The 55,339-nt window shown below is 63.3% G+C and carries 51 protein-coding genes, 2 tRNA genes and 3 pseudogenes (2 of these 56 running past the window's edge); 28 read left to right on the top strand and 28 right to left on the bottom strand.

From position 1 onward, the window contains the following. Window positions 1–93: the final stretch of a 7-cyano-7-deazaguanine synthase QueC gene (gene queC / locus AC5O5I_RS21720; RefSeq protein ID WP_172219387.1), read on the top strand. Its footprint begins 582 nt before the window's first position; only the last 93 of its 675 coding nucleotides appear in the window; its start codon lies off the left edge, out of view; it ends in the stop codon at window positions 91–93. Between the two features lie 60 nt (window positions 94–153). After that, a tRNA-Lys gene (locus AC5O5I_RS21715) sits at window positions 154–229 on the top strand. Between the two features lie 174 nt (window positions 230–403). Here the strand turns inward: AC5O5I_RS21715 and AC5O5I_RS21710 are convergent. The 4 genes and pseudogenes from AC5O5I_RS21710 to AC5O5I_RS21695 all read right to left on the bottom strand — a co-directional run bounded on the left by AC5O5I_RS21710 (window position 404) and on the right by AC5O5I_RS21695 (window position 4,976). Beyond that, window positions 404–1,363 carry a cation diffusion facilitator family transporter gene (locus AC5O5I_RS21710; RefSeq protein ID WP_494511541.1) on the bottom strand — a complete coding sequence of 320 codons (960 nt, stop codon included), beginning with the start codon at window positions 1,361–1,363 and terminating at the stop codon, window positions 404–406. Window positions 1,364–1,490: 127 nt separating this feature from the next. Continuing rightward, window positions 1,491–2,246, bottom strand: coding sequence for a methyl-accepting chemotaxis protein (locus tag AC5O5I_RS21705; protein ID WP_372242406.1), 756 nt, complete (start codon window positions 2,244–2,246; stop codon window positions 1,491–1,493). 102 nt (window positions 2,247–2,348) lie between these two features. Further along, window positions 2,349–3,338: pseudogene (locus tag AC5O5I_RS21700) on the bottom strand (methyl-accepting chemotaxis protein); the annotation flags it as partial. Window positions 3,339–3,623: 285 nt separating this feature from the next. Then, window positions 3,624–4,976, bottom strand: coding sequence for an APC family permease (locus tag AC5O5I_RS21695; RefSeq protein ID WP_172285493.1), 1,353 nt, complete (start codon window positions 4,974–4,976; stop codon window positions 3,624–3,626). Between the two features lie 445 nt (window positions 4,977–5,421). Between AC5O5I_RS21695 and AC5O5I_RS21690 the strand changes: the two genes are divergently transcribed. Together AC5O5I_RS21690 and nadA are read left to right on the top strand one after the other, a co-directional pair. Then, window positions 5,422–6,930: a YdgA family protein gene (locus AC5O5I_RS21690; RefSeq protein ID WP_494511540.1), complete on the top strand. Its 1,509-nt coding sequence runs from the start codon at window positions 5,422–5,424 to the stop codon at window positions 6,928–6,930. 278 nt (window positions 6,931–7,208) lie between these two features. Next, window positions 7,209–8,267, top strand: coding sequence for a quinolinate synthase NadA (gene nadA, locus AC5O5I_RS21685; RefSeq protein ID WP_172219397.1), 1,059 nt, complete (start codon window positions 7,209–7,211; stop codon window positions 8,265–8,267). Between the two features lie 118 nt (window positions 8,268–8,385). On the opposite strand, the gene AC5O5I_RS21680 is transcribed toward nadA, so the two are convergent. Continuing rightward, window positions 8,386–9,822, bottom strand: a complete 1,437-nt coding sequence (locus tag AC5O5I_RS21680; protein WP_172219399.1) for a M48 family metalloprotease — start codon at window positions 9,820–9,822, stop codon at window positions 8,386–8,388. 122 nt (window positions 9,823–9,944) lie between these two features. On the opposite strand from AC5O5I_RS21680, the gene AC5O5I_RS21675 reads away from it, so the two are divergent. Further along, a complete protein-coding gene (locus tag AC5O5I_RS21675) occupies window positions 9,945–10,184 on the top strand; it encodes a sulfurtransferase TusA family protein (protein WP_172219401.1) in 240 nt (79 codons plus the stop codon). 19 nt (window positions 10,185–10,203) lie between these two features. Beyond that, window positions 10,204–11,274, top strand: a complete 1,071-nt coding sequence (locus AC5O5I_RS21670) for an AI-2E family transporter (protein WP_016488640.1) — start codon at window positions 10,204–10,206, stop codon at window positions 11,272–11,274. A gap of 130 nt (window positions 11,275–11,404) precedes the next feature. Here AC5O5I_RS21670 and AC5O5I_RS21665 read toward each other — a convergent pair whose 3' ends face one another. After that, window positions 11,405–11,878, bottom strand: a complete 474-nt coding sequence (locus tag AC5O5I_RS21665) for a peroxiredoxin (RefSeq protein ID WP_172219402.1) — start codon at window positions 11,876–11,878, stop codon at window positions 11,405–11,407. An 11-nt stretch (window positions 11,879–11,889) separates the two neighbouring features. Next, window positions 11,890–12,450 (bottom strand): glycine cleavage system transcriptional repressor, encoded by a 561-nt coding sequence (locus AC5O5I_RS21660; RefSeq protein ID WP_172219404.1) that lies wholly within the window; start codon window positions 12,448–12,450, stop codon window positions 11,890–11,892. Between the two features lie 259 nt (window positions 12,451–12,709). On the opposite strand from AC5O5I_RS21660, the gene dapA reads away from it, so the two are divergent. The 5 genes from dapA to AC5O5I_RS21635 all read left to right on the top strand — a co-directional run bounded on the left by dapA (window position 12,710) and on the right by AC5O5I_RS21635 (window position 16,412). Continuing rightward, window positions 12,710–13,597, top strand: a complete 888-nt coding sequence (dapA, locus tag AC5O5I_RS21655; protein ID WP_172219405.1) for a 4-hydroxy-tetrahydrodipicolinate synthase — start codon at window positions 12,710–12,712, stop codon at window positions 13,595–13,597. A gap of 15 nt (window positions 13,598–13,612) precedes the next feature. Further along, entirely contained in the window at window positions 13,613–14,731 is a 1,119-nt protein-coding gene (gene bamC, locus AC5O5I_RS21650) for an NlpB/DapX family lipoprotein (RefSeq protein WP_172219407.1), read from the top strand. Beyond that, window positions 14,732–15,490 (top strand): MBL fold metallo-hydrolase, encoded by a 759-nt coding sequence (locus AC5O5I_RS21645; RefSeq protein WP_172219408.1) that lies wholly within the window; start codon window positions 14,732–14,734, stop codon window positions 15,488–15,490. Window positions 15,491–15,520: 30 nt separating this feature from the next. After that, complete coding sequence (gene purC, locus AC5O5I_RS21640) at window positions 15,521–16,231, top strand: phosphoribosylaminoimidazolesuccinocarboxamide synthase (protein WP_016498342.1); 711 nt, start codon at window positions 15,521–15,523, stop codon at window positions 16,229–16,231. A 91-nt stretch (window positions 16,232–16,322) separates the two neighbouring features. Beyond that, window positions 16,323–16,412 (top strand) — tRNA-Ser (locus AC5O5I_RS21635). A 98-nt stretch (window positions 16,413–16,510) separates the two neighbouring features. Here the strand turns inward: AC5O5I_RS21635 and AC5O5I_RS21630 are convergent. The 5 genes and pseudogenes from AC5O5I_RS21630 to AC5O5I_RS21610 all read right to left on the bottom strand — a co-directional run bounded on the left by AC5O5I_RS21630 (window position 16,511) and on the right by AC5O5I_RS21610 (window position 19,007). Further along, complete coding sequence (locus AC5O5I_RS21630; protein ID WP_494511539.1) at window positions 16,511–16,861, bottom strand: addiction module antidote protein; 351 nt, start codon at window positions 16,859–16,861, stop codon at window positions 16,511–16,513. Next, a complete protein-coding gene (locus AC5O5I_RS21625; protein WP_494511538.1) occupies window positions 16,858–17,166 on the bottom strand; it encodes a type II toxin-antitoxin system RelE/ParE family toxin in 309 nt (102 codons plus the stop codon). The genes AC5O5I_RS21630 and AC5O5I_RS21625 overlap by 4 nt, the downstream gene beginning before the upstream one ends. 344 nt (window positions 17,167–17,510) lie before the next feature. Then, window positions 17,511–17,783: a DUF3077 domain-containing protein gene (locus AC5O5I_RS21620; protein ID WP_494511537.1), complete on the bottom strand. Its 273-nt coding sequence runs from the start codon at window positions 17,781–17,783 to the stop codon at window positions 17,511–17,513. 136 nt (window positions 17,784–17,919) lie between these two features. Next, window positions 17,920–18,183 (bottom strand): annotated as a pseudogene (locus AC5O5I_RS21615) (hypothetical protein). Between the two features lie 206 nt (window positions 18,184–18,389). Then, entirely contained in the window at window positions 18,390–19,007 is a 618-nt protein-coding gene (locus tag AC5O5I_RS21610) for a LysE family transporter (RefSeq protein ID WP_172288212.1), read from the bottom strand. Between the two features lie 188 nt (window positions 19,008–19,195). On the opposite strand from AC5O5I_RS21610, the gene AC5O5I_RS21605 reads away from it, so the two are divergent. Then, entirely contained in the window at window positions 19,196–19,387 is a 192-nt protein-coding gene (locus AC5O5I_RS21605) for a YhfL family protein (RefSeq protein WP_172219416.1), read from the top strand. 88 nt (window positions 19,388–19,475) lie between these two features. On the opposite strand, the gene AC5O5I_RS21600 is transcribed toward AC5O5I_RS21605, so the two are convergent. The 3 genes from AC5O5I_RS21600 to AC5O5I_RS21590 form a co-directional block, all read right to left on the bottom strand. Beyond that, entirely contained in the window at window positions 19,476–21,917 is a 2,442-nt protein-coding gene (locus AC5O5I_RS21600) for a TonB-dependent siderophore receptor (RefSeq protein WP_172219418.1), read from the bottom strand. Between the two features lie 134 nt (window positions 21,918–22,051). After that, window positions 22,052–23,017, bottom strand: coding sequence for a FecR domain-containing protein (locus AC5O5I_RS21595; protein ID WP_172219420.1), 966 nt, complete (start codon window positions 23,015–23,017; stop codon window positions 22,052–22,054). A gap of 4 nt (window positions 23,018–23,021) precedes the next feature. Then, window positions 23,022–23,552, bottom strand: coding sequence for a sigma-70 family RNA polymerase sigma factor (locus tag AC5O5I_RS21590; RefSeq protein ID WP_172219422.1), 531 nt, complete (start codon window positions 23,550–23,552; stop codon window positions 23,022–23,024). 334 nt (window positions 23,553–23,886) lie between these two features. Here AC5O5I_RS21590 and mqo point away from each other — a divergent pair, with 334 nt between their 5' ends. The 3 genes from mqo to AC5O5I_RS21575 all read left to right on the top strand — a co-directional run bounded on the left by mqo (window position 23,887) and on the right by AC5O5I_RS21575 (window position 27,798). Further along, on the top strand, window positions 23,887–25,524 hold the full coding sequence (gene mqo / locus AC5O5I_RS21585) for a malate dehydrogenase (quinone) (protein WP_494511536.1): 1,638 nt from the start codon (window positions 23,887–23,889) through the stop codon (window positions 25,522–25,524). A 277-nt stretch (window positions 25,525–25,801) separates the two neighbouring features. Continuing rightward, the gene (locus AC5O5I_RS21580) at window positions 25,802–26,425 is read left to right on the top strand and encodes a helix-turn-helix transcriptional regulator (RefSeq protein ID WP_494511535.1); all 624 of its coding nucleotides are present in this window, start codon (window positions 25,802–25,804) and stop codon (window positions 26,423–26,425) included. A gap of 377 nt (window positions 26,426–26,802) precedes the next feature. Further along, window positions 26,803–27,798 (top strand): IS110 family RNA-guided transposase, encoded by a 996-nt coding sequence (locus tag AC5O5I_RS21575; protein ID WP_494511534.1) that lies wholly within the window; start codon window positions 26,803–26,805, stop codon window positions 27,796–27,798. 42 nt (window positions 27,799–27,840) lie between these two features. Here AC5O5I_RS21575 and AC5O5I_RS21570 read toward each other — a convergent pair whose 3' ends face one another. After that, window positions 27,841–28,176, bottom strand: a complete 336-nt coding sequence (locus tag AC5O5I_RS21570; RefSeq protein WP_172219430.1) for an ArsR/SmtB family transcription factor — start codon at window positions 28,174–28,176, stop codon at window positions 27,841–27,843. A 51-nt stretch (window positions 28,177–28,227) separates the two neighbouring features. Between AC5O5I_RS21570 and xenA the strand changes: the two genes are divergently transcribed. Beyond that, window positions 28,228–29,319, top strand: a complete 1,092-nt coding sequence (xenA, locus tag AC5O5I_RS21565) for a xenobiotic reductase XenA (RefSeq protein WP_172219432.1) — start codon at window positions 28,228–28,230, stop codon at window positions 29,317–29,319. Window positions 29,320–29,440: 121 nt separating this feature from the next. Here xenA and AC5O5I_RS21560 read toward each other — a convergent pair whose 3' ends face one another. The 5 genes from AC5O5I_RS21560 to AC5O5I_RS21540 all read right to left on the bottom strand — a co-directional run bounded on the left by AC5O5I_RS21560 (window position 29,441) and on the right by AC5O5I_RS21540 (window position 36,119). Then, on the bottom strand, window positions 29,441–30,688 hold the full coding sequence (locus AC5O5I_RS21560; RefSeq protein ID WP_172287126.1) for an NAD(P)/FAD-dependent oxidoreductase: 1,248 nt from the start codon (window positions 30,686–30,688) through the stop codon (window positions 29,441–29,443). 2 nt (window positions 30,689–30,690) lie between these two features. After that, the gene (locus AC5O5I_RS21555; RefSeq protein WP_494511533.1) at window positions 30,691–32,268 is read right to left on the bottom strand and encodes an aldehyde dehydrogenase (NADP(+)); all 1,578 of its coding nucleotides are present in this window, start codon (window positions 32,266–32,268) and stop codon (window positions 30,691–30,693) included. Between the two features lie 149 nt (window positions 32,269–32,417). Then, window positions 32,418–33,365, bottom strand: coding sequence for a dihydrodipicolinate synthase family protein (locus AC5O5I_RS21550; RefSeq protein ID WP_172232497.1), 948 nt, complete (start codon window positions 33,363–33,365; stop codon window positions 32,418–32,420). A gap of 42 nt (window positions 33,366–33,407) precedes the next feature. After that, window positions 33,408–34,334 carry a 4-hydroxyproline epimerase gene (locus AC5O5I_RS21545; protein ID WP_172232500.1) on the bottom strand — a complete coding sequence of 309 codons (927 nt, stop codon included), beginning with the start codon at window positions 34,332–34,334 and terminating at the stop codon, window positions 33,408–33,410. Window positions 34,335–34,502: 168 nt separating this feature from the next. Further along, window positions 34,503–36,119, bottom strand: coding sequence for an APC family permease (locus AC5O5I_RS21540; RefSeq protein ID WP_172287129.1), 1,617 nt, complete (start codon window positions 36,117–36,119; stop codon window positions 34,503–34,505). 377 nt (window positions 36,120–36,496) lie between these two features. Here AC5O5I_RS21540 and AC5O5I_RS21535 point away from each other — a divergent pair, with 377 nt between their 5' ends. Then, window positions 36,497–37,279 carry a PAS domain-containing protein gene (locus tag AC5O5I_RS21535; RefSeq protein WP_494511532.1) on the top strand — a complete coding sequence of 261 codons (783 nt, stop codon included), beginning with the start codon at window positions 36,497–36,499 and terminating at the stop codon, window positions 37,277–37,279. Here AC5O5I_RS21535 and AC5O5I_RS21530 read toward each other — a convergent pair. Then, the gene (locus tag AC5O5I_RS21530) at window positions 37,267–38,154 is read right to left on the bottom strand and encodes a LysR family transcriptional regulator (RefSeq protein ID WP_172287131.1); all 888 of its coding nucleotides are present in this window, start codon (window positions 38,152–38,154) and stop codon (window positions 37,267–37,269) included. The two genes, AC5O5I_RS21535 and AC5O5I_RS21530, sit on opposite strands and share 13 nt — an antisense overlap. 275 nt (window positions 38,155–38,429) lie before the next feature. Between AC5O5I_RS21530 and moaB the strand changes: the two genes are divergently transcribed. Next, window positions 38,430–38,969: a molybdenum cofactor biosynthesis protein B gene (moaB, locus tag AC5O5I_RS21525; RefSeq protein WP_494511531.1), complete on the top strand. Its 540-nt coding sequence runs from the start codon at window positions 38,430–38,432 to the stop codon at window positions 38,967–38,969. Window positions 38,970–39,099: 130 nt separating this feature from the next. Here the strand turns inward: moaB and AC5O5I_RS21520 are convergent, their stop codons facing one another. Further along, window positions 39,100–39,999 carry a bestrophin family protein gene (locus AC5O5I_RS21520; RefSeq protein ID WP_494511530.1) on the bottom strand — a complete coding sequence of 300 codons (900 nt, stop codon included), beginning with the start codon at window positions 39,997–39,999 and terminating at the stop codon, window positions 39,100–39,102. Window positions 40,000–40,019: 20 nt separating this feature from the next. Then, window positions 40,020–41,024 (bottom strand): GTP 3',8-cyclase MoaA, encoded by a 1,005-nt coding sequence (gene moaA / locus AC5O5I_RS21515; protein ID WP_172225575.1) that lies wholly within the window; start codon window positions 41,022–41,024, stop codon window positions 40,020–40,022. Between the two features lie 233 nt (window positions 41,025–41,257). Between moaA and AC5O5I_RS21510 the strand changes: the two genes are divergently transcribed. After that, on the top strand, window positions 41,258–43,588 hold the full coding sequence (locus tag AC5O5I_RS21510) for an FdhF/YdeP family oxidoreductase (RefSeq protein ID WP_172225578.1): 2,331 nt from the start codon (window positions 41,258–41,260) through the stop codon (window positions 43,586–43,588). Window positions 43,589–43,704: 116 nt separating this feature from the next. Here AC5O5I_RS21510 and AC5O5I_RS21505 read toward each other — a convergent pair whose 3' ends face one another. Further along, complete coding sequence (locus AC5O5I_RS21505) at window positions 43,705–44,166, bottom strand: Lrp/AsnC family transcriptional regulator (protein WP_172225581.1); 462 nt, start codon at window positions 44,164–44,166, stop codon at window positions 43,705–43,707. Window positions 44,167–44,258: 92 nt separating this feature from the next. Here AC5O5I_RS21505 and AC5O5I_RS21500 point away from each other — a divergent pair, with 92 nt between their 5' ends. Continuing rightward, window positions 44,259–45,440 (top strand): trans-sulfuration enzyme family protein, encoded by a 1,182-nt coding sequence (locus AC5O5I_RS21500; RefSeq protein WP_494512783.1) that lies wholly within the window; start codon window positions 44,259–44,261, stop codon window positions 45,438–45,440. A 116-nt stretch (window positions 45,441–45,556) separates the two neighbouring features. On the opposite strand, the gene AC5O5I_RS21495 is transcribed toward AC5O5I_RS21500, so the two are convergent. Then, window positions 45,557–45,793, bottom strand: coding sequence for an HP1242/YdcH family protein (locus AC5O5I_RS21495; RefSeq protein ID WP_172225584.1), 237 nt, complete (start codon window positions 45,791–45,793; stop codon window positions 45,557–45,559). A gap of 252 nt (window positions 45,794–46,045) precedes the next feature. On the opposite strand from AC5O5I_RS21495, the gene AC5O5I_RS21490 reads away from it, so the two are divergent. The 4 genes from AC5O5I_RS21490 (at window position 46,046) to AC5O5I_RS21475 (ending at window position 50,255) form a co-directional block, all read left to right on the top strand. Continuing rightward, on the top strand, window positions 46,046–47,683 hold the full coding sequence (locus tag AC5O5I_RS21490; protein WP_494511529.1) for a phosphoethanolamine transferase: 1,638 nt from the start codon (window positions 46,046–46,048) through the stop codon (window positions 47,681–47,683). 213 nt (window positions 47,684–47,896) lie between these two features. Further along, entirely contained in the window at window positions 47,897–49,030 is a 1,134-nt protein-coding gene (gene rnd / locus AC5O5I_RS21485) for a ribonuclease D (protein WP_172286560.1), read from the top strand. Next, window positions 49,027–49,320, top strand: coding sequence for a YcgL domain-containing protein (locus AC5O5I_RS21480; RefSeq protein WP_172225593.1), 294 nt, complete (start codon window positions 49,027–49,029; stop codon window positions 49,318–49,320). Before rnd ends, AC5O5I_RS21480 begins: the two co-directional genes overlap by 4 nt. Window positions 49,321–49,322: 2 nt before the next feature. Next, window positions 49,323–50,255: a D-2-hydroxyacid dehydrogenase gene (locus AC5O5I_RS21475; RefSeq protein ID WP_494511528.1), complete on the top strand. Its 933-nt coding sequence runs from the start codon at window positions 49,323–49,325 to the stop codon at window positions 50,253–50,255. Between the two features lie 129 nt (window positions 50,256–50,384). Here AC5O5I_RS21475 and AC5O5I_RS21470 read toward each other — a convergent pair. Further along, a pseudogene (locus AC5O5I_RS21470) lies at window positions 50,385–50,840 on the bottom strand (nitroreductase family protein); the annotation flags it as partial. Between the two features lie 89 nt (window positions 50,841–50,929). On the opposite strand from AC5O5I_RS21470, the gene AC5O5I_RS21465 reads away from it, so the two are divergent. Continuing rightward, a complete protein-coding gene (locus tag AC5O5I_RS21465) occupies window positions 50,930–51,379 on the top strand; it encodes a YcgN family cysteine cluster protein (RefSeq protein ID WP_172286562.1) in 450 nt (149 codons plus the stop codon). A gap of 40 nt (window positions 51,380–51,419) precedes the next feature. Continuing rightward, window positions 51,420–52,628, top strand: coding sequence for a hypothetical protein (locus AC5O5I_RS21460; protein WP_172225602.1), 1,209 nt, complete (start codon window positions 51,420–51,422; stop codon window positions 52,626–52,628). 267 nt (window positions 52,629–52,895) lie between these two features. On the opposite strand, the gene AC5O5I_RS21455 is transcribed toward AC5O5I_RS21460, so the two are convergent. Then, window positions 52,896–53,237 carry a DUF2892 domain-containing protein gene (locus AC5O5I_RS21455; RefSeq protein WP_172225605.1) on the bottom strand — a complete coding sequence of 114 codons (342 nt, stop codon included), beginning with the start codon at window positions 53,235–53,237 and terminating at the stop codon, window positions 52,896–52,898. 526 nt (window positions 53,238–53,763) lie between these two features. Here AC5O5I_RS21455 and AC5O5I_RS21450 point away from each other — a divergent pair. Further along, window positions 53,764–54,480, top strand: a complete 717-nt coding sequence (locus AC5O5I_RS21450; protein WP_172231790.1) for a GntR family transcriptional regulator — start codon at window positions 53,764–53,766, stop codon at window positions 54,478–54,480. Between the two features lie 62 nt (window positions 54,481–54,542). Next, a protein-coding gene (locus AC5O5I_RS21445) for an NAD(P)/FAD-dependent oxidoreductase (RefSeq protein ID WP_494511527.1) crosses the window boundary here: on the top strand, window positions 54,543–55,339 show its 5' portion. The gene runs 523 nt beyond the window's last position; only the first 797 of its 1,320 coding nucleotides appear in the window; it begins with the start codon at window positions 54,543–54,545; its stop codon lies off the right edge, out of view.

Below are 55,339 nucleotides of genomic sequence, written 5' to 3'. Positions count from 1 at the left end.
GATGGCCGCGCCTGTGGCAAGTGCGACAGCTGCCGCCTGCGCGCTGACGGCTTCAAGGCCGCCGGGGTAGAGGACCCGACGCGCTATTTTTGAAAAAATTCTGATGGAGTATTGATTTTTCGTTAGAAATCAGTATTATACGCGCCATCAAATGGGTCGTTAGCTCAGTTGGTAGAGCAGTTGGCTTTTAACCAATTGGTCGTAGGTTCGAATCCTACACGACCCACCATACGCAGTACGTCAAAGCCCGCTACCAGAAATGGTCGCGGGCTTTTTCGTTTTCCTTTTTCTGTAATGCCCTCATCGCCGGCAAGCCAGCTCCCACAGGATGCATCCAGGCCAAGCCCCACGCTGTACCTGTGGGAGCTGGCTTGCCGGCGAATGGGGCGCAAAGCGCCCCCGCTTATTCAGCCCACTCCGGGTCGCCAGTAAACACCACTGTCAGCCAACGGTCCGGCCCTTCACCGCCCACCGCATCACCAATCTCGTTCCGCCAGGCATCCCACTCATCGATGGTTTTCGCGCCCATGGCCTTTGGCACGATGAGATACAGCTCGATTTCCCGCGACCGCCCGACCTTGGCCACGTAGGCACGGTAGGACTGCAGTCCGTGGCGGGCCACGAAGTCCTTGGCGACCTCATCCACGTGCAGTCTCAAGTCGCCTGGGGTGACCAGGAATATTTCCGACAGCGCTTGGCGCACCACAGACATCGGCAACGGCACGATCACCAGGCACACCAGCGCCAGCACTGCCGGGTCGATGTACGGTGACACCCATTCCAGCGACGTCCCCTGCACCGCGTAGCCAAAGCAGAAGGCGATCAACAGCGCTGCGGTGATGCTGGCCGACATCACCCAGCCCTTGACGTCCATGCGCACGAAGTCCGACTGCAGCTTGCGGTTGGCGCGGGCCTCGACAACGGCGATGGTCACGCAGGCGATCACGGTCAGCACCGCGTAGACCATGGCAATGCCGAATTCAAGATGACGGCCGCCTTGCAACAGGCTGCCGACGGCGTTGATCAGCGCGTAGATGGCCACCCCACTGAGCAGTATGCCGTTGAGTGCCAGCACCATCGGCTCCAGGTGCCAGAAGCCCATGGTGAAGCGCTCGCGCAGCTTGCGCGACATCTGCACGCTGGTGGTGTGCGAGGTGATCAGTTTGACGACCACCAGTGACAACCCGCTCATGCTCGCGTCGACCAGTGAGTAGACACCGTCGAACACAATCGAGAAAGAGCCGGAGGCGATGCCGAAGCCGATGCCGATGGTGGCGATGAACAGCGTGACGGCGATCGAGGTGCGTAGCAGGCCCTGTTCGCTGGTGATGTCGAAGAAGGTGGATCTGTTTTGGGTTTGCATAAATTGTGCTCGGTTGAATCCATGGTGCGGTATTGCCGGTCAGGGCCCCTTCGCGGGTAAACCCGCTCCTACAGGTCCGTGCAAGGCCCTGTGGGAGCGGATTTGCCCGCGAAGAGGCCCCCACAGACTAGACGCGGAATTGCTCCATCAGCGCCTGCTGCTGGTTGGCCAGGCGGTTCAGGTCCTGGCTGATTTGTGCCGATTCGTCGGCCTGGCCAGCCAGCGCTTCGGTAACATCGCGAATGCCGGCCACGTTGCGGTTCACCTCTTCGGCCACCGCGCTCTGCTCTTCAGCTGCCGAGGCAATCTGCAGGTTCATGTCGCTGATCACCGCCACCGCCTCGCCAATGCGTTGCAGCGCCGGCAACGCCTGCTCCATGCGCGCGACACTGTCCTGGGCCTGGCGCTGGCCTTCATGCATGGCCCCCACCACATCCTGGGTACCTTGCTGCAAGCCTTCGATGACCTGGCGGATCTCTTCCACCGAGACCTGGGTGCGCTGGGCCAGTCCACGCACCTCATCGGCGACCACGGCAAAGCCACGCCCGGCTTCGCCTGCGCGGGCCGCTTCGATGGCGGCATTCAGCGCCAGCAGGTTGGTTTGCTCGGCGATGGTGCGGATCACCTCCAGTACTGTGCCGATCTGCCCGCTGCGGCCTTCCAGCGCACGCGCTTCGTCCATGGCGGTGTTCATGCCGGCGGCCAGGCGGTCGATGCCCTGGCGAGTGCTGTCGATCAGTTGCAGGCCTTCCTGGCTGGCCTGGTCGGCGGCGCGTGCAGCCTGGGCTGCCTGCGAGGCGTTGTGGGCGACGTCCAGGGCGGTGGCGCTCATTTCGTTGGCCGCCGTGGCTACCTGCTCGATTTCACGATGCTGCTGCTGCATGCCATTGCTGGTCTGGCTGGCGATGGCGGCCGACTGGTCAGCGGTGTTGCGGGCTTCCTGCAGCGAGCCTTTGACCTGCGCGATGACCGGCTGCAGTTTGTCGAGAAAGCGGTTGAACCAGCCCGTGAGCTGGCCCAGTTCGTCCTGGCGGGCGTAGTCCAGGCGGCGGGTGAGGTCGCCTTCGCCGCTGGCGATGTCCTCCAGGCGCGCGGCCACGGCCAGGATCGGCCGGGTAACGCCACGTGCCGTCAGCCATACCAGCAGCAAACCGACCACGGCAGCGCCCAGGCCGGTCAGCAGGCCGGTGAGGTTGGCACTGTGGTTGTGCGCATCCAGGCGCTGGTTAAGGGCCACAGCCGGTGCCTGCAGCACGCTTTCGGGCAGCTCGAGCAACACCTGCCACGGGGTGGCGTCAGGGATCGGCGTGAACGGGTGCGCTACACGCAGCATCCCGTCGGCTACTGCCGGGTCCATGCGCTTGCCGAGCGTGCTGTCGTCACGGCTGTTGCCAGCCAGCAGACCGGCTGCGCTGGCAATACTCACCTGCCCCTGGCCGTCGAACAGCTCGCGGCGGCCATCAAGGCTCAGCTGCTGCAGGTTGGCCAGGCCGATGTCCAGGCCGACCACCCCGACCACCTTGCCGTGCTCCAGCAGGGGCAGGGCGATGCTGGTCATCAGTACCTGGCGGCCGTTGACCTCGTCGAGGTAGGGTTCGAGCATGCAGGTTCTGGCGGTATCTTGCGGGCAAGTCAGCCAGCGGTTTCTCGCCGCGCCATTGGTACCAATGCTGGCGTCGCCGAGCATCGCTTCCGGCATGGCTTCAAGCTCCAGGGTGCCGGGCTTGGGCTGTGACCAGTACAGCGAAAAGCGCCCGCTTTCATTGCTGCCCAGGGCCTCCTGGCCGAGGTGCTGACGGTCCTGCTGGTCCAGCGCATCGGGCTGGAACACCAGGTACAGGCCGATTACATCCGGGTTGCCGGCCAGGCTGGCGCGGGCCTGGCGCGTCAGCTCGGCGCGCAGATCGCTGCCGCCACGCGCCTTGAGTACCTGCACCAGGCGGGCAAAGCCATTGCCGTACTGGTAGGCGTCCATGAAGTAGCGCTGGATACGCAGCGCCTGGGTTTCGGCATGAGCCTGCAGGCGCTGGCGCGCGCTGCTGTCGAGCATGGCGGTGTTGGCCTGGTTGACCAGAGCAGCGCTGCGTCGCGCCTGGGTCAGGGACGTGGCCACCAGCAGGGCGACAATGGCCAGCAGGCACAGGCCGGCGAGCAGGGTGATCTTCCACTGGATGGAGAGGCGGCGCAACGACATGAGGGCTTTCCTTTTCGATCAACGGCAACGCCCGCGATCAGGCGCGGGCGTTGTTGGCGGCGTGGGTCATTCGGCGACGTAGTTGGGTGGCGCCGCGCGGAAGGCCTTGGTCAGCCAGGCCAGGTAAGCCAGCCCGACCAGTGCCCAGATGCCGCCAAACATCAGCGAGTTCGCGTTCAGGTCCAGCCATAGCGACACAATGATGCAGAAGCCGATGGTGGGCAGTACCAGGTACTTCAACTGGTTGGCCAGGCCGCGGCGCTTGCCTTCGCGCAGGTAGCAGTGGTTGATCACCGACAGGTTGACGAAGCTGAATGCCACCAGCGCGCCGAAGTTGATGATCGACGTGGCGGTGACCAGATCGAAGAAGATCGCCGACAGCGAAATCAGGCCCACCACAGCAATGTTGAGCACCGGCGTCTTGTAGCGCGAGTGCAGGCGGGCGAACAGGCTGGCCGGGATCACGTTGTCACGGCCCATCACGTACAGCAGGCGCGACACGCTGGTTTGCGAGGCCAGGCCCGAGGCAATGGTGTTGATCACGGTGCAGGCAATGAAAATCGACTGGAACAGCTTGCCGCCAACGTACAAGGCAATTTCCGGCAGTGCTGCTTCCTGGTCGTGGAAGCGTGCCATGGTCGGGAAGTAGGCCTGGATGAAGTACGACACGGTGATGAACACCACGCCGCCGATCAGGGCGGTGAGGAAGATCGCCCGCGGGATGGTCTTGGCCGGGTCGCGGGTTTCTTCGGACAGGCAGGTGACCGCGTCGAAGCCCAGGAACGAGAAGCACAGGATGGTCGCGCCGGCAGCCAGGGCGCTCAGGTGAGTCTGGTTGTCTGCAAATGGCAGCAGGCTCCAGGTGGTGCCCAGCCCTTCACCCTGGCCCAGGCCGCGCACGCACAGGTAGATGAATACGGCGATGATCGCTACCTGTACGCCGACGAACAGCAGGTTGAAGTGGGCTACCAGGTTTACGCTGCGCATGTTGATCAGGCTGATCAGGGTGACGAAACCCACGACCCATATCCACTCCGGCACTTCCGGGAACATCGCCGAGAGGTACAGCTTGGCCAGCAGCGCATTGACCATTGGCAGCAGCAGGTAGTCCAGCAGCGACGACCAGCCGACCAGGAAGCCCACGTGGGGGTTGATTGCGCGTTGGGTGTAGGTGTACGCCGAGCCCGATTGCGGGAAGCGTTTAACCAGCGTGCCGTAGCTCACCGCAGTGAACAGGATCCCGGCCAGCGCCAGGATGTAGGCGCTGGGCACGTGGCCGGCGGTAATCCCGCTGACGATGCCGAAGGTGTCGAACACGGTCATCGGGGTCAGGTAGGCCAGACCGATGATGATGACGTGCCAGAGGCGCAGGGTTTTACGCAATTGGCCGTTGCCGGAAGCGCTGTGGTCAGGCTGCATGCTGGCATGGCTCCTGCTGCGGGGCGTGAACGGCGGGCACGGGGGATTGCGCATGCGGCAAGGGCGAGCGGGTGGGCTCCATGTTGTTCACCTTTTATGTTGGAGCGGCGGGAGGCGCGGGGGGAGCGCGCTAAGTGGTGAAAATAAAAAACGATGGGTAGGTTGGTGTCAAGTTAAACATGACAAGATGTTACTGAATTGAAATATTTATCGATTTAAACCGGTATTTGTTCGGTTTTTGCGCGTTTTTTTGCGGTTGTGATCAATTGGTGTGTTCGTAAAAATTAACGAAGTCAGCTGAGCTTTTACTCATCTGTCAGACGCATCCGAATTGTCGGTTTTTCGCCCCGGGCCCGCGCCCGGCCCCGGCGGGGGTGATACTCTTCGCTCTCTGCGTGGCCTTGGCCGCCCTCGAAGCCCCTACGGACAGCAATCGGTTCTATTCATGAAGAAATCAGTTCGCATCCTCTCCGGCCTGGCTGTTGCCATTGCCGTCGCAACCACCGCTGGCGCCTGGTATACCGGCAAGCAGCTGCCGGCAGAGCTGGACAACGCCGTGGCTCGCAGCAACGCCGAACTCAAGAAGGCGCTGGTAAGTACCGGCGGCAGCATGAGCATCGAGCGGGTGTCGCTGGAGCAGCATTTCTTCAGCAGTACTGCCCGCTACCGGCTCAAGGCCCGCGACATCAACGTGGGTGAAGGCGAGGTTGTCAACTTCGACGTGGGCGTTACTGACCAGATCGAGCACGGCCCGTTCCCCTGGTCGCGGGTCAAGTCGCTGAAGCTGATGCCGGTATTGGCGGTCAGCAGCAGCACGCTGGAGAAGGACGACACGACCGCGCCGTGGTTCGCCGCTGCGGGTGACAAGGCGCCGGTCAGTGCCCAGACCAGCCTGGGCTACGGTGGCGATGTGGTAAGCCAGGTCCAGTTGGCACCGGTCAAGCTCGACGAAGCGGATGGCAACAGTATCGACTTCTCGGGCATGCAGATGGAAGTCAGTGGTGACCGGGAGGGCAAAGCCTCGAAGTTTCATGGCCATGCGGACCGCTTCGTGATGAAGCTGGTGCGCGATGACCAGCCGCCTGCCACCTTCGAGCTCAACGGCCTGAAGGTCGGGGGTAACCTGGCCGCCACGCAGCACGACGCCATCTACGTGGGCAACGTCGATCTGCTGCTGGCTGAAGCCAAGGTCACCTTGGGGCCCAGGCAGCAGGTGCTGCTGATCAAGGGCTTTGAGCAGAACGCCCTGCAGGCCCTGGACGGCCCGGATACCGTAGGTGGACATGTCGAATACAAGGTGGGCGATATCACCTGGGATGGTCGTGCGGTGGGCAAGGCCCAGATGGCGGTGAGCATCGCCTCGGTCAACGCCCCGGCGCTGCAAGCGTTGTCGAAGTGGTACCAGGCGCACCTGCCGGAATTCGAGGCCGCCGCTGCCGCCGGCCAGTCGGTGCCGCAAATCCGGATGGACGAGGCCGAGAAGGCCAGGTTCCAGGGTGACTTGCACACGTTGCTGGCTGCCAAGCCCAAGGTGGCCGTAGAGAACCTGTCGTTCAGGACCGCCAATGGCGAAAGCCGCTTCGACCTGTCGATGAACTTCGCTGCCCCGACCAGCTTCGACTTGCCGCCCGACCAGTTGAGCAAGCAGTTGATCACCGAGGTGAAAGGCAAGCTGTCGCTGTCCAAGCCGATGATGGGCGACCTGGCGACCTTGCAGGCGCTGCTGGATGGCCAGACCGATGCCCAGGCGATCGCTGCGCAATCCAGCCAGGCTGGGGAGATGGTCGGCATGATGGCGCTGCAGAGCGGCATGGCCACCGTGCAGGGCAACGATGTGGTCAGCAGCCTGCACTATGCCGATGGCATGGTCGATTTCAATGGCCGCAAGATGACCGTGGAAGAGTTTGCCATGCTCATGGCCGCGCACCTGGCGGCGCTGTCGCCGCAGGGTTGATCGATTCTCCTGTCCCGGCCCCTTCGCGGGCACGCCCGCTCCCACAGGGTCTGCACAACTCCTGTGGGAGCGGGCGTGCCCGCGAAGAGGCCCGCACAGGCAACACAAAAACCCCTTTAGTAATCGCTGGATTATCTGTAGCCTTCGGCCTCCGATAATAATCCGTGCCCGCAGAGGGCCGTGGCGGCTTGTATGCCGTCCGGCACCCTTAGCCGATCTGCCAGGGCCGGGTGATACACTCGATTTGACGCGCACGCGCGCCTGCAGGTCCAGCGATCATGACCCAGATTTCAGAACGCCTGTTGGTTCAGGCCCACCTCGACGCCAAGCAGCCCAACCCGCTGACAGCCGAGCAGGAGGCCGAATACCGTGCGGCCATCGCTGCCGAGCTCAAGGCCCAGAACGCCGTGCTGGTTGCCCATTACTACTGCGACCCGGTCATTCAGGCGCTTGCCGAAGAAACCGGCGGCTGCGTGTCCGACTCGCTGGAAATGGCCCGCTTCGGCAAGAACCACGCTGCCGACACGGTGATTGTTGCCGGTGTGCGCTTCATGGGCGAGACAGCCAAGATCCTCACCCCGGAAAAACGCGTGCTGATGCCGACCCTGGAGGCCACCTGCTCGCTCGACCTCGGCTGCCCGGTGGAAGAGTTTTCGGCCTTCTGCGACCAGCACCCGGAACGTACCGTGGTGGTCTACGCCAACACGTCCGCTGCGGTCAAAGCCCGTGCTGACTGGGTAGTGACTTCAAGCTGCGCGCTGGAAATCGTCGAAAGCCTGATGGACAACGGCGAGACCATCATCTGGGGGCCGGACCAGCACCTGGGCCGCTATATCCAGAAGCAGACCGGCGCCGACATGCTGCTGTGGGACGGTGCCTGCATCGTTCACGAAGAGTTCAAGTCGCGCCAACTGGCCGACATGAAGGCGCTGTACCCGGACGCGGCCATTCTGGTGCACCCGGAGTCGCCAGAGTCGGTGATCGACCTGGCCGACGCGGTGGGCTCTACCAGCCAGCTGATCAAGGCGGCGCAAACCCTGCCGAACAAGACCTTCATCGTCGCCACCGACCGTGGCATCTTTTACAAGATGCAGCAGCTGTGCCCGGACAAGGAGTTCGTCGAAGCGCCCACCGCCGGTAACGGCGCGGCATGTCGCAGTTGCGCGCACTGCCCGTGGATGGCGATGAACACCCTGGAGCGGGTGCTGCATTGCTTGCGCAATGGTGGCGATGAAATCTTCGTCGACCCGGCGCTGGTGCCCAAGGCCATCAAGCCGCTGAACCGGATGCTGGACTTTACCCAGGCGGCGCGGCTGAAACTGTCCGGTAACGCCTGAGATTGCTGGGGCCGCTTTGCGGCCCTTTCGCGACACAAGGCCGCTCCTACAGGCGAATGCGATCCCGTGCAGGAGCGGCCTTGTGTCGCGAAAGGGGCGCAAAGCGCCCCCAAAATCCTCAGCGCCCCATCATTTCCCGAACCATGCGCTGCTGTTCCATGATCTCGCGCTGACGCTGGTCAATCTGCGAGGCCAGCGGGAAGTTGCCGCCCGCCCGGCGCTTGGCATAATCGAGCTGCTGGATCGCCTGGTCAAAATCCCCGACCAGGGTGAAATACTCGGCCCGCGCCCGGTGCAAACCGATGGTGTTGCCCGACAAGCCCCGTACTTCGGCCATGTCGTACCACACGTCCGGGTCATCCGGCCGGCTCTTGACCAGGTCGTTCAGCACCTTCTCCGCTTCGGCCGGCTTGTTCTGCTTCACCAGCAAATCGGCACGCACCTGTTTCAGCGGGTAATTGCCTGGGTACAGCCCCTGCATCCGCTCGGCCCGCTGCTGCGCGTCGGCCAGGCGGTTGTTGGTGATATCCAGGTCGATCTGCGCCAGGTTGTAGGTGATGTCGTTGGGTGCCTTGGCGAGCAGCGGCTTCAGCAGCTCGCGTGCTTCGTTCAACTGGCCGCCCTTGATCTGCGCCAGGGCCAGGCCATAACGCGCGGCGTCGAGCTTGGGGTCCTCGTCCAGCTGGGCGCGGAAGCGCTTGGCGGCCAGCCCCGGTGTGCCCTCGTAGGTCAGCGCCACCCGGGCGCGAATGAGCTGGTAGCGTGCGGTGTCCTCGACGCCGCCTTTGGGCGCCTGGTCGGCGCGGTTGCGGGTGTCGGCGATACGCGATTCGGTAACGGGGTGGGTCAGCAGAAATTCCGGCGGCTTGGCGTCATAGCGATACTGGCGTGCCAGGCGTTCGAACATGGTCGGCATGTTGCGCGGGTCATAGCCGGCCTTTTCCAGGTTCTGGATGCCTATGCGGTCGGCTTCCTGTTCATTCTGCCGCGAGAAGCGCCGTTGTTCCTGAATGGCCGCCGCCTGGGTACCGGCAATCATGCCGATACCTGCATCGCCAGCGCCGCCCGCCGCCAGCACGATGCCTGCCAGCAGCGCCGCCATCATCGGCAATTGCATGCGTTGCTGGGCCTCGACGCCGCGGGCGAAGTGGCGTTGCGACAAGTGCGCCAGTTCGTGGGCCAGCACCGAGGCGTACTCGCCTTCGGTCTGCGCGTTGAGGAACAAACCGCCGTTGACCCCGACAATGCCACCCGGGGCGGCGAAGGCGTTGAGCTCGCGGCTGTCGATGAGGATGAACTCCAGGCGCCGGTCCTGCAGCTGGCTGGTCTCGGCCAGCTTGTACACGCTGGTTTCGACGTAGTCCTTGAGTTGCGGATCGTTCAGCTGGTTGACCTGGCCGCGCAGCAGGCTCAGCCAGGCGCGGCCCAGCTGGTGCTCCTGCTGCGGCGAGACGATCGCGGAACTGGCGTCCCCCAGCGATGGCAGGTCGTCAGCATGGCCGGGAAGGGCCAACAGGCAGGCCAGCGTCAGCAGGGTAGGGCGCAGTAGATTCATGCATGAAGCTCGCGTCGGTCAAAGATACCTACTGTAGCGGGCTCACACGTTGGCGACCAGTGGCGCTATTCTAGCCGGCCCGAACAAACGGCAGCCCGGCAATGCCATTGGAGAGCCCTGCGATGAGTGACACCCCGACCTGCGACGCCGAACTGGACGCCAGCGGGCTGAATTGCCCCTTGCCGTTGCTGAAGGCCAAGATGGAGCTCAACCGCCTGCCCAGCGGCGCAGTGCTGAAGGTGATCGCCACCGACGCCGGGTCCCAGCGTGACTTCCGCACTTTCGCCCGGCTGGCCGGTCATACGCTGCTGCGGGAAACGGCCGAGGCCGGCACCTACACCTACTGGCTGCGCAAGGCCTGAGTCTTACCAAGGATCGTCAATGTTCAAAGTGCTTCGCGACTGGATGCAGCGCTACTTCTCCGATGAGGAGGCAGTGGTGCTGGCGGTCCTGCTGTTCCTGGCCTTTACCGCAGTGCTTACCCTGGGCGGCATGCTCGCGCCGGTGCTGGCGGGCATGGTGCTGGCGTTTCTGATGCAGGGGCTGGTCAACGCCCTGGAGCGCCTGCGCGTACCCACGCGGCTGGCGGTGATGCTGGTGTTCGCCCTGTTCATGGGCGCACTGGCGGTATTCATGCTGGTGCTGGTGCCGCTGCTGTGGCACCAGCTGATCACCCTGTTCAACGAGCTACCGGGCATGCTCGGCAAGTGGCAGTCGCTGCTGTTGCTGTTGCCCGAGCGCTACCCGCACCTGGTGTCGGACGAGCAGGTGCTGCATGCCATCGAGTCGGTGCGCGGTGAAATCGGCAAGTTCGGCCAGTGGGCGCTGACCTTCTCGCTGTCCAGCTTGCCGCTGCTGGTCAACGCCATGATCTACCTGGTGCTGGTGCCGATCCTGGTGTTCTTCTTCCTCAAGGACCGCGAGCTGATCGGGCGTTGGGTCAGCGGCTACCTGCCGCGCCAGCGCGCCCTACTGAACCGGGTGGGCAGCGAGATGAACCGGCAGATTGCCAACTACATCCGTGGCAAGGGCATCGAAATCCTGATTTGCGGCATTGCCACCTACATCGCCTTCATCAGCCTGGGGCTCAACTACGCCGCGCTGCTGGCGTTGCTGGTGGGGTTGTCGGTGGTGGTGCCTTACGTGGGGGCGGTGGTGGTGACCGTGCCGGTGACTTTGATCGCGTTGTTCCAGTGGGGCTGGGGTGACCAGTTCATCTACCTGATGACGGTGTACGCGATCATCCAGGCGCTGGATGGCAACGTGCTGGTACCGCTGCTGTTCTCCGAGGCGGTGAGCCTGCACCCGGTGGCGATCATCTGCGCGGTGCTGCTGTTTGGCGGGCTATGGGGGTTCTGGGGGATTTTCTTTGCCATCCCGCTGGCGACGCTGATCAAGGCGGTGCTGGATGCCTGGCCGCGGCAGGAGCCTAGCGTTTCGCCAATGCTGTGATTGTTGGGGCCGCTTTGCGGCCCTTCGCCGGCAAGCCAGCTCCTACACCGACCTCATCGCATTCAAGCCCTGTGCATTGCCTGTGGGAGCTGGCTTGCCGGCGATGGGCTGCAAGGCAGCCCCATCAATCTCAAGCCTTGTTCAGGGCTTGGGCAGCAGCCAGAACGGCATCCACATGCCCGGGTACTTTCACCCCACGCCACTCCTGGCGCAGCACACCGTCCTTGTCGATCAGGAAGGTGCTGCGGTCAACGCCCATGTATTCCTTGCCATACAGCTTCTTCAGCTTGATCACGTCGAACAGCTGGCACAGCGCCTCGTCCTTGTCGCTGATCAGCTCGAACGGGAAGCCTTGCTTGGCCTTGAAGTTCTCGTGCGACTTGATGCCGTCGCGCGAAACGCCGAACACCACGGTGTTGGCTGCGGCAAAGGCATCATGCTGGTCGCGGAAACCCTGGCCTTCGGTGGTGCAGCCCGGGGTGCTGTCCTTCGGGTAGAAGTACAGCACGACTTGCTGGCCCTTGAGTTCGGCCAGGCTGACGGCCTGCCCGCTGGTGGCCTGGGCCTGGAAGTCGGCAACGGGTTGGTCGAGTGCTACAGCCATGGTCGGTTTCCTTACATCGGGTTCTGTGGGCGCCATGGCTCGATCAGCGCATCGAGGTTCAAGGCATCGGCAAAGTCCAGGAACTGGTCACGCAGCCAGCTGATCTGGGTGCCGGCCGGCAGGATCACGGTGAACTGGGCATTGAGCATGCTGCTGCCGGTTTGCGGCGCCAGGTAGGTGTCGCAGGTCATGGCTTCGAGCTCGACGCGGTGGTCGAGGAAGAACTGGCACAGCTCGTTGATGATGTCCGGGCGATAGGCAGCGCTGACGTAGGCCACGTAAGGCAGGGCCTGGGGGCGCACCTCCTGGTCGGCGCTGCGCACCACGTCAAGGGTCAGGCCATGTTTTTTGCCCAGGCTCGGCAGCGACGCCTCAAGGCGGGCCAGGGCGTCCCAGCTGCCGCCAACCTGCAGCACCAGGGCGCTGGTCTCGCCGTGGCGGCTCAGGCGCGAGGTGACCACCGCGCAGCGGTTTTCGAAGGCAGCGCGGCTGAGGACGTTGGCCAGCTCCATGGGGTTGGGGCCCAGGGCACTGATGACAAGAAATTGTTCGCGGACGGTGGGGGTGGACATGCAGCATTCCTAAAGCGATGAGCGGTCGGCACAGGACGGGCGAAAGCCTCCTGTCGGCAGGGCCCGGGGCTCGCATGCGAGGTCGTGGACGCTGGCGGGGAGCAAGGTCGACGGCCCGGCGGGCCGCGCTGCACCGATCAAAGGGGCAAGGGTAGCGAAATAAGCCGCCGAGGGGAATGCTCCGCCCGCCTGCTTCGCTTGTGCAAGGCCGATGCCCCCAGTACCATTACCGCTCTCTTTTTCCGGCAGGAGCAGTTACATGATTGCGGGCAGTATGGTGGCACTGGTCACACCCATGGATGCACAAGGGCGTGTTGACTGGGGCAGCCTCGACAAACTTGTAGACTTCCACCTGGAAAACGGCACCCACGCAATCGTTGCGGTCGGCACCACCGGTGAGTCCGCCACGCTGGATGTCGAAGAACACATCCTGGTCATCAAGCACGTGGTCGAGCGCGTCAAGCGCAGCAAAAAACCGATCCCGGTCATCGCCGGCACGGGTGCCAACTCCACTGCCGAAGCCGTGCACCTGACCCAGAACGCCAAGAATGCCGGCGCCGACGCCTGCCTGCTGGTAGTGCCGTACTACAACAAGCCGACGCAAGAAGGCCTGTACCTGCACTTCAAGCACATCGCCGAAGCTGTCGACATCCCGCAGATCCTCTACAACGTACCCGGCCGCACCTCCTGCGACATGCAGGCCGAGACCGTGATCCGCCTGTCGACCGTGCCCAACATCATCGGTATCAAGGAAGCCACCGGCGACCTGGTCCGTGCCAAGGCCATCCTTGACGGCGTCAGCAAGGACTTCATCGTCATGTCCGGCGACGACCCGACCGCCGTCGAGCTGATCCTGATGGGCGGCAAGGGCAACATCTCCGTTACCGCCAACGTCGCCCCACGCGAAATGGCCGATCTGTGCGAGGCCGCCCTTGCGGGCAATGCCGAGAAGGCCCGCGCAATCAACGAAAAACTCATGCCGCTGCACAAAGACCTGTTCTGCGAAGCCAACCCGATTCCGGTGAAATGGGCGCTCGTCGAGATGGGCCTGATGCAAAAAGGCATTCGCCTGCCACTGACCTGGCTGAGCGAAGGCTGCCACGAAAAAGTCCGTACTGCCTTGCGCCAGTCCGGCGTACTGGTTTAAGAGGAAGTACACCGCATGAAGCGACTGGCTGGTCTTTCCGCCCTTGCCCTGATTATCTCCAGCACCAGTGGGTGTGGCTGGCTGTGGGGCGAGGATGGCTATTTCCGCGACCGCGGCAGCGATTACCTGCAGGCGCACCCCACCGCGCCGATGCAGTTGCCGCCGGACGCCAGCAGCGTCAAGCGGCTTGACCCGCTGCTGCCTATTCCGCGCAACGTCGCCGACGACAGCGCAACCGGCGAGTTCGAAGTGCCGCGCCCGCAGCCGCTGACCGGCGGCGCCCCGGTGACCGACTACAGCCTGCAGCGCAGCGGCAGCAGCCGTTGGGTGCTGGCCCAGCATTCGCCGGCCGAAGTCTGGCCGGTGGCCCGCCAGTTCTTCGAGGACAACGGCTTCCGCATTGCTGAAGAGCGCCCGCAGACCGGTGAATTCAACACCACCTGGCAGCGCTTCGATGAGCTGTCGGCATCGCTCGGCCAGCGCCTGGCCAGCACCGCCAGCAGCGCTGACAGCGAAGTGCGCGTACGTGTGCGCATGGAGCCTGGCGTGCAGCGCAACACCTCCGAGGTGTATGTGGTCAGCGTCGAGCGCCCGGCCGGCAGCACTGCCGAGCCTGCGTTCCCGTCCACTTCCGCCAACACCGGCGCCGATGCGCTGCTGGTCGACGAAATGCTTGCCAGCATGAACCGCAGCGCCGAGAAGGGCGGTTCGGTGTCGCTGCTGGCCGCGCGCGATTTCGACGCGCCAAGCCGCGTCAGCCTCAGCGAAGACGGCAGTGGCAACCCGGTGCTTTACCTTGGTGCCGACCTGGACCGCGCCTGGTCCGGCGTGGGCCGTGCCCTGGAGCAGGGGGGCGAGTGGCGTGTCGAGGACATCAACCGCAGCCTGGGCCTGTACTACATCAACCTGTCCGAAAAGCCTGACGACAAGCAGAACCAGCCGGGCTTCTTCAGCCGCCTGTTCGGCAGCGAGGCGACCAAGGAAGAGCGTGAAGCCCGCGCCGAGCGCTACCAGGTGCGCCTGAGCAAGGTGGGTGAGAGCGTGCAGGTCACGGTCGAGAAAAACATCAACACCGTGGCTCCGGCCGATGTCGCCCGCCGCGTGCTGAGCGCCATCCAGGACCACCTGGGCTAAGTGCGCTTCGCGGTACTCGGAAGCGGCAGCCAAGGGAACGGCACGCTGATCGCCAGTGGTGACACGTTCATCCTGGTCGATTGCGGCTTTTCCCTGCGCGAGACCGAGCGGCGCCTGGCGCTGCTCGGGGTGTCGCCGGCGCAGCTCAGCGCAGTCGTGGTCACTCACGAGCATGCCGACCACGTGCATGGCGTGGGTTTGCTGTCACGGCGCTACAATGTACCGGTCTACCTCAGCCAAGGGACCTTGCGCGGCATGCGCAAGCCGGTGGAGGTGGCCGGTTTTCTCGCTTGTGGCGAAACCCTGCGCATCGGCAGCCTGGAAGTCACCGCCGCGCGGGTCGAGCACGACGCCTTTGAACCGTTGCAGTACGTAATCGGCGACGGCCAGCGGCGCTTCGGCATGCTCACCGACCTGGGCTCGTACGACACGCTGTTGCTGGAGCGTTACCAGGGCCTGGATGCGTTGCTGATCGAGGCCAACCACTGTCGCGACCTGCTGGCACGCGGTCACTACCCGGCCTTCCTGAAGCGGCGGGTAGGCGGCATGCAAGGGCATTTGAACAATCACCAGGCCGCGCGCCTGGTGCACGAGTTGGGCTGGAGCAACCTGCAACACCTGGTGCTGGCCCACCTCAGCAGCAAGAACAACCTGCCACACTTGGCCCGCCAGTGCTTCGTCGACACCCTTGGGTGCGACCCGGACTGGCTCCAGGTGGCGAATCAGGAACACGGGCTCGACTGGCGCGAAATCGCCTAGCCCAACACCTCAAGCAAGCGGAGCCCAATCATGGAAAAACGCGACGAACTCTACCGCGGCAAGGCCAAATCGGTTTACAAGACCGATGACGCCGACCGCTTGATCCTGCTGTTCCGTAACGACACTTCGGCGTTCGACGGCAAGCGCATCGAACAGCTCGACCGCAAAGGCACGGTGAACAACAAGTTCAACGCCTTCATCATGCAAAAGCTCGAAGAAGCCGGCGTGCCGACCCAGTTCGACAAGCTCCTGGGCGACAACGAGTGCCTGGTGAAGAAGCTGGACATGATCCCGGTCGAATGCGTGGTGCGCAACTACGCCGCCGGCAGCCTGGTCAAGCGTCTGGGCGTGGAGGAGGGCATCAAGCTGGAGCCGTCCACCTTCGAGCTGTTCCTGAAGAACGACGAGAAGGGCGACCCCTTCATCAACGAATCCCACGTTGTCGCGTTCGGCTGGGGCACCGCCGAGCAGCTGGTGGAAATGAAAAAGCTGTCGCTGAAGGTCAACGAAGTGCTGACCAAGCTGTTCGATGACGCCGGCCTGCTGCTGGTCGACTTCAAGCTGGAGTTCGGTGTGTTCCACGGCCAGATCGTGCTGGGCGACGAGTTCAGCCCCGACGGCTGCCGCCTGTGGGACAAGGAAACCCGCAAGAAGATGGACAAGGACCGCTTCCGCCAGGGCCTGGGCGACGTGATCGAAGCCTACGAAGAAGTTGCCAAGCGCCTGGGCGTGCCGCTGTAAGCGACGCGTTCACGCAAGCGCCTGATACCACGCGACTTTTTTTAAAAAAAGGTTTGCGTTTCAACAGAACGCTGGTATGATGCGCGGCATTGGAGAGATGCCGGAGTGGTCGAACGGGACGGATTCGAAATCCGTTGTACTGGCAACAGTACCTAGGGTTCAAATCCCTATCTCTCCGCCATACAAGATCAAGCCCCTGGGAGCGAAAGCTTTCAGGGGCTTTTTCGTTTGCGTCGCCAAATGTTTTGCGGTCGGCAGCCCCAATCGCGCGGGGCGAACCTATGAGGAAGTGGGGAGCTTCTTGAGTGGTCTGACGGTGAGCTCTACACCCAAGGCAAGCATGAGTTTCTGAATAGTAGTGAAACGAGTTTTATCGCCGCCCTTCAGGGTCTTATAAAGAGATTCCCGATTGACGCCAGCGTCTTGCGCAAATTGATTCACGCCTTTGGCTTTTGCCACCTCACCCAGAGCATGCATCAAGGTTTGAGCGTCGTTAGCCTTCATCGCCTCTGCCAGGAAAGCCGCGATGGTTTCGGGGCTGTCGAGAAACCGGGAAGCCTCGAAGCGCTTGGTATTGCTCAAGTCCAGCTCAAGAATGGGCATGTCTTCGGGGGTGAATTTGTCGCTCATCGTCGTTTGCCTCGTACAACATCAAGAATTTCCTTGGCGCGCTTGATGGCTCTGTGTTGATCCTTTTTATCGCTACCGTACAGCATCAGGTAGCGGGTCGAGCCCGTTCGTACGAAGTAGATACGATAACCGGGGCCAACAAACACACGCATCTCGCTGACGCCATCGCCAACTGGTTCAATATCGCCAAAGCTGCCATATTCCGCTCGGGCGAGTCTTGAGGTGACTGCACCTCTGTCAATTGGGTCGTTTACGCCGTCCAGCCAATCGTCAAATTCAGACGTGGTGTCGATTTGATTCGGCATGCATTAAATGTAGCCTACTGGCTACTCCTTGTCGATGACTGAGCGACCGAGTGGCGCTGTAGCCCTTTAGATGCGTGATGCTGCCTCAAAAAGGGGGCATGTATTTGAGGTGATGGTCGACTGCCATCGCCAGTCCTGGAATTGGCGATGACAGCATGAGGCTAAGTCGCGAGGTAAGCACTGGCAACGGTTAAAGCGGTATTGGTATGAGTTTGGGAAATGGACTACATGGCGTGGAAGTGGTCGCAACCCTGCCGTCAGTCGAGGGCGCTTTTAAGTCTGTTTTTCGCGGGTCGCGATAAATAAAAGCCCTGGATGTGTTCCAAGGGCTTTTCGTTGCGCATTTACTTTTTCATCATCCCCAACTCAGCATCATCCAGCAGTGCCTTGGCCATCGCACTCAGGTAGTGCGAAGCCCAGATCAGTTTCTGGTCACCATCCATGAGGCCAGTGATGATCAGGTTGCGGACGTAGCCCATCAGTTCGGAGGCCTGTTCGCGGGCGTCCTGGCAGGGGATGCCGGGTTCGATGCGCAACAGCGGGTGGGTGCTGTTTTCGCCTTGGTAGAAGCAGGTCTTGCCGGCTGTGGTAGGTTCTTTTCTGTCGTCTGTTGGCATTGGTGAATCTCCCTGGAATCCTGGTTGCCCGGACGGGCGTCTTCGCGGGTGAACCCGCTCCCACAGGTACAGCGCTGTGCCTGAGTGCGGTGGTATCCCTGTGGGAGCGGCTTCAGCCGCGAAGACGCCGGACCTGCTAGTGCAAGGTATAAGGCTCACTGGGTAAGTGCGGCCGCATCTGCAATTGCATCAATGCCGACTCGATCAGGCTCTGTACCGCCTCCATTTCATGGATCACGGCCTGCATTACGATCGAGCTGTGGGCGATCGGTTTGAGTTGCACGGATTGGCGGGCGACGGACAGGGCGCAGAGTACCTACTCTGAGGACTGGACCAAGGTGTCTTGCAGGACTTGGGTGGAATCGAGGGAGTAGGGTGGATCGGGGACCAGCTTGCGCATACACATCTCCAGGATCACTGGAGCTGCCGCAAGCTTGCTGTCAAACAAGAGGGTGGCAGCTGTACATGGGTTGACAGACCGAGGATCCCGGAGTAACTCGGCGCACACGAGGGTGGCCCACCTACAGCCGCCATAGACTTCGCTATCTATCGCTAGTTGGCCAATTTTTCCGCCCTTGATCGTTTGGGCCTGGGTCGCCGCCTTGCTCAGCGCATCGCCGCCAGCTTGATCCCAAACCCCACCAGGCAAGCCCCCGCCAGCCGCTCGAACATATTGGTGATGCGCGGGTTGGCGCGCATGCGTTCGGCCAGCTGATGCGTCAGCACCACGGCAATCAGCCCATACACGAAAGTCACCACCGCCACCGTCGCAGCCATGAAGCCGAATGTCACCAGCCCCTGGTGCTTCACCGGGTCGACGAACAGCGGGAAAAACGCCATGTAGAACATGATCGCCTTGGGGTTGAGCAAGGTGATCATCATGGTCTGGCGCAGGTACTGGCCATTGTCCATGCGGCAAGGGTGGGCTGCACCACCGGGTTTGCTCAGCAGCATGCGCAGGCCCAGGTAGGCCAGGTACGCGGCACCCGCCCACTGCACCATATGGAAGGCTGTGGGGTAGGTGGCCAGCAGGGTGGCGACGCCCGCTACCGCCAGCCACAACAGCACCTGGTCACCCACGATTACCCCACAGGTCGCTGCCAGGCCAGCCTTGATACCGCCCTTGCCGGTGGCGGTGATCAGGGCGAAGTTGCCCGGGCCGGGGATGGCCAGAAGAATGATGAAGGCGATGACGAATGCGCCGTAGTCGGTGACGCCGAGCATGGTGAGTTCCTGTGGGCAATACGAAGTCAGTGCCCTGAACTATCGTCGGCAAAGACGCGCTTTACAACCTGTTGTTGCACGATTGCAATGAATCTCTGCTACGCGCGACTTGGATCCAATGCCTGGCTTCTGTATCATCCGGCCGCCATCAGACGATGGCCGAAGATGATTCATTTAAAGGACTTAGTATGAAAAAGCTGTTCAAGGCCACCGTCGCCGTTGCTCTCGTTTCGGGTGTTGCCCTGCTGTCGGGTTGCACTGGCCAGGTCTACAACCAACCGAAGAACTGCACTTACGACTACCTGTTCCACCCTTCGGTTTCCATCTCCAAGATCATCGGTGGCTGCGGCCCGATCGATAAACTGCCTCAGCAGCAGTAATCTTGGCGGTACCCTGATCGCGACGCTTGCGACGTGATCCAAGGCCCCCGGTCATGCAGATGGCCGGGGGCTTTTGTTTGTGGGTCTCTTACCAGCGCAGCGAAACTGTTCCCAGCAAAGTGCGCTCTTCGCCCCAGTAGCAGCGCCCGGCGTTGTTACAGCCTGCCACGTACTCTTTGTCGAACAGGTTGCGGGCATTGACCTCGACCGACCAGTTGTCGTCGATTTCATAGCCGACCTTGGCATCCACCAACGTCACGTCGCCGCTGTCCAGCTTGCCGTATAGGCTTGCCGGGGTGTAGGCGAAAGTACTGTCGAAGTGGCGCACGCCGCCCCCGATCTGCAACCCTTTGAGCAGCCCGTCACGGAAGCGGTAAGTGCTCCACACCGATGCCTGGTTACGCGGCACGCCGGTCATTTGGTGGTCTTCGTACAGCGACCCGGCGACGTCCTTGGTAATGCGCGAATCGGTGTAGGTATAGGCAGCGGTGAGGTTCAGGTTTTCGCTCAGGTCGCTGTTCAACTCAAGCTCGACACCCTTGGCTCGGCTGGCACCGATCTGGCGGTAGTCACCCACGGCGGAGTCGAACAACACGTCGTCCTTCTTGCGCAGGTCGTAGACCGACGCGGTAAAGGCGGTGTTCCAGCCTTTGGGCTCATACTTGACGCCCACTTCGTACTGTTCGCTGGTGGTGGGGTCCAGCGGGCCGCTGCGGCTTTCGGTCTGCTGAGTAGGGGCGAAGGCTGTGGAGTAGCTGAAGTACGGCGACAGGCCGTTTTCGAACTGGTACATCACTCCGGTCTGCCAGGTGAACTTGCTGTCCCAGCTGTCCATGTCGGCTTGTGCATTGAGGGTGCCGGCCTTGTTGCGGTACTGGCTGTTGACCCGGTCCAGGCGCCCGCCCAGCAACAATACCCAGTTATCGACCTTGGTTTGCAGCTGGCTGTAGAGCCCGTACATGGTCTGGTCGAGCAGAGCATTCTGAACATGCAAGGGCGTAGTCGGCTTGCCGTTCCAGACCGGGTCGAACACGTTGATGGTGCCGCCATTGCCAGCGTCCCAGTCCTGGTTGAACGAGGTACGGTCCAGGCTTGCCCCGACAAGGAAGGTGTGGTCGAACGCGCCGCTGGTGAAATGGCCTTCGAACTGGTTGTCCAGCGAGTAGGCGATAGACTTGTTGTAGCGGTCGTAGGCCTGATTGCTCAGGGTGGTGCCGAAGCCACCATTGTTCAGGCTACCCGGCCACATTTCCTGGCGGTCGATGCGCGACTGCATGTAGCGCGAGTTCTGGCGGAACTGCCAGGTGTCGTTGAAGCGGTGGCTGAACTCGTAGCCCAGGCTCCAGGTTTCCCGTTCGAAGTTGTCCCAGTCCGGGTTGCCGGACAGCTGGTCCTTGTCGATCTTGCCGTTCGGGTTGTGCAGCAGGGTGCCGGCGGCGGGGAAACCCAGCTCCATCAAGGTGCGGTCACGCTGATAGGTCGCCAGCACGGTCAGGCTGTTGAACTCGTCGAAGTTCAGAGTCAGCGAGGGGGCGATGTACATACGATCATCAGGCTGGTGATCGACCTGGGTATCGGACTTGCGGCCCATCATCACCAGGCGGCCGAGCACATTGCCTTCATCGGTCAGCGGGCCTGAAACGTCGACGCCCAACTGGCGGCGGTTGTGCGAGCCATAGCTCAGTTGCACTTCATGACGGGCCTCGGCGGTGGGCCGTTTGCTGACCAGATTGACTACGCCACCGGGGGCGTTTTCGCCATACAGGATCGAGGTCGGGCCGCGAAACACTTCCACCCGCTCCAGGCCGTAGGGTTCGCTGCTGGTGTCGTAGCGGTTGCCTTGCACGCGCAGGCCGTCGCGCAGCAGGCCATAGCCGTAGTCGGTGGCGTTGAAGCCACGGATGAAGAACAGGTCGCCCGCCTGGCCGTCACCGCCGGCAAACGGCGGCGAGAAAATGCCAGGTACATAACCCAGCACTTCGGTCAGCGTTTGCGATTGCTGGTCATCCATGCGCTGGCGGGTAACCACCGAGACCGAGCGCGGGGTGTCGGCCAGCGCGCTGCTGGTCTTGCTGGCCGTGCTGCTGGCCACGGCGCGGTAGCCGGTATCGCTCTGGCCGTTGCTGGCGAGCAGGGTGGCGGCGTTGATCGAGGTGGCGTCCAGTTGCAGCGCCGTGCCATCGGCCAGTGGTTGCAGCACATAACCTGCGCTGCCCTGAGGCACGGCTTGCAAGCCGCTGCCCTGCAGCAGGCGGGCCAGGCCCACGGCGACGCTGTAGCGGCCTTGCAGCCCCTGGCTGGTCTTGCCGGCGGCCAGTTCATTGCTGCCGGCCAGGTAGATGCCGGCCTGGCTGCTGAACTGGTTGAGGGCGCTGGCGAGCGAGCCGGGGGCGATGTTGAAGGTGCTTTCGGCGCTGGCGGCCTGTCCGGCCTGGGCCAGGGTTGCTGGCAACATCAGCGGCGCGGCGGCGCAGAACGAAAGGGGCGCGGCAAGCGCCAGGCGAAGCGCGGGGTGGAAGGGCGTCGGCATGCGGGTCTCGGGAATCGGTAGGGTGAGTTGGGAGGGCTATGCCGGGTTAACCGGATGAGATTGGGAAAAGGGAACCGGCTCGACAGATTTTTTTTGCCTTGCACAACAATCAGGCCAGCGCTGGTTTCCAGGTATCAAACCGGCTCTACAGTCACCCACCACGGCGTCAGCCGCTGCACCCGCACCGGCAACGCCGCCTGCAACAACGCCAGCGCCCGGTCGGTATCATCAAGCGGGAAGGCACCCATGACTGAGAGCTTCGCCACCTGTGGATGCCAGCCCAGGTGCCCGTGGCGATACCGGCCCAAGGTCTGCAGCAGATGCGCCAGCGGCATGTCCTCGGCATTGAGGCGGTGATGAACCCACGACTCGCCAGCACTTTGTGCCGGCCGAGTGCTGCTGATGCCCAGGGCACTGAAGTCCACCTGCCGGCCCGCCTGCACGATGCACTTTTCGCCGCTGCCAGCGGTGCACACCTCCACGGCGCCCGCGTACACATCAAGCCGGGTATTTTCGCCCTGCTGGCAAACCGCGAAGCGCGTCCCCAGCGCCTGCATGCGCCCTTGCGCAGTGTCGACGAAGAACGGGCGACGCGGGTCGTGGGCGGTTTCCACCAGCAGTTCGCCAAATCGCAGTCTCAGCACCCTGCTGAGCGGCGAGTACTGCATGTCCACGGCGCTCTGCGCCCCCAGCCACAACTGGCTGCCATCGGCCAGGCGGGTTTCGCGGATTTCGCCGATGCCGGTGGCCATGTCGGCCCCCCAGCCCGACACCGGCGCGCCTTGCCAGACCCTCCAGCCAAGCAGGCTGCTGGCGCCAAGCACCAGCAAGGACTTGAGCCCCGTGCGTCGGCTGAAGCGGCGGGCATCATGCTCGCGCAATACCCGGCCTGCAGCCGTGCTTTCGGCCTGCAAGGGCGCAAAGCGCTGGCCGACCCGTTGCACATAGTGCCAGGCCGCCTGATGGTCACCATGCTGGTCAAACCAGCGTTGCCACTGTTTACGCAACTGCGGGGGAACGTTTTCGTCCTGCAACTGCACGTACCAGTGCGCCGCTTGTTGCAGGCTGGCGTGGCTCAGCTTTTGCGCCGGCGAATTCATCGCATCACTCCACCAGCATCCCGTCGAGTTCGGCTTCAAGAATGGCGCAGTGCAAAAATGCCTGGGCCAGGTACTTCTTGATCATGCGTTCGCTTACCCCGATATGCGCGGCGATATCGCGGTAGGCAAGCCCGTCGATCTGCGCCAGCAGGAACGCCTGGCGTACCTTGCCGGGCAAGCGCAGCAGCATTGCGTCCACCTCGTGCAGGGTCTCGACGATGATCGCGCGCTGTTCGGGTGAGGGCTGTACGGTCTCGGGTTGCAAGGCCAGCTGCTGCAACCAGGCCTGCTCCAGTTTCTGCCGGCGCCAGTGGTCCACGCACAGGCCGCGGGCGATGGTCGCCAGGTACGAGCGTTCGCCGCGTACGCCGTCAAACTGCCTTGGGCGGTTGAGGATGCGCACGAACGTGTCCTGCACCAGGTCGGCAGCATCGCAGCGACTGCCTAGCCGGCGGTACAGGAAGCCGAGCAACCAGCGCGAATGGCTGTGGTAAAGGGTATGGAGCGAGGTATTCAACTGGGGTATCGAAACCACGGCGGCATCCGGCGCGAGCGCGTAATGGTGCGAATGAGAAATGATCGCGATAGTAGAGGCCGCTGAAAAATACTGCAATCATTGTCGTTGCCGCCGTCGGGATGCCTGGGACAACCTGCCGCGTTGACGCGACGGCACGCAATTTGTTTGTGCTGGCAATTGGGATACAATCGGAAAAACGATTCAGCCCTCGTCGGTCAATTCGACAAAAGGCCGAGTCGTTTTCTGTTCTCTGGCTGCTGAACAATGATCAACAACAAGCCTGCGCTGAAGAACAAGGAATACCTGGGCCAGCCACAGGCCCTCACTCCGTTCTCCTGACTGGAATTGATCAATGTTCAAGAAAGCTGGCAAGACCTTGCTGGGTCTGGCTGTTGCAGCAAGCTTCATGCAAGCGCACGCCGCAGAAACCAAGAAAGTAGACGTGCTGCTGGTCGGCGGCGGCATCATGAGCTCCACCCTGGCCGTGTGGCTGCACGAGCTGGAGCCAAGCTGGTCGATGGAAATGGTCGAGCGCCTGGATGGCGTGGCCGAAGAAAGCTCCAACGGCTGGAATAACGCCGGTACCGGTCACTCTGCGCTGGCCGAGCTGAACTACACCCCGGAAGACAAAGACGGCAACGTCAACATCGCCAAGGCCATCGAAATCAACGAAGCCTTCCAGATTTCCCGCCAGTTCTGGTCGTGGCAAGTACGCCAGGGCGTGCTGAAGAACCCGCACTCGTTCATCAACACCACCCCGCACATGAGCTTCGTCTGGGGCGATGACAACATCAAGTTCCTGAAGAAGCGTTACGACGCGCTGCAGACCAGCCCGCTGTTCCGCCCGATGCAGTACTCCGAGGACCACGCGCAGATCGCCAAGTGGGCCCCGTTGATGATGGAAGGCCGCGACCCGAACCAGAAGCTGGCCGTGACCTGGACGCCGATCGGCACCGACGTCAACTTCGGCGAGATCACCCGCCAGTTCGTTGGCCATCTGCAAACCCAGCAAGGCTTCGACCTGAAGCTGTCCAGCGAAGTGCAGGACATCTCGCGCAACAAGGACGGCTCCTGGCACGTCGAGTACAAGAACCTGAAGGACGGTACCGAGTCGGCCACCGATGCCAAGTTCCTGTTCATCGGTGCCGGTGGTGGCGCGCTGAAGCTGCTGCAGAAGTCGGGCATTCCTGAAGCCAAGGAATACGCAGGCTTCCCGGTGGGCGGCTCGTTCCTGGTGACCGAGAACCCGACCGTGGCCATGCAGCACATGGCCAAGGCCTACGGCATTGCCTCGACCGGTGCGCCGCCCATGTCGGTACCGCACCTGGACACCCGCGTGCTGGACGGCAAGCGCGTGATCCTTTTTGGCCCGTTCGCCACCTTCTCGACCAAGTTCCTGAAGAACGGTTCGTACCTGGACCTGCTGAGCAGCACCACCACCCACAACGTATGGCCGATGACCAAGGTCGGTATCGATCAGTACCCGCTGGTCGAGTACCTCGCTGGCCAGCTGATGCTGTCTGACGATGACCGCTTCGAAGCGCTGCGCACCTACTTCCCGAACGCGAAGAAGGAAGACTGGAAACTGTGGCAGGCTGGTCAGCGCGTGCAGATCATCAAGCGTGATGCCGAGAAGGGCGGCGTGCTGAAGCTGGGCACTGAAGTGGTGGCTTCCCAGGACCGCACCATCGCCGGTCTGCTGGGCGCCTCGCCTGGTGCCTCGACGGCTGCGCCGATCATGCTGAACGTGCTGGAAACCGTGTTCAAGGAGAAGGTCGCTACCCCAGAGTGGCAGGCCAAGATCAAAGAGATCGTGCCAAGCTACGGCACCAAGCTGAACGAGTCGGCGGCAGCCACCCAGAAAGAGTGGAACTACACCGCTGAAATGCTGCAGCTGGAGAAACCGCCAGTGATCGACGCCAGTGTTGATTTCGGTGGTGCGGTCAACCAACCGGTAGAAAGCAAGCCTGAGAACGACATGGCGCTGTAATCGGCCATTGTTGTGAAAGAAGCCACGGGGGAAACCTCGTGGCTTTTTTGTTGCCTGTGCAGGCCTCTTCGCAGCACAAGGCTGCTCCTACAGAGGGCACGCGGTCCGTGTAGGAGCAGCCTTGTGCTGCGAAGAGGCCTGCACGGGAAAACCACTGATCGGAAGCCGGCGACTATGCCGGTGAGGCACGCACCTGGGCGATGATGCGCGAACACATCCTGACCCTGTCCGACGCCCTGGCTGCGGCGTTGGTCAAACAGTTCCCGGACAAGTTCTGATGCTCGAAGGCCTGGGCCGTACCCAAAAGGACCTGCTCTACACGTTGCTGCATCAGCCGGCCGGCATGAGCATCGACGACCTGGCGCAGGCCCTGGCCATCACCCGCACAGCAGTGCGACAACACCTGGCCGCGCTGGAGCGTGACGGACTGGTCAAGCGCGGCGCCACTCGACCAACCGGGCGGCGCCCGGAGCAGTTGCACGAACTGACCGAGCATGCCCGCGAGCAGTTTCCCCGCCAGTACCCGCTATTGGCCAACCTGCTGATTACCGAAGTGGCTGGCCTGATGGGGCAGGAGGCGTTGCTGGCGCTGATGCGTCAGTTGGGGCGCAAGCTGGCGGCGGACCTGGAGCACCAGGTGGTGGATGAGGCGCGCATCGTCGAGCATATGAACAACGCGGGGTATGAGGCGCAGGTGTTCTTCCGTTCGACGGGGGAGCCGCAGATCGTCGCGCACAACTGCGTGTTCCATCACCTGGCCAAGGTGCATCCGGTGGTGTGCGAGCTGGACCTGGCGTTGATCGGCACCTTGGGAGGTGCCGAGGTCAGCCATGAGGAATGCATGCTCAGGGGAGGGCAGGTGTGCCGGTTTGCCCTGATCCATGCAAAACCTGCAAGCTAATGCGGCCCTTGTAGGAGCGGCCTTGTGTCGCGAAAGGGGCGCGTAGCGGCCCCCGGAATTCAGCTTCGCCGCACATATGGCCGGGGCCGCCTTGCGGCCCTTTCGCGACACAAGGCCGCTCCTTGTATGTTGTGTCTGACCCTGACGAGAGAGGTTATTCTGGTCAGGTTCGAGAAGCACTTCCGGGGAGACCGATCGCTCCTGAAGGCAGGCTTGCCCTGACCTTGTATGTAGAGAGGTCCCCCGCCTCATTGCCCACTACGAAGAGTATCGAGAAGCCGACTAGTCGGACTTCGCATTACAAGGTTGCAGCGGCATGAATTTCGAGGTCGGGGAACCGGAGGCCATTGTTACCTAACTCACATGCGGTGGGAAGAATGAGTGTCTGTGTTGGCGTGGATATCGGTTCGCGTACTTCGATTGCTGGGGTGCGTAAAGATGGGCGCCCTGTCGGGCAATGGGACATCGCCCAGACACCCGCTGGCCGCAAGGCAGCGGTGAAAAAACTGCAGGCCCTCAAACCCAAGACGATCGTGATGGAGGCCACGGGGATCTATTATTTGGACCTCGCGCTTGAGCTGCATGCGGCCGACCTTCCTGTTTCAGTCATCAACCCCAAAAGTTTCCATAACTTCGCCAAGCTCATGCTGGTCAACAGCAAGACTGATGCAATAGATGCTCAGTTGCTAGCCGAGTACGGCGAGCGTATGACGCCGCGCTTGTGGACACCGCCAAGCCCTGTACAGCTTGAGCTCAGGGCCCTCGGTCGGCACATCAATCGGCTGGTAGGACACCGCACCAGGGCGAAAAATGAGCTGCATGCACTGCAGGCGACCGCTACGACCATTTCTATTTTGATCGAGGATCAGGAGGAGGCGATTGCCACCCTGGACACTCGCATTGAGCGCTTTCGTAAAGCAGGACGCGAACTGATCGCCCAATGTCCAACCCTCACCCAGCAATACAAGCAACTACTCGCAGGCCCCGGAATAGGAGAAGTTACGGCACTTGCAGCTTTGGCTGAATTGACCACACTGCCTGAACTGCTCAAGTCCTCTCAGGTAGCACGCCATGCGGGGCTGGATGTTCGACAGACACAATCTGGAACAAGCATCGACAAGCCAGGCCGGCTCGGTAAGAGTGGGAATGCGTATCTACGCGCAGCCATGTATATGCCAGCGTTGACTGCGGTGCGCTGTGACCCTTATGCAAAGGCCTTTTACGAGTCGCTGATCGGTAGAGGCAAGAAAAAAATGCAAGCTATCGCCGCTGTCATGCGCAAATACCTGACAGGTATCTGGGCATGCATGCGCGGGGATGTGCCATTTGATACGGCCAAGCTTTTCAGCTCTGAACACCTCAGAAAAGCTTGACCGCCAACAGAGTATCTACATGGGCCGAGTTAGGCTGCCAAGTTACTGTTGGCGCAGGATGCACTCCAGCAACCCGGGAAACCGCTCACCCAGCATCTCGCTACGCAGCGAATTCATGTGCGTAGTCCCCACATTGCGGGTATGCACCAGCCCCGCATCGCGCAATACGCGGAAGTGGTGGGACATGCTCGATTTCGGCCGCCCGCCGTCCAGCTCGCCGCAGCTGGCTTCGGCAACGCCCGCCAGGTGGCGCACGATACCCAGGCGCACCGGGTCGCTCAAGGCATAGAGCAGGCGTTCCAGGGTCAGGTCTTCAGAATTGGGGTGTGGGTAGGCTCGCATGGTCGTCATCATAACGGGGCTATCATTAATTGCCATAGTTCGATTATGATCGAACTATCGTAATCAAATAGCCCGGGAGTTCTGCCCATGTCCGCTTTGTTCGAACCCTACACCCTCAAGGACGTCACCCTGCGCAACCGCATCGCCATTCCGCCCATGTGCCAGTACATGGCCGAGGACGGCATGATCAATGACTGGCACCACGTGCACCTGGCTGGCCTGGCCCGTGGCGGCGCCGGCCTGCTGGTGGTCGAAGCTACCGCCGTGGCGCCGGAAGGCCGTATTACCCCCGGCTGCGCGGGTATCTGGAGCGATGCCCATGCCCAGGCGTTCGTGCCGGTGGTGCAGGCGATCAAGGCCGCCGGTTCCGTGCCGGGCATCCAGATCGCCCACGCCGGGCGCAAGGCCAGCGCCAACCGGCCGTGGGAAGGTGACGACCACATTGCTGCCGATGATGCCCGCGGCTGGGACACCATCGCCCCGTCCGCCATCGCCTTTGGCGCGCACCTGCCGAAAGTGCCGCGTGCAATGACCCTGGACGACATCGCCCGGGTCAAGCAGGACTTCGTCGATGCCGCACGCCGTGCGCGCGATGCCGGCTTCGAGTGGATCGAGCTGCACTTTGCCCACGGCTACCTGGGCCAGAGCTTCTTCTCCGAACACTCCAACAAACGTACCGACGCTTATGGCGGCAACTTCGACAACCGCAGCCGCTTCCTGCTGGAAACCCTGTCGGCGGTGCGTGAGGTGTGGCCGGAGAACCTGCCATTGACCGCGCGTTTCGGTGTGCTGGAATACGACGGCCGCGACGAGCAGACCCTGGAAGAATCGATCGAGCTGGCGCGCCGTTTCAAAGCCGGCGGCCTCGACCTGCTGAGCGTGAGTGTCGGCTTCACCATTCCTGACACCAATATCCCGTGGGGCCCGGCGTTCATGGGGCCGATTGCCGAGCGCGTGCGCCGCGAGGCGAAGCTGCCGGTGACTTCGGCGTGGGGCTTTGGTACGCCGCAGCTGGCGGAGGCCGCGTTGCAGGCCAACCAGCTGGACCTGGTTTCGGTAGGGCGTGCACACCTTGCTGACCCGCACTGGGCCTACTTTGCGGCCAAGGAGCTGGGGGTGGAGAAAGCCTCCTGGACCTTGCCGGCGCCGTATGCGCACTGGCTTGAGCGGTATCGCTGAGGCGCAGAGGGGCTGCTTTGCAGCCCATTCGCGGGTAAACCCGCTCCCACAGGTACAGCACCAGTTCAAAACTGTAATGACCCTGTGGGAGCGGGTTCACCCGCGAATAGGCCGGCACAGGCTAAAACCGGTCCAACCGGTAGGCTGCCATCTCTGTTCCGCTGGCCCGCTCAGCCAACCGCCCCACCCATTCCGCCGTCACCGCCGCCTGCGTCAACCCCAAGTGCTGATGCCCAAACGCCAGCAGCACCCGCCCATCACACACCCGGTCAATCACCGGCAGCGAGTCCGGCAACGAAGGCCGGAATCCCATCCATGGCGTTGCACCGTCAGCACTCAAATCCTCCCGGAACAATCCCTTGCTCAACCGATGCAACTGCCACGCCCGCTGCATGCTCGGCGGCGCTTCCAGCCCGGCGAATTCCACCGTACCGGCTAGTCGCAGCCCGTCAGCCATGGGCGTCATGATGAACTTGCGCTCCAGCGAAGTGACCGCAAACGGCAGACGCTGATGCTCGCCTGGCAACATCAGGTGGTAGCCGCGCTCAGTGTCCAGCGGTACCCGCTTGCCCGTCAGCGCATGGGTCAGCCGTGCCGAATGCGCACCACAGCTGACCAACACCTGGCGAGCATCGAACGTGCCGCAGTCACTGTTCAGGCTGACGCCGGCGCTGTGCAGCTGTCCGCCATCGACCTGTGCCTGGACAAAGCGCACACCACTGGCCTTGGCCGCTTCGAACAACTCGCACACCACCCGGTAAGGGTCGATGAAGTGCCCGGTACGCGGGAAGAACAGCCCGCCCAGCAACGACGTGCTCAACTGCGGCGCCGCTTCGCGCACGCTTTGCGCCGACCAGAGGTCCACCGGCACCGCCTGCTGCTGCAGGCGTGCGCGCAAGGCCTCCAGTGCCCGGCGCGATTCAGGCCGCTCGAACACCAGCAGCGAACCGTCCTCGTGAAACAGCTCGCTGCGCCCGATCGACCCCAGCAGTCGCTGCCAGGCGCCCAGGCTGCCCTCGTTCAGCGCCCGGATGCCGGCCACGCTGCGCTGGAACGGCGCCGGGCGCAGGTTGAGCAGCAGGCGGGTGAACCAGGGCATGGCTTTGGGCAGGTATTTCCAGTCCAGGCGCAGCGGGCCCATCGGGTCCAGCAGCATGCGCGGCAGGCGCTTTAGGATCGACAGGTCGGCAATCGGGAATACTTGTTCAGTGGCCAGGTGCCCGGCATTGCCGTAGGACGCGCCCTGGCCCGGCGCCTGGCGGTCTATCAGCAGCACCCGGCGGCCCTGGCGGGCCAGTTGCAGGGCGCAGGCAACGCCGACAATACCGGCGCCGACCACGGCGATATCGGTTTCAGCCGTTTCGACCATGCTCAGGCTTCCCGTTTGCCGTCAAGCAGACGCCGCAGCTGCAGCGGGTTGCCGTGCTTGAGCGCTTGCGGCAGCAGGGCCTCAGGGAAGTCCTGGTAGCACACCGGGCGCAGGAAACGCAGGATCGCCGCCGTGCCCACCGAGGTGGTACGGGCATCGGCGGTGGCCGGGAACGGCCCGCCATGCACCATGGCGTCACACACTTCGACGCCGGTAGGCCAGCCATTGACCAGGATGCGCCCGGCCTTGCGCTCAAGGGTTGGCAGCAGCGCGCGGGCGCTGGCGATGTCGGCCTCATCCAGTTGCAGGGTGGCAGTCAGCTGGCCTTCCAGGTGTTCGGCCACCTGGCGTACCTGCTCATCGCTGGCGCAGGCCACGATCAACGATGCCGCACCGAACACTTCGGCTTGCAACGCCGGGTCGGCCAGGAACGCTTCGGCCTGGGTGACGAACAGCTGCGCCTGGCACTGGTTGGGGCCCAGGCCAACCTGGCCGCTGGCGGCCGCCTGCGCGTTGGGGTTGTGCGCCAGGGCGTCGACGCCGTTCTGGTAGGCGCTGAAGATGCCTGCTGTGAGCATGGTCTGCGCTGCGGCTTGGTGCACGTGCTCGCTGGCGGCGCTGATAAAACGTTGCAGTGCCGGCCCCTGGCGGGCGATCACCAGGCCGGGGTTGGTGCAGAACTGGCCTGCGCCCTGGGTCAGCGAGGCGACGAAACCTTGCGCCAGTGCCTCGGCGCGCGCCTGCAGCGCGGCATCGAACAGGAATACCGGGTTGATCGAACTCATCTCGGCGTACACCGGGATGGGTTCCGGGCGCGCCTGTGCCGCCCGGCACAAGGCCACCCCACCGCTGCGCGAGCCGGTGAAGCCAACCGCCTTGATGCGCGGGTCGCTGACCAGTGCGATGCCGACTTCGCGGCCAGCACCGTACAGCAACGAGAACACCCCGGCCGGCAGGCCACACAACTTCACCGCTTGTGCCACCGCCTGGCCGACCAGCTCGCTGGTGCCGGGGTGAGCGCCGTGGGCCTTGACCACCACCGGGCAGCCAGCGGCCAGGGCCGAGGCGGTATCGCCACCGGCCACCGAGAACGCCAGCGGGAAATTGCTGGCGCCGAACACAGCCACCGGCCCCAGGGCCACCTGGCGCTGGCGCAGGTCGGCGCGTGGCACCGGCTGGCGTTCGGGCAGGGCGTTGTCGACGCGCACGTCCAGCCATTCGCCGGCCCGGACCACGCGGGCGAAGGTGCGCAACTGGGTGCAGGTACGCCCACGCTCGCCCTGGATACGCGCCTTGGGCAGGCCGGTTTCGGCTACAGCGCGGTCGATCAGTACATCGCCCAGCGCTTCGACCTGCGCGGCGATGGTTTCGAGGAACCGGGCCCGTTGCTCCAGCGAAGTTTCGCGGTAGGCATCGAACGCCTCCCAAGCCAGGGCACAGGCCTGGGCCACGTGTTCGCCGGTGCCGCCGAGGTAGGCGGGTTGCAGTGCCTGGCCGGTGGCCGGGTTGACCGCGTGGATGGCTTCGCGGCTGCCGGTTACCGGCGTCTGGCCGATGAGCAGGTTGCCTGTCAGGGTCATGGAGCCTCCTTGGGCTTCAGGTATGAGGGGCCGCAGCGCGGCCCATCGCCGGCAAGCCAGCTCCCACAGGATCATCACCGGCCTCAGGCCTGTGCAGTCTCTGTGGGAGCTGGCTTGCCGGCGATGGGCTGCGCAGCGGCCCCGGGTTATCAGGCGATGTTCTGCTCGGCCGACCAGCTGGCATACCAGCTGCGGAACAGCGCGTACTGCTGCTCGGCATAGTTGCGCTGGGCGTCGGTCAGTGCGTCGGTTTCGTTGAAGTGCAGGCCGTACTCGCGGTCGCCGTTCAGCACCATCAGGTGCTTGTAGTACAGCACCAGGTCGCAGCCTTCATCGAACGACGACAGCACCGCCAGCGCCGCTTCCAGCTCGCGTGCCAGGCGGCGGGCCTTGGCATCGCCCTTGGCCGCCTGCTTGCTCAGGCTCACCAGCTGCAGCACTTCGCGCGGCAGGGCGTTGCCGATGCCGGTGATGGCGCCGGTGGCGTTGCAGTTGACGAAGCCATGCACCACCTGCGTGTCGACGCCGACCATCAGGGTCACGTCGTCATCCTTGGAGGTAATGTGCTCGGCGGCATAACGCAGGTCGGCGCCACCGCCAAATTCCTTGAAGCCGATCAGGTTGGGGAACGCGCTGCGCAACTCGAAGAACAGGTCGGCGCGGGTGGCAAAGCCGTAGTAAGGGCTGTTGTAGATCACCGCCGGCAGCTTCGGCGCGGCAGCGAGAATGGCCGAGAAGTGGTGTTTCTGGGCGATCAGCGAGGCACCGCGGCTGAGCACGCGGGGGATGACCATCAGGCCGGCGGCGCCTACCTTGGCGGCGTGGGCAGCATGGGCCACGGCCTCGCGGGTGTTCACCGCGCCGGTGCCGACGATGGTCGGGATGCCGGCGGCCACCAGGCGCGCCACGCCTTCCTGGCGCTCGGCTTCGGTCAGTAGCGGCCAGTCGCCCATCGAGCCGCAGTAGACCACGGCGCTCATGCCGGCTTCGATCAATTCGCGGCCTTTGCGCACCAGGGCGTCGAAGTCCGGCTTGCGCTCGGCGGTGCAAGGGGTCATCAGGGCGGGCATGGTGCCGGTGAAGATGTTGTTAGTCATTGATGTAGCTCCTGGCGGTATTCAGTCGGGATAAAAGCGGGGTCAGATGCCCCAGGCGAACGGGTCCTGTTCGTCGATCAGCAAGGTGCTGTCGGCGGTCATGTAGGCGCGGCCTGTGATGAACGGGCGAATGCGTTCGCCGTCGCGCTCGTAGCGGCCATGGAACTGGCTGCCGGTGATGCTGGCCTGCACCCAGGTCTGGCCTTCGTCCAGCTTGCCGTCGGCAGCCAGGCAGGCCAGCTTGGCGCTGGTGCCAGTGCCACAGGGCGAGCGGTCGTAGGCCTTGCCGGGGCACATCACGAAATTGCGGCTGTCGGCGTTGGCGTCGTCGGCGAACAGCTCGACATGGTCGATGGGGCCACCGTTTTCACCGGTGATGCCCTGGGCTTCGAGGGCCTTGAGCATTGCCCAGGTGTATTCGGTCAGCGCCTCGCGGTTGCCCAGTTCGATGCGCTGGCCGTGGTCGGATACCAGGAAGAACCAGTTGCCGCCCCAGGCGATGTCGCCGCGCACCACGCCATGGCCGGGCACCTCCACCGCCACTTGCTGGCGGTAGCGGTAGGAGGGCACGTTGCCGACGGTGATGGCGCCGTCTTCATGCAGGGTGGCACTGACCTGGCCGACCGGCGTGTCGATCTTGTGCACGCCAGGTTCGATCAGGCCCAGGTGCTGCAGCGAGGCGACGAGGCCGATGGTGCCGTGGCCGCACATGTTCAGGTAGCCGGCGTTGTTGAAGAAGATCACCCCGCAGGTGGCGTCGGGTGATACCGGTGGGCAGTACAGTGCGCCGACCAGTACATCGTTGCCGCGTGGTTCCAGCAGGCAGGCGCGGCGCCATGGATCGTGCAGCTCGCGCAGTTCGTCGCGCTGCTCGGCCATGCTACGGCCGTGCAATTGCGGGAAACCTTTCATCACCAGGCGGGTGGGTTCGCCGCCGGTGTGGGAGTCGATGACGTGAATCTGTTTCATGGGCTCGTCCATTGTTTGATCTGCAGGGTCTTGTGCTGTTTATGTTGGCCTCATCGCCGGCAAGCCAGCTCCCACAGGTATTGCATCGGCCTCTGGGGTATTGCATCCGCCTCAGGGGCAACGCAGCCCCTGTGGGAGCTGGCTTGCCGGCGATAGGGCCAGTAGCCTTCACCGAGCCAGCGCGGCCGGGCGTTGGCCTGCCAGCGGCTCTTGGATGGCTTCGCTTTCGTCCTCGCCTTCCAGGCGCACCAAATGGGCCGGCACGCCAGTGGCCGCGCCCCAGTAGTAGATGCCCAGCGCACAGGCGGCCACGGCCACGGTGTCGAGCGGGTGGCCGATCACCCCCAGGCCGCCGAAGCTGCCCAGCCACGACAGCAGGATGGTCACCGCGTAGAAGCCGATCAGCCACGCCGACGAGCGCACTTGCTGGGCCAGTGACAGGTGCTGGGTGGGCACGAACCGAGCGCACAGCAGGTACAGCACGAACATCACGATTTGCAGCGCCAGCAGCCACGACACGGTGTTCCAGCCGGACCAGTACACGATCAGCGCGGCGATGATGAACGACAGCGGGCCGAGCACGGCCATGCCCTTGACCCGGAACGGGCGCGGCATGTCGGGGGCGTTGCGGCGCAGCGCGGCGACGGTGACCGGGGCTACGGCGTAGCTCAGTACCAGGGCGGCGGAGACCACGTTGATCAGCGCCTCCCACGACGGGAACGGCAGGGTCCAGAACACCGACAGGGCAAAGGTCAGCCACAGCGCCGGGCGCGGGATGCCGGATTCGGCGTCGATGCGGGTGAAGTACTTGAAGAAGGTGCCGGTCTGCGCCCAGCCATAGATCACGCGCGGGGTGGCATTCATGTAGATGTTGCCGCAGCCGCTGGGCGAGATCACTGCGTCGGCCACCACAAGGTAGGCCAGCCAGCCCACGCCCAGGGCCAGGGCGATGTCACGGTAGGGCAGGGCCAGTTGCTTGGTCACGCTGGCCCAGCCGTCGGCCAGCATTTCGGTCGGCACGCTGCCGAGGAAGGCCAGTTGCAGCAGGGCGTAGATCGCGGTGGACAGCAGCACCGAGAGGATCAGCGCAATCGGGATGGTGCGCTGCGGGTTTTTCACTTCGCTGGCTACCGAAATGATCGGCGTCAGGCCCAGGTAGGCGAAGATGATGCCGCCAGCCGACACGGCCATTTCCACGCCCGACAGGCCGAACGGAGCAAAGCCCTGGACCTCGAAGTTTTCCGGCTTGAAGAAGGTGAACAGCACGCCGATCACCAGCAGCGGCACGATGAACTTGAACACGCTGACCAGGTTGTTGGCCTTGGCGAAGGTTTTCACGCTGCGGTAGTTGAGGAAGAAGAACAACCCCAGCAAGGCGAACTGCACCAGCCAGCCGAGCACGGTCGGGTCGCTGGAGCCGGCCTTGGTCAGTTCGGGGAACCAGGCGGCGGCGTATTGGCGCGAGGCGACCACTTCGATGGCGATCAGGCTGGAAAAGGCGATCAGGGTGATGAAGCCCATCAGGTAACCCAGCAGCGGGCCGTGCGAGTACACCGGGTAGCGCACCACGCCGCCAGCGCGGGGCAGGGCGGCGCCCAGTTCGCAGTAGACGATGCCCAGCAACAGGACGGCGAAGCCGCCGAGGAACCAGGAGAGGATGCCGGCCGGGCCGGCGATGGCCGAGACGTGGCTGGCGGCGAACAGCCAGCCGGAGCCGAAGATGGCTCCCAGGCCGATGAAAGTGAGGTCGAGCAACGACAGCTGTTTCTTGAATTTGCCTGACATGGGTTCGCCTTTTTGTTGGTTATTGGATAGGCAGGTCTGATGTCACGAGGTGCGGCTTTCTGGGCCGCGCTCTTGTTGCATGTGGGCGGCTTGCGTGGGGCATAGAATGGGCCGATCGGGGCGAGGGTTCTTGATGGTTTTCTGCAAGGGGCATGACGAAATCGGCACAGTTGCAAAAAATTTGTGGCGGGGTTGAAGGCCGGTGGATAGGCTGAAAGCCATACCGCGCAAGGGCTGTAGAGATTCAATCGGTGCACCGGCCTCTTCGCGGGTAAACCTGCTCCCACAGGTCCTGCGTGGCCTTCGAAAGCTGCGAGGTCAGTGTGGGAGCGGGTTCACCCGCGAAGAGGCCGACACAGCAAACCGAGATAAAGCAGATGACCGTCACCCCCCTGGCAACCCTGTACCAGTCCCTCGATCAGCACCGCCCCGCCACCCTCGAGGCCCTGCTGGCCGGTGTCTCGCTGCTGCTGCCGATCCTCGATGCCATCCCCAACGCCGCAATCTTCATCAAGGACCCGGCCGCCCGCTACGTGCTGGCCAACAACACCCTGGTCCAGCGCTGCGGCCTCAAGCGCCTGCAGCCGTTGCTGGGCAAGACCAGCGCCGAAGTGTTCCCGGCACAGCTGGGCCCCGGCTACACCGAGCAGGACCGCCGCGTACTCATGGAAGGGCTGGTGCTGGAAGACCAACTGGAGCTGCATCTTTATGGCAGCCGCGAACCCGGCTGGTGCCTGACCCACAAGCGCCCGCTGCACAACCAGGCCGGGGAGATCATCGGCCTGGTCGGCATATCGGTCGACCTGCAGTCAGCCGCCGACAGCCACCCCGCCTACCAGCGCCTTGCCGCCGTCGACGAACACATCCGCCAACACTTCCACCAGCCGATCAGCATGCGCGAGCTGACCCGCATCGCCGGCATTTCCGTGGCTCAGCTGGAGCGCTATTGCAAGCGGGTGTTCCACCTCACACCCCGGCAGATGATTCACAAGGCGCGTCTGGAACATGCCCATCGCCTGCTGCATTCAGAGCTGCCGATTACCGAGGTGGCAATGCGCTGCGGCTACACCGACCACAGCGCGTTCAGCCGCCAGTTCAAGCAACTGACCGGCTTTACCCCGCGCCAGTACCGCCAGGCGACCGGCGATCAGCTGGCCTGAAACAGCGCCCGCGCCTGGTCAAAGCACTGCTCGGCAATCGCCGAACGCGGCTCGCTGCGGCGCAGCAGCAGGCCCACTTGGCTATGAATGGCGGCGTCGGCCACCGGCAGGATGCGCAAGTGCTCGCTGAGGTCTTCCAGGCCGCAGTCCAGCGGCATGATCGCGCAGCACATGCCGGTGTTGATGGCCTGGATCAGCTGGAAGCTCGAGTCGCTTTCCAGCACTGCATTGGGCTCCAGGCCACGGCTGCGGAAGCTCAGGTCCAGCGACTGGCGGTAGTGCATGCCTTTGCTCAGCAACCCCAGCGGAATGTCGCCGAGTTCGTCCCAGCGCAAGCTGTCGCTGGCAAACCGGAAGTGCCGGGTGTCATGCAGCAGGCCCATGGTGGTGATGCCCAATTCGATCACTTCGAAGAAGCTGGTGTTGACCTGGTCCAGGTAGCAGATGCCCAGATCGAGCTGGTTGCGGCTAAGGCCGTCGATGACCTGTTCCGAGCTCAGCGAACTGAGCTGGAAGTGCAGCTCCGGGTATTTTTCCCGCAGCGGCAGCAGCAGGTGCATGGGGTTGAAACTGGCCAGCGGCACCGTGCCCAGGCGCAGGCTGCCGACCACCTGGCCACGGCAACTGGCGGCTTCGGCCTGCAGGCCGTCGTGGGCGGCCAGCAGGGTGCGGGCCCAGGCCAGAATGCGCTCGCCGGCCTCGGTGAAGCCCTCGAAGCGCTGGCCACGCTTGACCAGTACCAGGTCCAGTTCGTCTTCCAGGTTGCGCAGGCGCATGGACAGCGTCGGCTGGGTGATGTGGCACAGCGCCGCCGCCTGGCCGAAGTGGCGGGTCTGGTCGAGGGCGATGAGGAACTTGAGCTGCTTGATGTCCATGGAAGTGCCTGGCATGCGGGGTGTGTTGACCTTAACCAACTCTGCGGTGGCTGGCCATTGTTTGATGGTGCCTGTGCGTGCCCTGTCGCTGGCAAGCCAGCTCACTCAGGACATTGCCCTCAAGGCCTGCGCCGTACCTGTGGGAGCTGGCTTGCCGGCGATAGGGCCGGTACAGGCAGCGATAGACCTTGTCGATGAAGCAGTTCGCCATATCGATTGGACGCTTTCAGCCCATGTCTCTAGCGTGGCGCAAATGCCATTCAAGGAGCTACACCGTGCGCGTCCAACCCGATGCGGTCTTCGTCCCGCTGAACATCGCCGTACTGACCGTCAGCGACACCCGTTCCTATGACAACGACACCTCTGGCCAGCTGCTGGCCAGCCGTTCGGTGGAGATCGGCCATCGCCTGGTGGCGCGGGCGCTGCTCAAGGACGACCTGTACAAGATCCGCGCTCAGGTGGCCACCTGGATTGCCGATGAACAGGTGCAGGTGGTGCTGATTACCGGCGGTACCGGCTTTACCGGCCGCGACAGCACGCCGGAGGCGGTCGAGTGCCTGCTGGACAAGCGCATCGACGGTTTTGGCGAGCTGTTCCGGGCGCTGTCGATTCTGGATATCGGCACCTCGACCGTGCAGAGCCGAGCCTTGGCCGGGTTGTCCAACCGCACGCTGGTGTGCTGCCTACCCGGCTCCACCGGGGCATGCCGCACGGCCTGGGAGGGGATTCTGGCGGAGCAGCTGGATGCCCGCCACCGGCCGTGCAACTTCGTCAAACACCTGCTGCCCATTGAGGCCTGTGCAAGCCGGGACTGATCTTCAGTCTGTACCGGCCTCTTCGCGGGCTTGCCCGCTCCCACAGGAACAGCGCATGACTCAAGAATTGTGAAGACCCTGTGGGAGCGGACGAGCCCGCGAAGAGGCCAGAAAAGGCACCCACTAACCGTCAGCTCAACACATACCCCGCCGGCAACAAGGCCGGTGGCAGTCCGGCTGCCCCCAATCCCGCCAGCACATCGCGCTCCACGGTGCGCACCATGGCATCGGTAGGCAGGTCATTCTCATCCCGCCCGAACGGGTCTTCCAGTTCGTTGCCAATCGCATCCAGCCCGAAGAACGTGTACCCCACGATGGTAGTGAACAGCGGCGCCAGCCAGCCCAGCGGCTCGGCCAGGGCAAATGGCAGCAAAATGCAGAAGATGTAGATGGTGCGGTGCAGCAGCAGGGTGTAGGGAAACGGCAATGGCGTGCCCTTGATCCGCTCGCAAGTGGCCTGCACTTCGGTCAGGCCCACCAGCCGCTGCTCCAGCAAGCTGTAGCGCCAATCGCTGATGTGTTGCTGCGCAGCCAGTTGAGAACAATGCGCGCCTATCTCTTGCAGGATGCCATCACAGACATTGTGCGGGCTGACGGCTTCGGGTCGTGCCAGCCAAGGGCGGGCAGCCGCCAGATCATCCTCGTTGCGTAAACGCGCATTCAACGCATGGGCAAAGCCGCACAGGCTGCGCAGCAGCTCGGTACGCAGGTTCTCGTCGGCAATCACCACGCTTTCGCGTATGAACGAGCGGGTTTCGATAATCAGCTTGCCCCAGGCCTTGCGCCCCTCCCACCAGCGGTCGTAGCAGGCGTTGTTGCGAAAACTCATGAAAATCGACAGCGACAGGCCCAGCAAGGTGAAAGGTGTGGCGCTGACCGGGTAGAAAAACGCCGGGTAGTGGCGCTCGACCAGCACGATCAGCGCCGCCAGCAGTGTGACCATCAGGCAGCGCAGGGCGATGCGCTTGACGATCGAACCTTTGAGGGTGAACAGCACGCGCAGCACATCGGGGGTGGGGTGGACGATCATGTCAATCCAGAGGCGGGCGATCAGCCGCCGGTCATGTTCATGAAGCGCAGGATCTGCACGTCGCCACCGACTTCAAAGTGATGGCGGTAGGGCTTGAGGTGCAGCGAGTCGCGGATGGCCTTTTCCAGGCGGGCGGGGTTGCCTGGGTGGGCGCGCAGCACCTGTTTCAGGTCTACCGAGTGCTCATTGCCCAGGCACAGCAGCAGGCGGCCTTCGACGGTGAGGCGCACGCGGTTGCAGGTGGCGCAGAAGTTGTGGCTGTGCGGCGAGATGAAGCCGACGCGGGTGTTGGCGGCTTCGGCCAGGCGCCAGTAACGGGCCGGGCCCTGGGACGACTCGGTCGATTCGATCAGGGTGAACTGCTCGGCAAGCAGCGCGCGAACCTCGTCGCTGGAACAGAACGACTCGCCACGCTCATGCTCGCTGATCACCCCCAGCGGCATTTCCTCGATGAAGGTGATGTCCAGCTCGCGGTCGATGGCAAAGCGTACCAGGTCGACCAGTTCGTGGTCGTTGCGGCCCTTCAGCACCACGCAGTTGAGCTTGGTGCGCTGGAAGCCGGCCCGGCGTGCAGCGTCGATGCCGGCGATGACCTGGTGCAGGTCGCCGGTGCGGGTCAGTTGCTTGAAACGTTCGGCATCCAGGCTGTCGAGGCTGATGTTCAGGCGTGATACGCCTGCGTCGAACAGCGGCTGGGCCAGGCGCCCGAGTTGCGAGCCGTTGCTGGTCATGCACAACTCACGCAGGCCGGGCAGGGCAGCGATGCGCCCGCACAGGTCGACGATGCCCTGGCGTACCAGCGGCTCGCCGCCGGTGAGGCGGATCTTGCGGGTGCCGAGGGCGACAAACCGCTCGGCTACCTGGAACAGTTCTTCGAGGCTGAGGATCTGCTGGCGCGGCAGAAACTGCATGTCTTCGGCCATGCAGTACACGCAGCGGAAGTCGCATCGATCAGTGACCGACATCCGCAGGTAGTCGATTTTCCGGTTGAAGCCGTCGATCAGGGCCCGGCTGTTCTGTTCCACGTTTGCGCTCGGATGGGATGGGTTCAACTCCAAGCTATAACCTGGCTGGCGGGGCGTCAAATTGCTTTGGCCGACTGGGTGATCAATGGCCTCTATCACTTGGCACACAGCCTCTTCGGCGCCGGCAGGCCCATGATCGAAAGCGCTTATCAAACCGTAAGATCTTTCGATTGGACGCCCCACCCCCCGCTCCATACGCTTGCGAAAAGCATCGAAGCGTGAGGATTCATCGCATGAGCCAGGACGAACACATCAGGGACTACAAAGGCGCCGCCGCCGGCTGGGGGGCGCTGAAGAGCGTGACCAAGAGCTGGCTGGGTAGCGAGAACGCCTTCAAGAACCTGCGGGCCATGCTCAAGACCAACCAGAACGGCGGCTTCGACTGCCCCGGCTGCGCCTGGGGCGAGTCGCCGGAAAGCGACATGGTCAAGTTCTGCGAAAACGGCGCCAAGGCGGTCAACTGGGAGGCCACCGGGCGGTCGGTGGACCCGGCATTCTTCGCCAGGTACAGCGTCAGCGCACTGAAGGACCAGAGCGACTACTGGCTCGAATACCAGGGCCGCCTTACCCACCCCATGCGCTACGACGCCGCCACCGACCACTACGTGGAAACCACCTGGCAAGAGGCCTTCGAACTGGTCGCCAGGCACCTGCGTGCGCTGCAGTCGCCGGATGAGGCCGAGTTCTACACCTCCGGCCGGGCCAGCAACGAGGCGGCGTTTCTCTATCAGCTGTTCGTGCGTGCCTACGGCACCAACAACTTCCCCGATTGCTCGAACATGTGCCACGAAGCAAGCGGCGCGGGCATGTCGGAAACCCTTGGGGTAGGCAAAGGTACCGTGGTGTTCCACGACCTGGAGCTGGCGGACGCGATCTTCGTCATCGGCCAGAACCCCGGCACCAACCACCCGCGCATGCTCGAACCGCTGCGCGAGGCGGTGAAGCGCGGTGCCCAGGTGGTGTGCTTCAACCCGCTCAAGGAGCGCGGCCTGGAGCGTTTCCAGCACCCGCAGCACCCGTTCGAAATGCTCAGCAACGGCTCCGAGCCGACCTCCAGCGCCTACTTCCGCCCGGCCCTGGGTGGCGACATGGCGGCCATGCGTGGCATCGCCAAGTTTCTCCTGCAATGGGAACGTGAGGCCCAGGCCAAGGGCGAGCCGGCCGTGTTCGACCATGCCTTCATCGCCGAGCACACCAGTGGCGTCGATGACTACCTGGCGGCGGTGGACGCCACCTCCTGGGAACACATCGTCAAGCAGTCAGGCCTGACCCTGGCCGAGATCGAACTGGCCGCGCGCATGTACCGCAAGGCTGAGCGGGTCATCATGTGCTGGGCCATGGGCGTCACCCAGCATCGCCATTCGGTGCCGACGGTGCAGGAAATCGTCAACCTGCAGCTGCTGCGCGGCAACGTCGGCAAGCCCGGCGCCGGCCTGTCGCCGGTGCGAGGCCACAGCAACGTGCAGGGCGACCGCACCATGGGTATCGACGAGAAGCCCAAGGCGGCGCTGCTCGACGCCCTCGAAAAACGCTTCCAGTTCCGTGTGCCGCGTGCCCACGGGCACAACGCGGTGCTGGCGATCAAGGCCATGGAAGAGCGGCGGGCCAAGGTGTTCATCGCCCTTGGCGGCAACTTTGCCCAGGCCACCCCGGACACCCCACGCACCCATGCGGCGCTGCAGAACTGCGCGCTGACCGTGCAGATTTCCACCAAGCTCAACCGCTCGCACCTGGTCACCGGCCGCGATGCCTTGATCCTGCCGTGCCTGGGCCGTACCGAGATCGACCTGCAGGACGAAGGGCCACAAGGCGTGACCGTGGAGGACACCTTCAGCATGGTGCACATCTCCAACGGCCAGTTGCGCCCGCGCTCGCCGCACATGCGCTCGGAGCCCTGGATCGTTGCCGGCATGGCCAAGGCCACGCTGGGCAACCAGCCGATCGACTGGGAGTATGCGGTGGCCGATTACGACCGTATTCGCGACATGATCGCTGACGTTATTCCTGGCTTCACCGACTTCAATGAGCGGCTGAACAGCCCGGGCGGTTTCCACCTGGGCAACAACGCCGCCGACCGCAACTTCCGCACCGCCACCGGCAAGGCCCGGTTCATGCCTCACGCGCTGCCCGAGGAATTGATCAACGCCAAGGTGCTGGCACGCGGCGACAAGCCCGACCTGATCCTGCAGACCCTGCGTTCGCACGACCAGTACAACACTACCCTGTACGGCCTGGATGACCGCTACCGCGGCGTATTCGGCCTGCGCGAAGTGGTGTTCGTCAACGAGGCTGACATTCGCCGGCTGGGCTTCGAGCCGGGTGAGCAGGTGGACCTGGTGTCGCTGTGGGAGGATGGCGTGGAGCGGCGCGTGTCGGGGTTCCGCCTGGTGGCGTATGACGTGCCGGAAGGGCAGGCGGCGGCGTATTACCCGGAGACCAACCCGCTGGTGCCGCTGGAGAGTTATGGCGAGGGGACCTATACGCCGACGTCGAAGTTTGTCGCGATCAAGGTCGAAAAGGCCAAGGTCGGGAACCGGATTGCGGCGGTGTTGGCCTCGGATTGATGGGTTGTCTGTGCTGGCCTCTTCGCGGGTGAACCCGCTCCCACAGGATCACCACAGATTTCAGGGCTGTGGTGATCCTGTGGGAGCGGGTTTACCCGCGAAGAATCCAGCACCGATCAGGATCGATGCACCGGGTAGGCCGTGGTGTACTTCATCTGCTCCATGGCAAAACTTGAGGTGATGTTGGAAAGCCCATCGGTACTGGTGATCAGCTTTTTGTAGAACCGGTCATACGCCGCAATATCCCCCACCACCACCCGCAGCATGTAGTCCCAGTCCCCGGACATGCGATAGAACTCCATCACCTCCTCGAACCCGCTCACGGTAACGGCAAACTGCTCCAGCCAGGCGCTGTCGTGGCGCTGGGTCTTGAGCTGGACGAACACGGTCAGCCCCAGCCCCAGCCGTTCGGGATCGAGCAGGGCGACACGGCCAAGAATGTAGCCGTCGTCCTCCAGGCGCTTGACCCGCTTCCAGCACGGCGTGGTCGACAGGTTGACGGCCTCGGCCAGGTCCTTCAGCGAGAGCGAGGCGTCGCGCTGAAGCAGGGTAAGAATGTGCTGGTCGAAACTGTCCATATCGCGCCATGGCCGTGAAGAAAAATATTTCACAGATTACCCCAAGGCCAGATGATTTGCGTTGTGCGATAGTGACGGCCCTCCCTCTGCCTATGGGCCCGACCATGTCCGACAAGCCGCGCAATTTCGCCACCCGTACCATCCACGCCGGCGAACAGTTCAGCGTCGCCGATAACGCTATCTTCCCGGCCATCGTCACCGCCAGCTCATTCACCAAGCGCAGCCTGGACGACAAGCCGGAATACTCGTACAGCCGCGTCGGCAACCCCACTCGGCATGCCTACGAAACCTGTGTCGCCGCGCTGGAAGAAGGCGTCGGTGCGGTCGCTTGCGCCTCGGGGGTGAGCGCCACCGCGACGGTGCTCGAACTGCTGCCCAAAGATGCCCATGTGGTGGTGATGAACGGCGTGTACGGCGGCACCTTCCGCATCCTGGAGGATTACCGCAGCCGCACCTCGGGCCTGACCACCACCTATGTCGACCTCAACGACCTCGAGGCCGTGGCTGCCGCGATCAAGCCTGAGACCCAGCTGATCTGGATCGAGTCGCCGACCAACCCACTGCTGCACCTGGTCGATATCAAGGCGGTGTGCGACCTGGCCAAGGCGCGGGGCATCCTCACCTGCATCGACAACACCTTCTGCTCACCGTGGAACCAGCGCCCGATCACCTTGGGCGTCGACCTGGTGATGCACTCGGCCAGCAAGTACATCGGCGGCCATTCGGACCTGACCGGTGGCGTGGTGGTGGCGGCCAACGATACGCTGCTGGCGCGCCTGCGTCGTATCAGCATGGCGATTGGCGCCGTGCAGGGGCCGTTCGATTGCTACCTGGCCCTGCGCGGCCTGAAAACCCTGGATGTGCGCATGGAGCGCCAGTGCGCCAATGCCCTGCAGGTGGCACGCTTTCTGGAAAGCCACGCCCAGGTCGAGCAGGTGTATTACCCGGGGCTGGAAAGCCACCCGCAGCATGAACTGTGCAAACGCCAGATGCGCAGCGGCGGGGCGGTGGTGGCGATGAAGGTCAAAGGCGATCGCGCCGCGCTGAACCGCCTGGTGGAGGCGCTGCAGATCTTTGTGCTGGCTGACTCGCTGGGCGGGGTTGAAAGCATGATCAACCACTCGTGGAGCATGTCGCACTGCTCGCTGAGCCCGGAGCAGAAAGGCGTGATGGGGATCAGCGAGAACCTGCTGCGGTTGTCGGTGGGGATCGAGGATTACCGTGACCTGGTCGAGGACCTGGATGGGGCGTTGAACGCGCTGGTTGCTGTTTAAAGGCTGCTGGCCCAATCGCCGGCAAGCCAGCTCCCACAGGGTTCGGAATGTTGTGGTGTACCTGTGGGAGCTGGCTTGCCGGCGATTGGGCCGGTGAGTTCGATAAAGATGTCAGGTCAGGATTTGGGCGGATGGATGATCCGTTCGATCTTGTCCTTGATCAGCAGCCGCTCCTTGCGCAAGCGGTTGACGGCATCGTCGTTGGTACCGTTACCCTCGGCGGCCACCACCTCCTTGTCCTTGGCGTTGTATTCCTTGTGCAGTGCGTGCAGCGCCTGGTCTTTGTCGATGAGCGCCTGGAAGTCGTCAGCGGTAACGTGCAGGTCAGCGAGCAGATCATGCGGAACTGGCATTTCTTCACCTCTGTCAGGGTTGTCGGTTAGGTCCTGACCACTGAGGATAGCCTGCCTTTGCGCTGGCGGTTGAGGGTTGCCAGGCTGAATGGCAGCTGAATCAAGTCCAGGTAATTGATAAAAGCCGCTGACTCACGAAATTGTTACCAACTTTTTCACGAAAAATTGATGCCCTGCTTTCTAGAGTTCGCCCAACTTTCCCACGGTGTCATTTGGCCGGGGGTTGATAATCACTCTTGAATGCGAACACTGATGCTCAACTTCAAACCCCTGCGGACTGAATGGGTCACGCTGCTGGCCAGCCTTTACCTGCTGATTGGCATGAACATGTTTCTCTGGGGGCACCTGCAAGAGGTCGTGCCCGCCGGCCTGTCCGGGCTGTGGCTGAGCCTGGCGTTCGCCGTGCTGATGCTGTTTGCATTCAACCTGATATTGACGCTGTTTGCCTTCCGTTATGTATTGAAACCGCTGTTGATCCTGATGTTCATGAGTGGCGCCGGCGTCGCTTACTTCATGAATCAATACGGTGTACTTATTGACGCCGGCATGTTCCGCAACATGGCTGAGACCAATACGGCCGAAGTACTCGATTTGATGTCGTTGAAGTTTGCCGCTTATATCCTGCTGCTGGGTGTATTGCCTTCACTGCTGCTGTGGAAAGCGCCCATCGCCTACCGTGCCTGGCACCGCGAGCTGCTGGGCAAGCTGGTAGTCAGTGGCGCCTGCGTAGTGGCCCTGGGTTCGGTGGCACTGGTCAACTACCAGGGCTTGTCGTCGCTGTTTCGCAACCACCACGAACTGCGCCTGATGCTCACCCCCAGCAATATCGTCGGTGCCTCCATTGGTTATGTCAGCGAGCGTGTCGGTACTGCATCGCGCCCGTTCCAGCACTACGGCGAAGATGCCAGGCGCGATGCCGCCTGGCAAAAGCATGAACGCAAGTCGCTGACCGTACTGGTGGTCGGTGAAAGTGCGCGGGCAGACCATTTCGGTGTACTGGGTTACGACCGTGACACCACGCCGAACCTGGCCAGGCAGCAGGGCCTGCTGGCGTTTTCCGACGTGCACTCGTGCGGTACGGAAACCGCCGTTTCGGTGCCGTGCATGTTCTCGGGCATGAAGCGCAAGGACTACGACGCCCGGGTGGCAAAGAACCGCGAAGGGCTGCTGGACATCCTCCAGCGGGCCGGCCTGGCCGTGCAGTGGCGCGACAACCAGTCGGGCTGCAAGGGCACCTGCGACCGCGTGCAGTTCATCGATGTCAGCAACCTCAAGGACCCCGAGTTGTGCGCCAATGGCGAGTGCCATGACCAGATCCTGCTGCAGGGCCTGGGCGAGCTGATCGACAATCTCGACAAGGACACGGTGCTGGTACTGCACCAGATGGGCAGCCACGGCCCCGAGTATTTCAAGCGCTACCCTGGCGCCGACCAGCGCTTCGCCCCGGTGTGCCAGAGCAACGCCCTGAACCAGTGCAGCGAGCAGGAAATCATCAACGGCTATGACAATACCCTGGCCTATACCGACAAGGTGCTGTCTTCGTTGATCGATACCCTGCGCAGCAAGCAGGAGAAGGTCGACACAGCCATGATCTACCTGTCCGACCACGGCGAATCGCTGGGCGAGTACAACCTGTTCCTGCACGGCACGCCTTATGCCATCGCCCCCGAGCAGCAGAAGCATGTGCCGCTGCTGACCTGGTTCTCCGACAGCTACAAGGAGGACTTCGGCGTCGACACCGACTGCCTCGCCAAGCTCAGCGATGCCCCGCTGTCGCAGGACAACCTGTTCCATTCGATGCTCGGCCTGTTGCAGGTGCACACCGAGGTGTACCAACAGTCGCTGGACATGTTCGCCAGCTGCCGCCCCTGGTTGACGGCCAAGCGCTGAAGCCCGTCGCGGTCGTGCAGGCTTGCGCTGTCCCTGTCTGCGGACAAGCCCGTGCCATGCACCGTGTCGCCTTCTTCGCGGGTGCGCCCGCCACCACAGGGGCGGCCCCGCACATGCAAAATTGCACCATTGATCGATATCAAGGATGGCCCGGGTTTCACCAGCAGTGCCCGCGCCGTATATACTGCGCGCCAATGTTAGTGGGAGAGCCTCGTGGCCATCGAAATACACTGGATCCGTGACGACCAGAGCCTGGCCGAACACTGCCGCGACTGGTGCAAATTGCCCTTCGTCGCCGTCGACACCGAATTCATGCGGGTCGACACGTTTTACCCGAAAGCCGGGCTGATCCAGATCGGCGACGGCGTGCGGGCTTTCCTCATCGACCCGTTGCTGATCAGCAACTGGCAGCCGCTGGGCGAACTGCTCGAAGATGCCGGTGTGGTGAAGGTACTGCACGCCTGCAGCGAAGACCTTGAAGTGCTGCTGCGCCTGACCGGCAAGCTGCCTCAACCGCTGTTCGACACCCAGCTGGCCGCCGGGTACCTGAACCTGGGGTTCTCCATGGGCTATTCGCGCCTGGTGCAAGAGGTGCTGGGCATCGAGTTGCCCAAGGGCGAAACCCGCTCCGACTGGCTGCAACGCCCGCTGTCCGAGACCCAGGTCAGCTATGCCGCCGAGGATGCCGTGCACCTGGCCGAGCTGTTTACCGCCCTGCGCCCGCGCCTGTCCGACGACAAATATGCCTGGGTGCTGGAAGACGGCGCCGAACTGGTTGCCCAGCTGCGCCGCGAAGTCGAGCCCGAAAGCCTCTACCGCGACGTCAAGCTGGCCTGGAAGCTGGCGCCTCAGCAACTGGCGGTACTGCGTGAGCTGTGCGCCTGGCGCGAGCGCGAAGCGCGCAACCGCGATGTGCCGCGCAACCGCATCCTCAAGGAGCACTCGCTGTGGCCTATTGCCAAGAGTCAGCCGAGCAACCTGTCGGCGCTGGCCAAGATCGACGATATGCACCCGCGCACCATTCGCCAGGACGGTGAGTTCCTTATTCAGCTGATCAAGCGCGCCGCCAGCCTGCCTGCCGAGCAGTGGCCAGCGGTGTTGCCCGAGCCTCTGCCGATCGAGGCCGCCGGCATCCTCAAGCAGCTGCGCGCCATCGGTCAGGCCGAAGGTGAGCGCCTGGGCATTGTCCCCGAGCTGATGCTGCGCAAGAAGGCCCTGGAAGCGCTGCTCAAGAGCGGCTACCCGAACGGCCCTTATCAACTGCCCGATTCGCTGCGCGGCTGGCGCCGTGAGCGCATGGGCCAGGCCCTGCTGGACAACCTGGCAGGCGCCGGAGAGACCCGATGAAACGCATTTGCTCGATCTACAAGAGCCCCCGCAAGAACGAAATGTACCTGTACGTGCTCAAGGCCGACGGCCTGGACCGCGTACCCGAAGCCCTGCTGCCGGCCTTTGGTACCCCTATTCACGCCTTCGACCTGGTGCTCACCCCCGAGCGCAAGCTGGCGCGCGAGGACATCACCAAGGTGCTGGAGAACCTCGAAAACCAGGGCTACCACCTGCAGATGCCGCCGTTGGAAGATGAATACATCGAGCACCTGCCTGAAGAGCTGCTGCGCCGTAACGACCCGGTCTGATCATGCGAGTACTGATCGCTGAGCATGACCATGCCCGTTACGCCGAGCTGTTGCACGAAGCCGCCCCAGACGCAGAAATCCTGACCAGCGGAGACTCTGCCGAACTGGCCCGCCAGGCAGCACAATGCCCGGTGTGGCTGGGCCAGCCAGACCTGCTGGCAACCCTGCTGCGGCAGGGGCTCAAGCCGGCCTGGATGCAGTCGACCTGGGCCGGTGTCACGCCGTTGCTGGCCGAAGGCCTGCCGCGTGATTACCGCCTGAGCCGTGCGGTGGGCATCTTCGGCCAGGTGATGGCCGAGTACATGCTCACCTATATGCTCGGCCACGAGCGCGAAGTGCTGTCGCGACTGGTCAGCCAGGTGGAGCGGCGTTGGGATGACCGCCCGGGGTGCAGCCTTGAAGGGCGCAAGGTGCTGATTGTCGGTACCGGTGACATTGGCCAGCGTGTGGCCGAGTTCCTGCAGCCATTTGGCGTGGCGTTGTACGGCGTTGCCAGCAGCGCCCGTGCACAGGCGCCGTTCGTCGAGGTGGCGGCGCTGGCCGACCTGCCGCGCATGGTCGGGCAAGTGGACTACGTGCTCAACCTGTTGCCGGATACCCCGGCCACCCATGACCTGTATGACGCGGCGCTGTTCAAGTGCTTCCAGCCCACTACGCTGTTCATCAATGCCGGGCGTGGCGTGGCGGTGGTCGATGCCGACCTGGTAGCGGCACTGAAGGAAGGCCACTTGGCCGGCGCGGTGATCGATGTGTGCCGGCAGGAGCCACTGCCCAAGCAGCACCCGTTCTGGACCGCCTGGGGCTTGCTGCTGACCGGGCACAGCTCGGCGCCTACCTCCCCGGCGGCGATGGTGCGGTTGTTTGTCGAGAATGTGCGGGCGTATGAAGCAGGGCAGGGGATGCGTGGCGAAGTCGACTTCGCTCGGGGCTATTGATTTGCAGTGCTTGTACCGGCCTCTTCGCGGGTGAACCCGCTCCCACACAGCTTGCAAAGTACCTGAGTAATGTGGGTACCTGTGGGAGCGGGTTCACCCGCGAAGAGGCCGGTACAGCCGACACAAGGCTTACAGGCTGAAATCACCCTCGGCAGCCAGCTCGCTCAACGGCTTGCGCGGGGTCGGCGCTTCACGGGCCTGCAGCGCCTCGTCCAGGCTGGCCTTGTCACAGAGCTTGCCGATCGCCACCATGGCATGCAGCACGTAGCCTTCGGGCACCTTCAGTTCCTGACGCGCCAGGTCCTGGTCGAAACCGGCCGTGCCATGGGTATGCCAGCCGCTGATGCTGGCCTGCAGGGCCAGGTGGCCTCAGGCGGAGCCTGTGTCGAAGGTATGCCACAGCGCCGGCTTTTCTTCCGTGGCGCCAGGTGCCGCGAAGGTGGTCTTGGACATGATCAGCACCAGCGCCGACGCCTGTTGCGCCCAGCTGCGGTTGAACGGCACCAGCAGGTTCAGGTAACGCTCCCAGTTTGGTGTGTCACGGCGGGCATAAAGAAAGCGCCAAGGCTGCGAGTTGCAACGACTGACAAGCGGTCTGGCTTTGCCGAAGGCCAGGCTCTAGACTGGCGCCGCCGCGCGCCGTGGCCCCAAGATGAATGCAGGAACTCCGTGTGATGATCGCTGAAAACGCGCCGTTCTGGCGGCGCAAGACCCTCGAACAACTCAGCCCGCAAGAGTGGGAGTCGCTGTGCGACGGGTGCGGCCTGTGCTGCCTGCAAAAGCTGGAAGACGAGGACGACAACAGCGTCTATTACACGCGTATCGCCTGCAAGCTGCTGGACCTCGAAACCTGCCAGTGCAGCGACTACCCCAATCGTTTCGCCCACGTGCCTGACTGCATCCAGCTCACCCCGGGCAAGGCCGACCAGTTCAAGTGGCTGCCCAGCACCTGTGGCTACCGCCTGGTCAGCGAGGGCAAGGACCTGCCGGCCTGGCACCACCTGATCTGCGGTGACCGCAAGCAGGTGCATGAACAGCGTATTTCCCAGTCGGGGCGTATGCTCAGTGAGCACGATGTGCACGAAGACGACTGGGAAGACCACCTGATCTTCCGCGCCAGCTGAGCGGCGCGGCCCGCTGCCACGGGGAACAAGGAGTTTCTGTATGCGTTGTCAGCTGTTGTTGCTTGTAGGCCTGATGGCCAGTGCGCCCGCCTGGGCAAAAAAGGTCGATCTTGATTACCAGGTGCGCCTGTTACCGGCCAGTGGCCAGGCCGAGGTCCGCCTCACCCTGGCCGACGGCAGCGCAGTGCGCAGCCTGGATTTCGACCTGGGCAAGGCCGGGGCCTACAGCGGTTTCCAGGCTGATGGCCAATGGCAGTTGCAGGGCCAGCGCGGCGTGTGGCAGCCCGCAGCGGGCAAGACCAGCCTCAGCTACCGCGTGCAGTTGGACCAGAAGCTCGGCAGCGGTGCCTATTCATCGCGAATCACCCCGCACTGGGCGCTGTTCATGGGCGACCAGCTGGTGCCACCGGCGCGCCTCGACCAACAGGACGGCACCGAGCTGGTGGCGCGCCTGGCGTTCGACCTGCCCGATGGCTGGAAGAGCATCGAGACATCCTGGCCGCGCGTGGGCAAGGACAAGTTCCGCATCGACAACGTTTCGCGCCTGTTCGACCGCCCGACCGGCTGGATGCTTGCCGGTGACCTGGGCAGCCGCCGCGCCCGCCTGGGCGATACCGAGGTGACCGTGGCCGCGCCGGTCGGGCAGGGCATGCGGCGCATGGACAGCCTGACCTTGCTGACCTTTGTGTGGCCGCAGTTGCAGGCGGTGTTCCCGCGCAACCCGCCCAAGCTGCTGCTGGTCGGTGCCCGGGACGGCATGTGGCGCGGCGCGATGGCGGCGCAGGGTTCTCTGTACCTGCACAGCGCCCGGCCGATGGTGAGCGAGAACGGCAGCAGCCCGTTGCTGCGCGAAGTGGTGCAGTTGTTTGCGCAGATCCGTGGGCGCGACGGCAATGACTGGCTCGTGGAAAGCCTGACCGATTATTACGCCAGCGAGTTGCTGCGCCGTTCGGGCGGGGTGAGCGATGACCGTTACCTGGCCTGGCAGGCACGGCTGAGCAAGCAGGGCGCCAAGGTCACCCGGCTCAAGGCTGACCGCGCAACGCCGGCCCAGGTGGCGCGTGGGGTGATGCTGTTGCAGGCGCTGGACAAGGAAATCCGCATACACACCCAGGCCAAGCGTTCGCTCGATGATGTGGTGCGGGGGCTGATGCGGTTGCCCAGCGTCAGTACCGAGGACTTTGTGCAGATCAGCGAGAACGTGCTGGGGCGGCGTTCCGAGGTGTTGCAGAGCAAAGCGTTGCGCTAAGCATTTCTTTACCTGTACCGGCCTCTCCGCGGGCGCGCCCGCTCCCACCGTGGGTTACTGATTGGCAGGTTGTTGCTCTCCGGTGCTGGCCCTATCGCCGGCAAGCCAGCTCCCACAGGTACTGCACTGCCTTCCAGACTTGCGCACAACCCGTGGGAGCGGGCAAGCCCGCGAAGAGGCCAGCACAGGCTGGTGATATGCATGCAGCCACGAGCCCTTTGTGGGAGCTGGCTTGCCGGCGATAGGGCCCGCCCAGGCAGTGCAAAATCAACCGCCAGCCAACGGATCCTTGCCAGTCACCGTCACCCCGCGCGTCGCCGCCTCGGCACTGGCCTTCAGTGCCTCCAGCTCCGCCCCGCTGCGCTGTATGTCCGCACGCAACCGTTGGTACTCCTGCCGATGGCGCCGCCACCAGGCCTTGGTCGAGCAATGGCCGCTGACCCCGCGCGCCACCGCCAAACCACCCACCACCATCTGCAGCATGCCGACCAGGCCGCCATGGCGCAGGCCCTTGCTCAGCATCAGCGCCCCACCGGCCAGCGAACTGACCCGTTCCAGGCCATGAACATTGTGCTCGGACTGCGCTGCCGGGGAATGAATATCAAGCATGGCAAAGCCTCCTTGGGAAGTGTAAGCAGCTGACCTGCCCGCCGCCGCCATCGTTCAGTCGGCACGCCAAACGACATGCCCTGTCGCGGCGAAGGCGCTGCTAATGCCGCAGGCGTAGTGCTCAATAACTGGCTCCCGCACCTCGATGCCTGATTCTTTGCCCTGAGCATGACGGGTGCTGCTGACCCAAGCGGCATGCGCGGCGCGAGGCCTTGTCAGCTGCGTAAGTCTGACGGGTCTGAATGAAAGAGAAGCTCCTGCATGCAAGGTTTTTTTTGTTTGTGCGGTCCGTGTCGGGCGGGCCCTCATCGCCCATTTGTCTGAAATGGATAAATACCTGTCCGGTTTGGCAATGCAGCTTCAAGGGTGTTTAATCTCACCTCTAAAAACCGCTCCAAGCCTTGAAAACAAAGGCCCAGACAGTTTTCACCGTTCATCGAAAATGCTGTAGACACATTGTCTAACAGTGCCATATAGTCGTTATACAAATAGTAGACATAGCGCTATGACAACAAAGAAGGCCGCCATGAAAGCCACCGTTCAACCACTCACCGCAGAAGTGCCGCAGGACCGCAAAGCCGTCCTTGCAGAAGCACTGCGCCGCCGGATCCTCAGTATGGAACTGGCCCCGGGCGCCGTGGTGGACGAGCTGGCCCTGTGCGACGAGTTTGGCCTGTCGCGTCCCCCGGTGCGTGAGCTGCTGCGCCAGATCGCCGCCGAAGGCTACATCGAGCTGGAGGCCAACCGCGCGCCACGCGTCGCCGCCATGAACCACGAGTCGCTGCACAGCTTCTATGTGGCCGCCCCGCTTATCTACGTTGCCACCACCCAACTGGCCGCCACCTACGCCAGCGCCGAAGAAATCGAAGTGCTCAAGGCCATTCAGGCCCAGTTCCGCCGCGCCATCGAAGAGCGTGACGTGGAAAACCGTGTGCTCTACAACGACGCCTTCCACCTCGAAATCGGCCGGATGGCGCACAACGACTACCTGATGCCGAGCCTGCGTCGCCTGCTGATCGACCACACCCGGCTGGGCAAGATCTTCTATCGCCACCCGACCACCGATGACATGCAGCGCGACCTCGAGGCGGCCTGCGAGCAGCACGAGCAGATGATCCAGGCCATCGAGCGCCGCGACCCGCAGATGGCTGGCCATCTGGTGCGCGAGCACTTCGAGCTGTCGCGCCGGCGCATGGCCGAGTACGCCGCACCGCAAGGGCTGGATGTACCGATCCAGATATGAAAGACCAAGGTCAGGGCCGCCGCTGCTGACCACACGACAACGACAAGATCCAGGTTAGTGACATGACAAGAATAAGTTCGTTACCTGCTGATGACGCCACCTGTGGCTGGTATCACCTGAGCAAGCCCCGCACGCCAAGGCCGACCCACAGTGGTAACAGCCAGGCACGCTGGGTGGTGGTCGGCGCCGGTTTCACCGGCCTGGCTGCCGCGCGCCAGCTGGCAACGAACTTTCCGGATGACGAAATCGTGCTGGTCGAAGCCCAGGAAGTCGGCTTTGGCACCTCCGGGCGCAACGCCGGTTTTGCCATCGACCTGCCGCACGACATCGGCGCCGAGGACTACATAGGCGACATCGACATCGCCAAGACCGTGCTCAAGCTCAACCTGGGCGGCCAGGAATACCTGAAGGAACTGATCGAACGCTACGACATCGAGTGCCAGTTCCGTCATTGCGGCAAATATCAGGCGGCCATCGAAGACCGCGGCATTGCCGTGCTGGATGCTTACCGCCGCGGCCTGGACAAGCTCGGCCAGCCCTACGAAGTGATCGAAGGGCGCGATTTGCCCGATCACATCGGTACGCACTTCTACCGCAAGGGTCTGTTCACCCCAGGCACTGCTCTGTTGCAGCCTTCGGCGCTGGTAAAAGGCCTGGCCGACAGCCTGCCGGGCAACGTGTCGCTGTACGAGAAGACGCCGATCACCGACGTTCAGTACGGCGACAAGGTGGTGCTGCGCCACGCCAACGGTTCGATTACCGCCGACAAGCTGGTACTCACCACCAACGCGTTCGGCATGAGCTTCGGCTTCCTCAAGGGCCGCATGCTGCCGGTGTTCACCTACGGCAGTCTCACCCG

The sequence above is a fragment of the Pseudomonas sp. 9_2_1 genome, from assembly GCF_059295275.1.
The sequence above is the reverse complement of the archived record's forward strand: the minus strand, read 5'-3'. Positions and strand labels throughout refer to the sequence as shown.

What these genes read in the sequence shown, in the direction of transcription:
- AC5O5I_RS21710 (WP_494511541.1), bottom strand. Translation starts at nt 1,363, where the DNA reads ATGCAAACCCAAAACAGATCCACCTTCTTCGACATCACCAGCGAACAG.
- AC5O5I_RS21705 (WP_372242406.1), bottom strand. Translation starts at nt 2,246, where the DNA reads ATGCAGCAGCAGCATCGTGAAATCGAGCAGGTAGCCACGGCGGCCAAC.
- AC5O5I_RS21695 (WP_172285493.1), bottom strand. Translation starts at nt 4,976, where the DNA reads ATGCAGCCTGACCACAGCGCTTCCGGCAACGGCCAATTGCGTAAAACC.
- AC5O5I_RS21690 (WP_494511540.1), top strand. Translation starts at nt 5,422, where the DNA reads ATGAAGAAATCAGTTCGCATCCTCTCCGGCCTGGCTGTTGCCATTGCC.
- nadA (WP_172219397.1), top strand. Translation starts at nt 7,209, where the DNA reads ATGACCCAGATTTCAGAACGCCTGTTGGTTCAGGCCCACCTCGACGCC.
- AC5O5I_RS21680 (WP_172219399.1), bottom strand. Translation starts at nt 9,822, where the DNA reads ATGAATCTACTGCGCCCTACCCTGCTGACGCTGGCCTGCCTGTTGGCC.
- AC5O5I_RS21675 (WP_172219401.1), top strand. Translation starts at nt 9,945, where the DNA reads ATGAGTGACACCCCGACCTGCGACGCCGAACTGGACGCCAGCGGGCTG.
- AC5O5I_RS21670 (WP_016488640.1), top strand. Translation starts at nt 10,204, where the DNA reads ATGTTCAAAGTGCTTCGCGACTGGATGCAGCGCTACTTCTCCGATGAG.
- AC5O5I_RS21665 (WP_172219402.1), bottom strand. Translation starts at nt 11,878, where the DNA reads ATGGCTGTAGCACTCGACCAACCCGTTGCCGACTTCCAGGCCCAGGCC.
- AC5O5I_RS21660 (WP_172219404.1), bottom strand. Translation starts at nt 12,450, where the DNA reads ATGTCCACCCCCACCGTCCGCGAACAATTTCTTGTCATCAGTGCCCTG.
- dapA (WP_172219405.1), top strand. Translation starts at nt 12,710, where the DNA reads ATGATTGCGGGCAGTATGGTGGCACTGGTCACACCCATGGATGCACAA.
- bamC (WP_172219407.1), top strand. Translation starts at nt 13,613, where the DNA reads ATGAAGCGACTGGCTGGTCTTTCCGCCCTTGCCCTGATTATCTCCAGC.
- purC (WP_016498342.1), top strand. Translation starts at nt 15,521, where the DNA reads ATGGAAAAACGCGACGAACTCTACCGCGGCAAGGCCAAATCGGTTTAC.
- AC5O5I_RS21630 (WP_494511539.1), bottom strand. Translation starts at nt 16,861, where the DNA reads ATGAGCGACAAATTCACCCCCGAAGACATGCCCATTCTTGAGCTGGAC.
- AC5O5I_RS21625 (WP_494511538.1), bottom strand. Translation starts at nt 17,166, where the DNA reads ATGCCGAATCAAATCGACACCACGTCTGAATTTGACGATTGGCTGGAC.
- AC5O5I_RS21620 (WP_494511537.1), bottom strand. Translation starts at nt 17,783, where the DNA reads ATGCCAACAGACGACAGAAAAGAACCTACCACAGCCGGCAAGACCTGC.
- AC5O5I_RS21610 (WP_172288212.1), bottom strand. Translation starts at nt 19,007, where the DNA reads ATGCTCGGCGTCACCGACTACGGCGCATTCGTCATCGCCTTCATCATT.
- AC5O5I_RS21605 (WP_172219416.1), top strand. Translation starts at nt 19,196, where the DNA reads ATGAAAAAGCTGTTCAAGGCCACCGTCGCCGTTGCTCTCGTTTCGGGT.
- AC5O5I_RS21600 (WP_172219418.1), bottom strand. Translation starts at nt 21,917, where the DNA reads ATGCCGACGCCCTTCCACCCCGCGCTTCGCCTGGCGCTTGCCGCGCCC.
- AC5O5I_RS21595 (WP_172219420.1), bottom strand. Translation starts at nt 23,017, where the DNA reads ATGAATTCGCCGGCGCAAAAGCTGAGCCACGCCAGCCTGCAACAAGCG.
- mqo (WP_494511536.1), top strand. Translation starts at nt 23,887, where the DNA reads ATGTTCAAGAAAGCTGGCAAGACCTTGCTGGGTCTGGCTGTTGCAGCA.
- AC5O5I_RS21580 (WP_494511535.1), top strand. Translation starts at nt 25,802, where the DNA reads ATGCTCGAAGGCCTGGGCCGTACCCAAAAGGACCTGCTCTACACGTTG.
- AC5O5I_RS21575 (WP_494511534.1), top strand. Translation starts at nt 26,803, where the DNA reads ATGAGTGTCTGTGTTGGCGTGGATATCGGTTCGCGTACTTCGATTGCT.
- AC5O5I_RS21570 (WP_172219430.1), bottom strand. Translation starts at nt 28,176, where the DNA reads ATGGCAATTAATGATAGCCCCGTTATGATGACGACCATGCGAGCCTAC.
- xenA (WP_172219432.1), top strand. Translation starts at nt 28,228, where the DNA reads ATGTCCGCTTTGTTCGAACCCTACACCCTCAAGGACGTCACCCTGCGC.
- AC5O5I_RS21560 (WP_172287126.1), bottom strand. Translation starts at nt 30,688, where the DNA reads ATGGTCGAAACGGCTGAAACCGATATCGCCGTGGTCGGCGCCGGTATT.
- AC5O5I_RS21555 (WP_494511533.1), bottom strand. Translation starts at nt 32,268, where the DNA reads ATGACCCTGACAGGCAACCTGCTCATCGGCCAGACGCCGGTAACCGGC.
- AC5O5I_RS21550 (WP_172232497.1), bottom strand. Translation starts at nt 33,365, where the DNA reads ATGACTAACAACATCTTCACCGGCACCATGCCCGCCCTGATGACCCCT.
- AC5O5I_RS21545 (WP_172232500.1), bottom strand. Translation starts at nt 34,334, where the DNA reads ATGAAACAGATTCACGTCATCGACTCCCACACCGGCGGCGAACCCACC.
- AC5O5I_RS21540 (WP_172287129.1), bottom strand. Translation starts at nt 36,119, where the DNA reads ATGTCAGGCAAATTCAAGAAACAGCTGTCGTTGCTCGACCTCACTTTC.
- AC5O5I_RS21535 (WP_494511532.1), top strand. Translation starts at nt 36,497, where the DNA reads ATGACCGTCACCCCCCTGGCAACCCTGTACCAGTCCCTCGATCAGCAC.
- AC5O5I_RS21530 (WP_172287131.1), bottom strand. Translation starts at nt 38,154, where the DNA reads ATGGACATCAAGCAGCTCAAGTTCCTCATCGCCCTCGACCAGACCCGC.
- AC5O5I_RS21520 (WP_494511530.1), bottom strand. Translation starts at nt 39,999, where the DNA reads ATGATCGTCCACCCCACCCCCGATGTGCTGCGCGTGCTGTTCACCCTC.
- AC5O5I_RS21510 (WP_172225578.1), top strand. Translation starts at nt 41,258, where the DNA reads ATGAGCCAGGACGAACACATCAGGGACTACAAAGGCGCCGCCGCCGGC.
- AC5O5I_RS21505 (WP_172225581.1), bottom strand. Translation starts at nt 44,166, where the DNA reads ATGGACAGTTTCGACCAGCACATTCTTACCCTGCTTCAGCGCGACGCC.
- AC5O5I_RS21500 (WP_494512783.1), top strand. Translation starts at nt 44,259, where the DNA reads ATGGGCCCGACCATGTCCGACAAGCCGCGCAATTTCGCCACCCGTACC.
- AC5O5I_RS21495 (WP_172225584.1), bottom strand. Translation starts at nt 45,793, where the DNA reads ATGCCAGTTCCGCATGATCTGCTCGCTGACCTGCACGTTACCGCTGAC.
- AC5O5I_RS21490 (WP_494511529.1), top strand. Translation starts at nt 46,046, where the DNA reads ATGCTCAACTTCAAACCCCTGCGGACTGAATGGGTCACGCTGCTGGCC.
- AC5O5I_RS21480 (WP_172225593.1), top strand. Translation starts at nt 49,027, where the DNA reads ATGAAACGCATTTGCTCGATCTACAAGAGCCCCCGCAAGAACGAAATG.
- AC5O5I_RS21475 (WP_494511528.1), top strand. Translation starts at nt 49,323, where the DNA reads ATGCGAGTACTGATCGCTGAGCATGACCATGCCCGTTACGCCGAGCTG.
- AC5O5I_RS21465 (WP_172286562.1), top strand. Translation starts at nt 50,930, where the DNA reads ATGATCGCTGAAAACGCGCCGTTCTGGCGGCGCAAGACCCTCGAACAA.
- AC5O5I_RS21460 (WP_172225602.1), top strand. Translation starts at nt 51,420, where the DNA reads ATGCGTTGTCAGCTGTTGTTGCTTGTAGGCCTGATGGCCAGTGCGCCC.
- AC5O5I_RS21455 (WP_172225605.1), bottom strand. Translation starts at nt 53,237, where the DNA reads ATGCTTGATATTCATTCCCCGGCAGCGCAGTCCGAGCACAATGTTCAT.
- AC5O5I_RS21450 (WP_172231790.1), top strand. Translation starts at nt 53,764, where the DNA reads ATGAAAGCCACCGTTCAACCACTCACCGCAGAAGTGCCGCAGGACCGC.